Origin of the sequence: Pseudomonas sp. HMSC067G02 (assembly GCF_001813485.1) — a bacterium.
Lineage (GTDB): Bacteria > Pseudomonadota > Gammaproteobacteria > Pseudomonadales > Pseudomonadaceae > Pseudomonas > Pseudomonas aeruginosa.
Genome location: NZ_KV812623.1, coordinates 3,104 through 59,023, shown reverse-complemented (window position 1 = coordinate 59,023; position 55,920 = coordinate 3,104). Strand labels below are relative to the sequence as shown.

Sequence of the window (55,920 nt, the reverse complement as noted above, 5' to 3'; positions counted from 1 at the left end):
TCTTCGCCCGCTGGGCGACCTTGTCCAGCGTCGTCGCTTGAAAACCCAATTCCACAAAAAGTTCGCTCGCGGCGTCGAGTATCGTTTGGGCAAGCGCCTCGTTGGTGGGCCGACCGCGCCGTGCCTGTATGGTTTCGGTCATGATATTGGTACTTTACAGTATCTTAATTTAAGATTTAGGATACCACTCAGTGTCTTAAATGAGCAATCCAAGGGCTTGGCTACAACCTGCCCTCCAGCGGAGCCCATCACCATGAATGACGTCATCATCATCGGCGGAAGTTTTGCAGGTCTCGCCGCCGCTTTGCAGCTCGGCCGTGCCCGTCGCAAGGTCATCGTTCTCGATACCGGTCGGCCGCGTAACCGCTTTGCCGGCCATTCGCATGGTCTGCTCGGTCACGATCACACGCCGCCGCTGGACATCCTGGCCGCGGCGCGGCAGCAGTTGACGCGCTATCCAACGGTCAGGCTAGTCAATGCCCGGGCAGAGAAGATTTCTGGCGTAATAGACGATTTCTGCGTTGTCACTGACGATCACGAAAGCCTAAAGGCCCGCCGCGTGATCCTGAGCTATGGCGTTGCCGATCAGATGCCTGATGTTCCAGGCTTTGCCGAGAGTTGGGGCACGTCCATCGTCCCCTGCCCCTATTGCGACGGCTTTGAAGCCGCCGGCCAGCATTGGGGCCTCGTGTGGTCCGGCCCGCAATCGCACAACCAGGTCAGGCTGTTCCTCGATTGGACCGACAGGTTGACTGTCTTTGCCGATGGTCACGACATTACACCTGATATCCAGGCCGATCTGGCGCACCGCAACATACCTGTCGTCGACGGACGGATCGTCGAGATCGCCCATCACCAGGGGCATATCGCTACCGTCAATCTCGACACTGGCTCCACTGTCGCGGTCGACATCCTGTTTGCTCATCCGCGCAACAAGCCGTCCGCAAACCTGCATGAATCGTTGGGCCTTGCCACGATGGATACGCCCACCGGCGTCGTGCTCAAGGTCGACGAGCGCCGCCAAACCAGCACGCCTGGCATCTATGCCGCCGGCGATCTCACCACCCCCATATTGCCCTCGGTCACCCAGGCATCATCGCAGGGCGCGATGGCGGGTATTTTCGCCCAGCAGTCGATGCTGGCTTGAGCCCATAGAGAGGAGATGAACATGGCCGTCGAGCCGGACAGCGCGGGGGTGCGCTTCCCTCCGCCCTTCATCTATCTGGGAGCGCTGCTGTTGGGGCTGGCGGCGGAGCGGTTCGTCGCCCTGCACTCTTTCGGCATCGATTGGTGGTTGCTGATCGCAATGGGCGCGCTGCCGTTCGCTGCCGGCGCGGTAATGATGCTTGCGGCGGCGGGGCTGTTCCGGCGTCTGGGCACCAACATTCCGCCGTCGCGACCAACGACCCTCATCGCAACGACCGGTCCCTATCGGTGGACGCGCAATCCCATGTATCTCGGCATGGCGCTTATCTATGCAGGCCTTGCGGTCGGCTTCGACGGACCGATCGCCTTCGCGTTGCTTCCGTTGGTGTTGGTCGCGATCCAGACGCAGGTGATCGCCCGCGAGGAGCGCTATCTCGAAGCAAAGTTCGGCGACGACTACCGCCGCTACAAGGCCGAGGTTCGCCGCTGGCTCTGACTATTCCGCAACTGCCGCCTGCGGGATTTTCTGATAACCAACACCGACTTTCTTGCCACGGCTACTGAATGGGCCCTGAGTTCGTAGATAACCAAGGGTCGCTTCTGGCCGGAAGCTGACACTAGTGGCGGGCAGCTACGGCCGTAATCGGACGCTCCAACCAATGTCAGAATCTAAGCTGACATCGCAAGTAGAGCGACAAAATGAAGTTCGTCTTCGCTTTGGGCACTCAGAGTTTCGATGTCTTAGACACGTCCAAATGGCCTATGCATAGACTTGGGCGAAGATTTCGACGGCTGCAGCTAGCCGCGCTTTGCTAACTGCCGAGGGGCTGCTGCAGTCTAGGCCCGAGTGGCCGGCCTGCAGGCGCGTCCATATCGTCTCGCTGCCACAGCATAGAGGGCTGACGATGCCCAGGCCGGTAACGACGATACGTGTGCTGTGTTCTCTGTGCATGGTGTGGTCTCGTACGTGAAGAGGTGAATCAGCCGAGGCCGAAGGTCTTGCGCAGGCCCGAGTCGACTGGGCCTGCCGGCATAAAGCGGCGCAGGCGTCTGAGCAGGGTGGCCTCGCCTTTGGGGGTGTGGCGCATTTTCCACGCGCCCAGGGCGGCCTCGACGATGGTCGCGGCGACCGCATCGGGCAAAGGTGCCTTCTGCACGTTCATCTGGATGGCCTGGGAGACGGTTGCCCGCTCGCTGTCGTAGGTAGCGATACGCAGGGCGGCCTGTGGCGCGTTGAGGTCCAGGCTGGTCTTGGTGAACGAAGGCTCGACCAACGCGACGCGAATGCCGAAGCGCCGCACCTCGTGATCCAGGGTCTCGGACAAACCCTCCACTGCATGTTTGGAAGCCGAGTACAGGCCCATGTAGGGTGCTGGCAGGAAGCCGAGCACCGAACTGACGTTGACGATGCGCCCTGCGCTTTGCTTGCGCATCTGCGGCAGTACCGCCTGGGTAACGCGCAGGACGCCGAAGACGTTGGTGTCGAACAGCGCCTGGGCCTCGTCGATGGCGGTTTCCTCTGTCGCACCGAGCAGTGTGGTGCCAGCATTGTTGACCAGTACGTCGATGCGCCCAGCTTCTGCAATCACATGTTCGATGCTCTGGCGAATCGAGGCTTCGTCACGAATATCCAGGTGAATCAGCTCGACACCGGGGATGGCCTGCGCAGTGGCCGGGTTGCGCACGCTGCCGAACACGCGGCAACCGCGTCCGGCGAACTGTTCGGCCGCCGTGCGACCGATGCCTGATGACACGCCGGTTATGACGACCACTGGGGAGTTGGGCATGGCAGTTACTCTCGATCAGGGAAGGGCTGTTCATGCAGGTTGTGCCTGCGCGAGTGGCTCGTGGGGGATGGGGCGGATGCCGAACCAGATGGCGTACATGGCCGGCAGGAACACCAGGGTCAGCACGGTGCCGGCGAAGGTGCCGCCGATCAGGGTGTAGGCGAGGGTGCCCCAGAACACGGAATGCGTAAGTGGGATGAACGCCAGGATCGCCGCCAGCGCGGTGAGGATCACCGGCCGAGCGCGTTGCACGGTGGCTTCGACCACGGCGCGGAACGGATCGAGACCCGCCGCTTCGTTCTGGCGAATCTGCCCGATCAGGATCAGCGTGTTACGCATGAGGATGCCGGACAGCGCGATCAGCCCGACCAGCGCGTTGATGCCGAACGGCTGCTGGAACAGGATCAGCGTCGGCACTACGCCGATCAGCCCCAGCGGGCTGGTGAGAAAGACCATGATCATCGCGGCGATCGAGCGCACCTGCAGGATGATGATGATCAACGTGACGGCCAGCATGATCGGGAACAGCGGCAGCATGGCCTTGCTGGCTTTGCCCGATTCCTCGATGGAGCCCGCTTGCTCGATGCGATAGCCGCTCGGCAGCCTGTCGATGATGGGTTGCAACTGCTGGCTGATGGCGGTCGACACGTCTGGCGGTTGCAAGCCTTCGGCGATATCGCCACGCACTGTGATAGTCGGCACCCGGTCGCGCCAGCGCATGATCGGCTCTTCCATGCGTACCTCCACTTCGCCAATCTGCGACAGCGGGATGCGCTGACCATTGGCGCCGGCCAGGGTGAAATCCATCACCCGTGCCGGGTCGAGGCGAATATCGCCAGCGGCACGGGCCATGACCTGCACCGTGCGGATGTCTTCGCGTACGGCGGTGACGGGCACGCCGCTGAGCAAAAACTGCAGCTGCTGCGCAACGGCACTGGAGGTTAGCCCCACCGCTTGCAGGCGATCTTGCTGCAGATTGAAGTGCAGCGTGGGAGCGCGGGTGCCCCAGTCGGTATTGACCGTCCGCATCAGCGGGCTGGCATCCATCACTTGGCGCACCTCGCTGGCGATCTCGCGCAGGCGTTGCGGATCCGGGCCGCTAATCCGGTAGGCCACCGGGTAGGGCGAGTAGGGGCCGAACACCAATTGACTGACGCGCACCTGCGCCTCGCTGGCCAGACCCTCGGCAATCGCCTTGCGCAGCCTGTGCTTGAGTGCCTCGCGCTCATCCGGGTTGTCGGTGCGTACGACGATCTTGGCGAACGACGGATCCGGCAGTTCCGGGCTCATGGCCATGAAGAAGCGCGGTGCGCCCTGGCCGAGGTACGCCGTGACGATCTTCGCCTCTGCCTGCTGGGCCAGCCAGGCTTCGACTTTTTCCGCAGCTGCGCTGGTCTGGAGGATCGAGGTGCCATAAGGCATCTGTACCTCGACCATGACTTCGGGGCGGTCGGAGATGGGGAAGAACTGTTTCTTGACCAGCGCCATGCCGAGCACGGCCGTCACGAACAGCCCTATCACTGAACCTGCGACCAGCCACTTGTGGGCGATCACCTTACCCAGAATCCGACGAAAGTGGTTGTAGCGCGGAGTGTCGTAGATGGCGTCGTGACCGCCCTCGACCTTCTTGATCTCGGGCAGCAGCTTGACGCCGAAGTACGGCGTGAAGATCACCGCGACCAGCCAGGAAGCGATCAGCGCGATGCCGACGATCCAGAACATGTTGCTGGTGTATTCGCCGGCCGTGGAGCGGGCGAAGCCGTTGGGCATGAAGCCGACGGCGGTAACCAGGGTGCCGGAGAGCATCGGCGCCGCTGTGTGGCTCCAGGCATAGGCGGAGGCCCGCACACGGTCGTAGCCTTCCTCCATCTTCACCACCATCATCTCGATGGCGATGATGGCGTCGTCTACCAGCAGGCCAAGGGCGAGGATCAGCGAGCCCAGGGTTATGCGGTCGAAGTTCTTGCCAGTGGCGGCCATCACCACGAAGACCATCGCCAGAGTCAGCGGCACTGCCACCGCGACTACCACGCCGACGCGCCAGCCCATGCTGACGAAGCACACCAGCATCACCACCAGCAGCGCGACGAAGAACTTGATCATGAACTCGTCGACGGACGCGCTGATGTTGACGGCCTGGTCGGTGACCTTGCTCAGGCTCATGCCCAGCGGCAGCTCAGCGTTGATCTGCTGCACTTCATCGTTCAAGGCCTTGCCCAGGTCGAGCCCGTTCCAGCCTTCACGCATGATGATGCCGAGCAACAGGGCCGGTTCGCCGCCGTTGCGAATCAGAAAGGTGGCCGGGTCTTCGTAGCCGCGCTTGACCGTGGCAACATCGGAAAGCTTCAAGGTGCGGCCTTGGGCGATGATCGGAGTGTCACGAATCTTCTCTAGCTCATCGAAGGCACCGTCCAGACGCAGGAACACGTCGGGGCCACGGGTTTCCACGGAGCCGGCCGGGGTCAGGGCGTTCTGCCCGTTGAGCGCGGCGAACACGTCCTGGGGACCGATGCCCAGGGTGGCCAGGCGCTCGTGGGAGAACTCGACGAAGATGCGCTCGGCCTGTTCGCCGATGATGTTGACCTTCTTCACGCCCGGTACATGCAGCAGGCGCTGACGCAGGGTCTCGGCGTCGCGCACCAGGTGGCGTTGCGGCTCGCCCCTGGCTTTGAGCGCGAACAGGGCGAAGGTGACGTCCGAATACTCATCGTTGACCAGCGGGCCGATCACCCCGGTAGGCAGCGTCTTGGCCTCGTCGCTGATCTTCTTGCGCGCCTGGTAGAACTCCTCGAGCACCTCCGAGGGTGGGGTGGTGTCGAGCAGCGACAGGGTGGTGAAGGCCAGCCCCGGGCGTGTATAGGTTTCGCTGCGGTCGTACCAGCGCAGTTCCTGCAGGCGCTTCTCGATCTTCTCGGCGACCTGATCCTGCATTTCCTGGGCGGTGGCGCCCGGCCAGGCGGTGACGATGGTCATGACCTTGATGGTGAAGGCCGGGTCTTCGGCACGCCCCAGCTTGAAGAAGGCGACGAGACCCGCCAGGGAGATCAGGCAGACCAGGAACAGGGTGACGGAGCGCTCGCGCACGGCGAGTGCGGAGAGGTTGAAACGACCTTCGCTCATGGCTGGCCTTCCTCGGCTGCCGCCACGGTGGCCGGCTCGGCCAGGCGAACGGCCTGGCCGTCGCGCAGCAGGTGCGCGCCCAGGGCGACGATCTGGTCGCCCGGCTTGATCGCGCCGCTGATGCGAGCGCTCTCATCATCCAGCGACTGAACGTTTACGGGCGTCCACGCCACCTCTGCGGGCTCTCCGCGAATCATCCAGATGCCAGGCCCGTTGCCTGCGTCGTACAGCGCGGCGATGGGCACCTGCACTGTGCTTGGTGAAGCAGTTTGCGGATCGCTGATTTGCACGGTGATGGTGGTGCCCAGCGGCGCGTCGGACAGCTCGCCTTCGAGCACGTAACGCGCCTCGAAAGTGCGGGTCTGGCGGTCGGCGACATCCGACAGCTGGCGCAGTCGGGTGGCGACGCTGACGTCTTGCCTGCCGAAGAGCTTGGCCTCAGCGCTGGAACCGACTGCTGGACGCAGGGTTTCCGGCAGTTGCACCAGGGCTTCGCGTGGGCCGGCATGTGCAAGCCGTACCACGGCCTGGCCGGCGCTGACCACCTGGCCTGGCTCGGCCAGTGTCTCCATGACGATACCGTCGGCATCGGCGAGCAGCTCGGCGTAGCGGGTGGCGTTACCGGCAACCTTGGCTTGGGCCTCGGCTGCACTGAGTTGCGCGCGAGCCGCATCCGCCGCTGCCTTGTATTGGTCGTAGGCAGATGCCGATACCGCGCCAGTGCCGCGCAGGGCGCGGTAACGAGCTTCGTCATCGCTGGCCTGCTGAGCCCGTGCCCGCGCTGCGGTCACCGCCTCGCGCTGGGCATGGGCGGCGAGTTGCAGGTCGATAGGATCGAGGCGCAAAAGCACCTGGCCACGCTTGACGGTCTGGCCGGTATCGACCAGGCGCTGCAACACCTTGCCGGACACGCGGAAACCCAGGTCGCTCTGCACCCTGGCCGCGACGATGCCGGTGAAGGCGCGCGATGTAGCGGTTGCCGACTGGATGGTGGTGATGCGAACCAGTGGCGCGTCAGTGCGGGGATCGGGGGGCGTCTGGTCGCTACAGGCGAGCAGCACGAACGGAATTACACCGACCAGGGGGGACAGAAGGAGGTTGCGCCGGCGCATGAGGAACCCGTTGCGAAGTCGTAGGGAGCCTCACTTTGATTCTTGTGACCAATTTAGTCAATAGTCACTAATCAGGGTGACAGACTGCGCAACACCAGGCTGGACAGCAGGGCCGGCGCTTCATCGGTGGTTTCGAGCCCGTACTGGAGCAGCAGCGGGTTGAAATAGGGGCGCATGATCAGGTGGATCGCGCGGGTGGTTTCATCCAGAGGCGTCTTGCGCTCGAAGTCGCCGCTCTGCCGGCCCTGCTGCAGGATCTCGCGAAGGGTCTGCTCGATGAAGCCTTCGTAGAGCAGGGTTGCCGGCCAGCGCCCGGAGGCGGCGGAGGCGGCGATTTCGTAGAGTTTTCGATCCTGGAAGAACAGCCGCAGGCAGGCTTCCATCAGCACCTTGAGCATGCGCCTCAGCTTCTCCGGCGGGCTGTCCACCTCATGGATGGCAGCATTCACCTCGGTCTGTATCTGCTGTAGGCAGCTCGAGCAGATCATCTCGCCGATGGCCTGCTTGGACTCGAAGAACTTGTAGATATAGGCCTTGGAAAAACCGATGGCCTTGGCCAGGTCGGAAACCGTGGTCTTCTCGTAGCCATACAGGCGGAAGTGCTCGGTCGCCGCTGCCACGATCTGATCACGCACCTCGTGATCCACCGGACCACGTGCTGCAACTTTGGGGGAGGGGGTCTTGTTCATGGGGGATAGCCTACAGAGCGGCAGGGTGATAGACAATTAGTGACCAAAAAGTATTATGGTCACAATTTCTGCAATCTCCTCCCTTGCCCTGGAAGAACATCCATGCTGTCGAAGCGACTCCTCGTTGTACTGATCAGTACCGACCTGGTGGGAGGCTGCGCGGTTGGCCCCGATTACCAGCGTCCCGAGATTTCCCTGTCCGAGCGCTTCCTGGGGCAGGAGGCTGTCGAGCAGCGGCCTGTGAGTTCCATGGGCGATTTGATCGATTGGTGTGCTGGGGCTGCGTTGGCGCCTGTTTGACTTCGGCCGCATCGATGCCCAGATCGACCTGGCCAAAGGGCAGGAAGCCGAGCAACTGGCGGCTTACCGCCTCGCCGTGCTGCGCGCCACCGAGGACGTGGAAAACGCCTTCTCGGCACTGGTCAAGCGTGAGCAGCAGGCCAACGTGCTTGAGCAGGGCGTGGATTCGCTCAGCCGCGCGCGGCAGGCATCGTTCGAGGCCTACCAGCAGGGCGTCGTCAGCTTGATCGAAGTGCTGCAGGCCGACGACAACCTGCTGCGCGCCGCCGATGCCCGAGCCCAGGCGCAAACCGAGTCGGCCCGCACTGGCGTTGCGGCATTCAAAGCGTTGGGCGGTGGCTGGAAGGTGCCCGAGGCGCTTGCGGCCAAGTGATTGCAATGCTGTATCAGGTAGTTGCTTTGTGCTGATCTTCAGTAACTAGTGATGGCGATGCCGACAGTCCGTTATTGGCCGTAGCTGCCCGCCACTAGTGTCAGCTTCCGGCCAGAAGCAGCCGCTCGATTTGGGCTGAATCTTACCTGTGGCGTTGCGTAGTCTATTACTAATGTCATCAGTCGGGATTTGGCAGGCTGCGGTGTGAAGCACGCGGCAGGCGAGAGCGAAGTCCAAGCAAGGGGGCAGTCGTGGAAAACTTCCATATTCTGGCGACCGTGCTTTCGATGATTCTGGGCTTGTCCATCACCAGGGTTCTGTTGGGCGCCATGACCGTTTTCAGGATTCGCCGCACGGCACAGCCAGACTGGGTCGCACTTGCTTGGGCACTCGTGCTTTTCCTGTTCCAACTGCAGTTCTGGTGGGCCCTAAACGACCTCCCCACCTTAAAGAATGCCTTTTCGTTCATCGAGTTCCTGCTTTTGGTCTGCCTGTCACTATCGCTGTTTAGTGCGGCGGCGTTGATATTGCCAAGTCGCAGCGAAGACGAGGCCGATGGCCTTCAGGTCTACTTTGAACAAGATGGACGCTTTGCCCTATTGGCGATCTGCATTTATCTAGGATTAGGAAGTACGACCAATATCCTGTTCTTCAACGCCTCACCATTCCAGCTATGGGGTGCGTTGGATTTGGTCATGTTCACAGTATCGCTGGCAGCGTTCTTCTCTCGCTCTCGCCGCTTTTACGCGCCACTGACACTGGTGTATCTACCCTTGGCAATGATAGATATCGCTGTTTCGTTGGGAGCGTAGAAAGTTAGCGCTTTTCAACACTCAGAGGCTACTGCCCGCTTGTGGCCGGTAGCTATCGCTCATTACCGGCTGCTTTCGCCCCCTGGCTGCCGTCAGCCGCTGACAGAAAAGGCCACAAGGAGTTTTGTGAAGCCAAGCCAAGGACACGTTCAACCCAAAACTAAAAATCCATGTCTACACAAAACCCTACCGCGACTCATAGAGCTATCGCAGAGCAGTGCAGCGAAGCGTGGTATGCTCCACCGCACGCTCAGATATCTGCCAAAGTGCCGGCAATAGCGCTTACTCTGATGGGCAATTTCGCATCGTTACCTCGAACTCATTGTAATCAAACGCCAGTACGCGAACGGTAGCAACCTCATTACTAAACGAGCGGCTTGCTCATATTGATACCGGTCACACAAAAGCCACTACCTTCATAAACATGTTTGGCTCGTTCGTTGTCGCCAGCTACTCGTAATTTTATCTGTTGAAATCCTCGAAGTTTAAGCTCCCGCTCCAAAGACTCCAAGGCCTGCTTGGCGAGACCTTTTCCCTGGTGGACGGGAAGAATGTGGAAATCATTTATAAATGCCAAGTGCAGGGACAGATCCTCTTCGTACCACAGATATCCTATGACTTCTTCGGGGCCATCTGCCGGATCGTACAGGCACAGCAAAGATTGTCCAGCCGTATTGATACCGTCAGGTAAATCATCTGCTATTTCCAATTTGGCTTGCACAAGAGATTCACTGTACGAAAGCCTATGACTGGATGAAATCTCAGATGCATAGGCAGGGACAAAATAATCGAGATAACCTGAGAATTCGCTTTCTCGCATAGGTCTTAACGAGATCATTGGACGCTTCCATTTTTTAATGTTTTTTCTAGGCAGAACATAAGTATTCAAAAAGTGAGAATTTCACAGCGCTAGCGCGATAATAATCAGCTACCAAAGGCATGACATCATCTCACGATAGAGCCCGAAAGGGTTCCGCCAGCACTAACGGAAAGACCAGACTTACACCCGCCCATGAGAGTTTACCGTATCGTCTCTCTTAAGTCTGGTAAACATCTGGGTCGGCTATTCGACCCGAGAGCCTGCCGATCATTGCCGAGGGCAACTCATGGTGCAAACTCTGTTAGGTAGTTCGTCTTCTTTGGTCGAACGGCAGCTTCCGAGCCCTAGCCGCTTCTCGTGGAGGACAGCTAATGCTGGCTCGTCACGCTCCCCACGAGAGCACGCTGCACTACACCGCTTGCACTGACATAAAGTCCAAGGGCGATGTCCATCATGATTGAGTAAGCAAGATCAGTTCAGCGGCCTTCGATCATTCCATTTCCTTACTGACTCCCTGCTGGGCAGATCAATCTAAACGAAAGGGTAAGTCCGCTCTTGGCCGAAAGCGGTCATTGAACGCCCACTCCACAAGCAATTGCCCCACGAATCCAGATCGCGCCTAGACCATCACGACGCAGTTACAGCATAGGAAAACCCACACGCTCTGGGGCAATGCGACATGAGTGGCTTCCCCTCCGCCAGCGTGCTCAGGAACGACTGGCAGAGGGGTCGCCCACCCTACACCCAACGCCGGAACAACAGGCTGGCATTCACCCCGCCGAAGCCGAAGCCATTGGACAGCGCGTGTTCCATCGGCCAGCGCCGGGCTTCGCCGCGAACCAGGTCGAGGCCCTCGGCGTCGGTGTCGGGCGTTTCCAGGTTGAGCGTGGCGGGGGCGAGCTGGTCGCGCAGTGCCAGGACCGTGAAGATCGCCTCGATGCCGCCGGCGGCGCCCAGAAGGTGGCCGGTGGCGGATTTGGTCGCGCTGATGGCGAGCCCGCTGCCGGTGCCGAACACGGCCTTGATGGCGGCCAGTTCGCCCTTGTCGCCTACCTGGGTGGAGGTGGCGTGGGCATTCAGGTGCTGCACCGCGGCCGCTTCCACGCCGGCCTGGCGCAGCGCCTGCTGCATGGCCCGGCGGGCGCCGCTGCCATCTTCCGGCCCGGCGGTCATGTGGTAGGCGTCGGCGCTGGTGCCGTAGCCCACCAGCTCGGCGATGGGCCTGGCGCCGCGCGCCAGGGCGTGCTCCAGTTCCTCGATGACCAGTAGGCCAGCGCCTTCGCCCATGACGAAGCCGTCGCGGGCCTGGTCGAAGGGGCGCGAGGCGCGTTCGGGGCTGTCGTTGAAATCGCTGGACAGGGCGCGCGCGGCGGCGAAGCCGGCCAGGCTGACCCGGTGGATGGTCGCTTCCGCGCCGCCGCAGAGCGCCACGTCGACCTCTCCCGCGCGGATCATCCGCGCCGCGTCGCCGATGGCTTGCACGCCCGCCGCGCAGGCGGTCACCGGGGCGCCCAGCGGTCCCTTGAAGCCATGGCGGATCGACACATGGGCGGCCGCCATGTTGCAGAGAAAGGACGGGATGGTGAAGGGCGACAGGCGCCGCGGTCCCTTGCCGTCGGTGGTCCGCACCGCTTCGGCGATGGCATGGAAGCCGCCCACCCCGGAGGCGATGACGGTCGCCGTGCGCTCCTGCGCCTCGGCGCTCTGCGGCGCCCAGCCGGCCTGCGCCAGGGCCTCTTGCGCGGCGGCCAGGGCGAAGAGGATGAAGCGGTCCATCTTGCGTTGTTCCTTGGCGGCCAGCAGCAGGTCGGGATCGAAGCCGGCCTGCGGGTCCTGGACACGGTCGGGGACCTGGCCGCCGATGCTGATGGGCAGGTCGCCGATCAGCTCCGCTGGGAGCGTGGCGATGCCCGATTGCCCGGCCAGCAGGCGTTGCCATATGGGTTCGACTCCGCAGCCCAGCGGGCTGACCGCGCCCATGCCGGTGACGACGATACGTTTGCTCATGAGGGTCCGAGTCCTTCTGTTCCGATGGAATAGCAGTCAGTGGACGTAACTATCATCATGAAAGTAACATGCGGACCAGCACTTTGTGAGCCTCGCCAAGGAAGAACCATGCAACGCAAGACCTTCGCCGATGCCGAATGCCCCATAGCCCGCAGCCTGGAACGGGTCGGCGAATGGTGGAGCATCCTGATCATGCGCGATGCGCTACAGGGCCTGCGCCGCTTCGACGAATTTTCCCGCAGCCTGGATATCGCGCCGAACATGCTCACCCGGCGCCTGAACGCGCTGGTGGAGGCGGGCCTGCTCGAACGCCAGCCCTACAGCCAGCGTCCGCTGCGCTATCAGTACGTGCCCACGGCCAAGGGCGAGGATTTTCGCGTCGTGCTCATGGCTTTCGTCGCCTGGGGCAATCGCCATTACGCAGAGGAAGGGCAGAGCGTGCAGCTCGTCGAGCGAACAAGCGGGCGGCCGGTGCGCTCGTTCATGGCGGCTCTCGCCGATGGCCGAACGGTACCGCTGGAGCAATGCACCGTGCAGGCCGGGCCTGCCGCCAGCGAGGAAATGCGCCAGCGCCTGGCGGCCATGCCGGAGCGGAGTGAGCTACCGGCTCGATGAACGGGCTCCCTGGCGTACGCCGCCTGGTCGAGGAGGCGGACGAGGCGTTCGCGGTTCTGTTCCTTGTAGCTGGCCATCGTTCGCGGTCGTGGTTGGGAGAAACGCGATCGTCGAGGCTTGCGCATGGCGCTGGCAGGTCCGCCTCGCGAGCCGTTCGGCAACACCGCGAGCCCTCGGCCTGCTAGAGTGTGCAGCCTCGTTCGCGGAGGTCTGCATGCGTATTCTCGCCGATGAAAACATTCCCGTGGTCGACGCCTTCTTCGCCGACCAGGGCTCCATTCGCCGCTTGCCCGGGCGCGCCATCGACCGCGCGGCGCTGGCCGAGGTCGACGTGCTGCTGGTGCGCTCGGTCACCGAGGTCAGCCGCGCCGCGCTGGCCGGCTCGCCGGTGCGCTTCGTCGGCACCTGCACCATCGGCACCGACCATCTCGACCTCGACTACTTCGCCGAGGCCGGCATCGCCTGGTCCAGCGCGCCCGGCTGCAACGCCCGCGGGGTGGTGGACTACGTGCTCGGCTGCCTGTTGGCGATGGCCGAGAAGCGCGGCGCCGACCTGGCTGAACGCACCTATGGCGTGGTCGGCGCCGGGCAGGTCGGCGGGCGGCTGGTGGAGGTGCTGCGCGGGCTGGGCTGGAAAGTGCTGGTCTGCGATCCGCCGCGCCAGGCACGCGAGCCGGACGGCGAGTTCGTCTCGCTGGAACGGCTGCTGGCCGAGGCCGACGTGATCAGCCTGCACACTCCGCTGAACCGCGACGGCGAATACCCGACCCGTCACCTGCTGGATGAGACCCGCCTGGCCGCCCTGCGTCCCGGCACCTGGCTGGTCAACGCCAGCCGTGGCGCGGTGGTCGACAACCAGGCCCTGCGCCGCCTGCTCGAAGGCGGCGCCGACCTGGAAGTGGCGCTGGACGTCTGGGAAGGCGAACCGCAGGCCGACCCCGAGCTGGCCGCGCGCTGCCTGATCGCCACGCCGCACATCGCCGGCTACAGCCTGGAAGGCAAGCTGCGCGGCACCGCGCAGATCTACCAGGCCTACTGCGCCTGGCGCGGCATCGCCGAACGTGTGAGCCTGCAAGATGTGCTGCCGGAAACCTGGCTCGCCGGCCTGCAACTCAACCCCGGCTGCGACCCGGCCTGGGCGCTGGCCACTCTGTGCCGCGCGGTATACGACCCGCGCAGCGACGACGCCGCCTTCCGCCGCAGCCTGACCGGCGACAGCGCCACCCGCCGCGCCGCCTTCGACGCCCTGCGCAAACACTACCCGCCGCGCCGCGAGATCACCGGCCTGCGCGTCGCCACCGGTGGACAGGCGGAGTTGCAGCGGGTGGTGCGGGCGCTGGGGGCGCAGTTGGTCTAGGAGCGTGCGACTGGTTCGATTCCTGCCTCTGCACCTACCCGAGCAACTGCTCAGGCGTCTCCTGCCGCCGATAGGGAAACACGTCGATCACCTTGCCCTCGCGGATCTGCTCCTGCAGGCCCTGCCAGTATTTGGCGTCGTAGAGGTTGCCGTGCAGCTTGGCGAATAGCCGGCGCTGGTTGAGGTCGACGAACAGGAAGCGCGGGAATTCTTCCGGGAACACGTCGTTGGGCCCCACCGAATACCAGGGCTCGGACGACATCTCGTCCTCGGGGAAGCGCGGCTCGGGGATGTAGCGGAAGTTCACCTCGGTGAGGTAGCAGATCTCGTCGTAGTCGTAGAACACCACCCGGCCATGGCGAGTCACGCCGAAGTTCTTCAGCAGCATGTCGCCGGGGAAGATGTTCGCTGCCGCCAGTTGCTTGATCGCCAGCCCGTAGTCGTTCAGCGCCTCGCGGGTCTGCGCCTCGCTGGCGTTCTCCAGGTAGATGTTCAGCGGGGTCATGCGCCGCTCCGTCCAGCAGTGGCGGATCAGCACCACGTCGCCTTCCATCACCACCGTCGACGGCGCCACTTCCAGCAGTTCTGCCAGGCACTCCGGCTCGAACTTGCTCACCGGGAAGCGGAAGTCGGCGAACTGCTGGGTGTCGGCCAGGCGTCCGACCCGGTCGTGGTTCTTCACCAACTGATACTTCTGGATCACCGTGGCGTGGTCGACGCTCTTCGACGGGTTGAAGCGGTCCTTGATGATCTTGAACACCGTGTTGAAGCCGGGCAGGGTGAACACGCTCATCACCATGCCGCGCACGCCGGGGGCCATGACGAAGCGGTCGTCGGTGGTCGCCAGGTGGTTGATCAGGGCGCGGTAGAACTCACTCTTGCCCTGCTTGTAGAAGCCGATCGAGGTGTACAGCTCGGCCAGGTGCTTGCCCGGCAGCAGGCGCTTGAGGAAGGCCACCAGCTCGGCCGGCACCGGCACGTCGACCATGAAGTAGGAGCGGGTGAAGGAGAAGATGATCGAGACTTCCGCCTCGTCGGTGATCACCGTGTCGAACTGGATGCCGTGGCCCTCGCGGTGCAGCAGCGGGAACACCAGCGGCCACTGCTCGTCCGGGGTGAACAGGCGGCCCACCAGGTAGGCGCCCTTGTTGCGATAGAACACCGAGCCGATCAGCTCGATGGCCAGGTCCGGGTCCTTGCACACCCAGTCCGGCAGGTTGCTGTGCAGCAGTGCGTCGATCCGTTCGAGGTCGCGCTCGCGGTCGTCGTAGGGCACGTCGAAGCGGTAGTCGTCGAAGATCTTCTCCAGCGCCTGGCGCAGGTCGCCGCCTGGCCGGTAGGTGCGGGTGTAGGGCGCGCGGGCGTGGGCGCGCAGCGAGGGCCGGGTGGTGTGCACGAACATCGTGCCGTCGCTGATGTTGTCGTGGCTGAACAGCCCGCAGAAGATCGAGTTGAACCAGGTCTCGGCCAGCTCGTCGTCCAGCCGCAGGTCGATCTGCGCGATGTAGGCGCTTTTGATGATCGGCCAGCGCTCCACGTCCAGCAGCTCGCTGTCGGCCAGCCCCGCGCGCAGCCCGGCCACCGTCTCGGCGACCTTTTCCTCGTAGAGGTTGATCCGCTGCGCCGAGGCGCGCTGCGCTTCCTGCCACTGCGCCTGCTCGAAGCGGGCACGGGCGCCGTCGGTGATCTCGCGGAACTGCTCTCGGTAATCGTCGAAACCGCGCAGGATGAGGGCGGCGATTTCGCTGGCTGGGGCGCTCTGGACCATGCTGGCGTCCTTTCGTTGTTCGAAGGTCGAGCTTAGCCAGAGCCGCGCGGCAGGGAAAGCGCGATCTCCGACCGGCTGGTCGAGCCCGGCGCAGACGCTTATGCTGGGTGGCCAGACAGCCCAGGGATGACCGCAATGACCGCCGAATCGCCGACGATCCGCCTCGAACGCTACAGCGAACGCCACGTGGAAGGCCTCACCGCCCTGTACAACGACCCCGCCGTGGCCCGCCAGGTCCTGCAGATGCCCTACCAGTCGGTGGAGCAGCGCCGCAAGCGCCTGCACGACAGCGCGGACGACGACCGCCTGCTGATCCTCGTCGCCCTGCACCAGGGCGACGTCATCGGCAGCGCCAGCCTCGAACAGCACCCGCGCATCCGCCGCAGCCACAGCGGCAGCATCGGCATGGGCGTCGCCGTCGCCTGGCAGGGCAAGGGCGTCGGCAGCCGCCTGCTCGGCGAACTGCTGGACATCGCCGACAACTGGATGAACCTGCGCCGCGTCGAACTCACCGTCTACACCGACAACGCCCCGGCGCTGGCGCTGTATCGCAAGTTCGGCTTCGAGACCGAAGGAGAGATGCGCGACTATGCGGTGCGGGATGGGCGCTTCGTGGACGTGTACAGCATGGCGCGCTTGAGGAGGGTCGAGGGGCGGGTGGGGGAGTGAGGGTGGCCGGGAGGCTGCCTCCGGCCAGCAGCGGCCTATTAAGGACCGCTCCAGCCCACCGATACAGGTGACTCAGCCACGCGAAACTCAGCAGTGCAGAAGTGTGGCTCCCCCCAGCTAGAGTTCGGACACCTTCGGGGCTTTTTTCATGAGCGTGTCAGTCGCGGCGATGCACCGAGCGACCGGCGGCGAAGGTTTCCTTCACCGTGCGGTCGTCGCCGAGGATGGTCAGCGCGAACAGCCGTTCGGCCAGGCTGCCGGCCTGGCTCAGGCGGTAGGAGAGCAGCGGGGTGGCGTGGTAGTCGAGGACCACGAAGTCCGCCTCGTTGCCGGTGGCGAAGCTGCCGATCCGGTCGTCCAGCTCCAGCGCGCGGGCGCCGCCGAGGGTGGCGAGGTAGAGCGACTTGAACGGATCGAGGCGGGCGCCCTGCAACTGCATGACCTTGTACGCCTCGTTCAGGGACTGCAGCTGGGAGAAGCTGGTGCCGGCGCCGACATCGGTGCCGAGGCCGACCTTGACCTTGTAGCGCTCCAGCTTCGGCAGGTCGAACAGACCGCTGCCGAGGAACAGGTTGGAGGTCGGGCAGAACGCCACTGCCGAGCCAGTCTCCGCCAGGCGCTGGCATTCGCCGTCGCACAGGTGCACGCCATGGGCGAACACCGAGCGCGGCCCGAGCAGGCCGTGGTGGTCGTAGACGTCCAGGTAGCCGCTGCGCTCGGGGAACAGCTCCTTCACCCACTCGATTTCCTTGAGGTTCTCCGACAGGTGGGTGTGCAGGTATACGCCGGGATGCTCGCGCAGCAGCCGCGCCGCCATGTCCAGCTGTTCCGCAGTGCTGGTCGGGGCGAAGCGCGGGGTCACTGCGTAGAGCAGACGGCCCTGGCCGTGCCAGCGCTCGATCAGCGCCTTGCTGTCGCGGTAGCTGCTCTCGGCGGTGTCGGTCAGGTAGTCCGGCGCGTTGCGGTCCATCATCACCTTGCCGGCGATCAGGCGCAGGTCCAGGCGCCGGGCGGCCTCGAACAGCGATTCCACCGATTGCCGGTGCACGCTGCCGAAGACCAGCGCGGTGGTGGTGCCGTTGCGCAGCAGTTCCTGCAGGAAGATCTCGGCGACCTGGTCGGCATGGGCCTGGTCACCGAATTGGCGCTCGGTGGGGAAGGTATAGGTGTTCAGCCAGTCCAGCAGTTGTTCGCCGTAGGAGGCGATCATCCCGGTCTGCGGGAAATGGATGTGGGTATCGATGAAGCCGGGGGTGATCAGCGCGTCGCGGTACTCGAAGACCTCGACCTCGCCGATCTCGCCGAGCAGGGTTTCGGCGTCACCGAGGCGAGCGACCTTGCCGTCCTCCACCAGCAACAGGCCGTCCTCGAAGTATTCGTAGGAGCGTTCGACGCCGACCTCCGCGGGATCGGCGATGCTGTGCAGGATGGCGGCGCGGTAGGCTTTGGCGTTGCGGGTCATGGCAGTCTCGAAAAAAGGTTCGTGGGAGGTCCGCCGCCTGGCGGCGGACGCGGGGGAGCGGGGGGGCGCTCAGGATTCGTGGGCGCGGCGCGACTCCGGGGTCAGCCGGGTGACGCTCGACGGCCCCTGCTTGCGTTCCAGGCCGAAGGCGGCGTTGTAGGTGGCGATCACCTCGCCGGCGATGGAGATGGCGATCTCCGCCGGCAGCTTGCCTTTCACCTGATCCAGGCCCATCGGGCAGCGCATCCGTTGCAGGCGTTCGGCGTCGACGCCACGTTCGCGCAGGCGGTGCTCGAACTTGACGCGCTTGGTCTTCGAGCCGATCAGGCCGAAGTAGGCGAAGTCGTTGCGCGCCAGGATCGCTGCGGTAAGCTCCAGGTCCAGCGGGTGGTTGTGGGTCATGACGATGAAGTGGCTGCCGGGCGGCATCCGCTCGACCTCGTCGAGCACTTCGTCGTTCACCACTTTCTCCACGCCGTCGGGCAGGAGCGCGGGAAATTCGTGTTCCCGCGAATCGATCCAGCGCACCCGGCAGGGCAGGCTGGCGAGCAAGGGTACCAGGGCGCGACCGACGTGGCCCGCGCCGAACACGGCGATGTGTGCCTGCGGCTGGCCCATCGGCTCGAACAGCAGCACCGTGGCGCCGCCGCAGCATTGGCCGAGACTGGCGCCCAGGCTGAAGCGCTCCAGACGGGTGTCCTGGGTCCGCGCGGCGAGCATTTCCCGGGCAATGGCCTGGGCCCTGTATTCCAGGTGGCCGCCGCCGATGGTGTCGTAGAGCCGCTCGGCGCTGACCACCATCTTCGAGCCGGCGTTGCGCGGGGTCGAGCCGCGCTCCTCGATGATGGTCACCAGGACGCAAGGTTCGCCGCTACGCTGCAACTCGGCCAGGGCGCTGATCCAGTTCATCTCGTCATCCTCCCGATCGCGGCGGTTCAGGCCGGTTCGACCGCGGCGTCCGCCGCTTGCGCCTGGGCGGCCTTCAGCCGGCGCATCTGTTCCACGCCCCAGAGCACCCGCTCGGGCGTCGCCGGCGCGTCGATGGCGGGGTGCGCGCGGTAGTCGGCGAGGCTGGCCACGGCGTCCTTGATCGCGCACCAGACCGAGATGCCGAGCATGAACGGCGGCTCGCCCACGGCCTTGGAATGGAACACGGTCTGCTCCGGATTCTTGCGGTTCTCCAGCAGTTTCACCCGCAGGTCCAGCGGCATGTCGGCGACGGCGGGAATCTTGTAGCTGGCCGGGCCGCTGGTCATCAGCTTGCCCTTGGCGTTCCAGACCAGTTCCTCCATGGTCAGCCAGCCCATGCCCTGGACGAAGCCGCCTTCGACCTGGCCGATGTCGATGGCCGGGTTCAGCGAGTCGCCGACGTCATGCAGGATGTCGGTGCGCAGCATGCGGTATTCGCCGGTGAGGGTATCGACTATCACCTCCGAGCAGGCGGCGCCGTAGGCGAAATAATAGAAGGGCCGGCCACGGGCCTGCTCGCGGTCGTAGAAGATCTTCGGCGTGCGGTAGAAGCCGGTGCTGGACAACGAGACCTGGCCGAAGTAGGCCTGCTGGACCAGTTCCTCGAACGGCAGGATCAGCTCGCGGATACGCACCTGGTTGTTGCGGAACTCGACGTCTTCCTCGCTGACCTTCCAGTGCCGCGCGGCGAACTCCACCAGGCGCCGCTTGATGGTTTCGGCGGCATTCTGCGCGGCCTTGCCGTTCAGGTCGGTGCCCGAGGAGGCGGCGGTGGGCGAGGTATTGGGTACCTTGTCGGTATTGGTGGCGGTGATCTGGATGCGCTCCACGTCGACCTGGAAGACCTCGGCGACCACCTGGGCGACCTTGGTGTTGAGGCCCTGGCCCATTTCGGTGCCGCCATGGTTCAGGTGGATGCTGCCGTCGGTATAGATGTGGATCAGCGCACCTGCCTGGTTGAGGAAGGTCGCGGTGAACGAAATGCCGAACTTCACCGGGGTCAGCGCCAGGCCTTTCTTCAGGACCGGGCTGGCGGCATTGAACGCACGGATTTCCTCGCGGCGGCGGGCGTACTCGCTGCTCGCTTCCAGCTCGGCAGTCATCTCCGCCAGCAGGTTGTGCTCGACGGTCTGGTGGTAATGGGTGACGTTGCGCTCGTCCTTGCCGTAGTAGTTGAGCTTGCGCACCTCCAGCGGATCCTTGCCGAGGCTGCGGGCCACGGCGTCCATGATCTCCTCGATGGCGACCATTCCCTGGGGCCCGCCGAAACCGCGGTAGGCGGTGTTCGAGGCGGTGTTGGTCTTGCAACGGTGGCCGTTGATGGTGGCGTTGCCGAGGAAGTAGGCGTTGTCCGAGTGGAACATGGCGCGGTCGACGATCGAGCCGGAGAGGTCCGGCGAATAGCCGCAATTGCCGGCCAGGTCGATCTGGATGCCGTGCAGGCGGCCATCGTCGTCGAAGCCGACGTCGTATTCGACGTAGAACGGGTGACGCTTGCCGGTGATCTGCATGTCCTCCATGCGCGGCAGGCGCATCTTCGCCGGACGCCCGGTGTGGTAGGCGACCACCGCGCACAGGCAGGCCGGCGCCGCGGCCTGGGTTTCCTTGCCGCCGAAGCCGCCGCCCATGCGGCGCATGTCGATGACGATGCGGTTGAAGGAAACCCCGAGGACCTCGGCCACCAGCTTCTGCACTTCGGTGGGGTTCTGCGTCGAGCAATAGACGATCATGCCGCCGTCTTCGCTGGGCATTACCGAGGAAATCTGCGTCTCCAGGTAGAAATGCTCCTGGCCGCCGATGTGCAGCGTGCCTTGCAGGCGATGCGGCGCGCCGGCCAGCGCGGCGGCGGAATCGCCGATGCGGTGCTGGTGGCTGTCGAGGACGAAATGGCGCTTGCGCAGGGCCTCGACCACGTCGAGCACCGGTTCCAGGTCTTCGTACTCGACGATCGCCGCCATGGCCGCCTTGCGCGCGGTTTCCAGGCTGTCGGCGGCGACCGCCAGGACCATCTGTCCGACATACTCCACCTTGCCATCGGCCAGCAGCGGGTCGCCGGCCACCACCGGGCCGATGTCCAGCTGGCCGGGAACGTCGGCGGCGGTGAGGGCGATGGCGACGCCGGGGAACTGGTAGCAGGGCGTCACGTCGAGGCGGGTGATGCGGGCGTGGGCGCGCTCGCTCAGGCGCGCATAGACGTGCAACTGGTTGGGAAACTCCAGGCGATCGTCGATGTAGATCGCCTCGCCGCTGACGTGCTTGGGGGCGCTTTCGTGCTTGACGCTGCGGCCGACTCCGGTGGTCAGCTCGGCGCGGAACAGGTCGGCCAGCTCTTCCTGGCTCTTGTGCGGCTTGCGATGGTTAGACATAGGCGGTCACCCGGGTTTCGACGGCGGGAGCGTGCAGCTCCAGGAAGCATTTGCGCAGCAGGTTCTGCGCGGTCAGCAGGCGATATTCCTTGCTCGCGCGGAAGTCGCTGAGCGGGGTGAAGTCGTTCGCCAGGGCGGCGGCGGCGCGTTCGAAGCTGGCGGCTTCCAGGCGCGCGCCTTGCAGCGCCGCTTCGCAGGCGGCGGCGCGCTTGGGAATCGCCGCCATGCCGCCGAAGGCGACCCTGGCGCGGGCGATCCGGCCATCTTCCAGGTCGAGGCTGATGGCGGCGCAGACCGCGGAAATATCGTCGTCGATGCGCTTGGAGACCTTGTAGGCCTTGAACGCCTGGCTGGGCCGGGCACGCGGGACGAGGATCTTCTCGATGAACTCGCCTTCTTCGCGGGCGGTGACCTTGTAGTCGAGGAAGTACTCCTCCAGCGGCAGCTCGCGGCGCCGTTCGCCGCGGCGCAGGACGATCTTCGCGCCGAGGGCGATCAGCAGCGGCGGGGCGTCGCCGATCGGCGAGGCGTTGCCGATATTGCCGCCGAGGGTGCCCTGGTTGCGGATCTGCAGGGACGCGAAACGCTGCAGCAATTCGCCGAAGTCCGGGTAGTCCGCGGCCAGCGCCTGGTAGCAGTCGGTCAGCGGGGTGGCGGCGCCGATTTCCAGGCAGTTGACGCCCACTTCGATGCGTTTCATTTCGCGGATGTGGCCGACATAGATCATCACCGGCAGTTCGCGATGGAACTGGGTGACCTCCAGCGCCAGGTCGGTGCCGCCGGCCAGCAGGCGTGCCTGCGGATTGGCGCCGTAGAGGTCGGCCAGGTCGGCGACGGTGAGCGGCAGCAGGCAGCGCCGGTCACCGCTGTTCAGCTCGGCGGTTTCGCGCGGAGCGATGGCGCGCAATTGCTCGATGGTGGCGGCTTCCCGGGCGTCGAACTGGTCTGCGCGCTTGTGGCAGCAGGCCTGCTCGGCGGCGTCGAGGATCGGCCGGTAGCCGGTGCAGCGGCAGAGGTTGCCGGCGAGCGCCTCGTGGGCCTTGGCCGGATCGGCGCCGGCGCTGTTCTTCTGCAGGGCGAACAGCGACATGACGAAGCCCGGCGTGCAGAACCCGCACTGCGAGCCATGGCAGTCGACCATCGCCTGCTGCACGTCGTGCAGACGGTCCTGATGCTTGAGGTCCTCGACGGTGATCAATTGCTTGCCGTGAAGGGCGGAAACGAAGGTCAGGCAGGAGTTCAGGCTGCGATAGCGGATGCGTTCGGCACCATCCTCGCCGGTGACCAGTTCGCCGACCACCACGGTGCAGGCGCCGCAATCGCCGGAGGCGCAGCCTTCCTTGGTGCCGGTCTTGCCGAGGTGCCGGCGCAGGTAGTCGAGGACGGTGAGGTTGGGGTCCAGGCGTTCTTCGACGCGGATCTCCCGGTTGAGCAGGAACCTGATCAAGGCGTGCCTCCAGGCGGGTTCTTGTTATTGAATTCTAGGCCTTGCAGGAGAACCGGCCGGAGTGGGGCGGTTTCCGCACAGGGCTCCACGGTAGGAGCTATGGAGGCGAATCTAGAAAAAACTGACTTTTGAGTCAAATATTTTTTTGACCTGTAGGTCAGTCAGTTTCCCCATAAACGAAAACGGCACCCGAAGGTGCCGTTTCCCAGGGGCGGGACGCTCAGATGCGCTGGGTGTCGGTAAGCTGGTATTCCTCGCCGGCATAGTAGGCGCGCACCTTCGGGTCCATCACCGCGCGCCAGAGCGGCGGGAACAGGGCGAGGACGATCATCCCGGCGTAGCCGTTGGGCAGTTGCGGGCTGCTGTCGTAGTGGCGCAGCACCTGGTAGCGGCGCTTGGCGTAGGCATGGTGGTCGGAATGGCGCTGCAGGTGGAAAAGGAACAGGTTGGTCAGGAGGAAATTGCTGTTCCACGAGTGTTCCGGCGTGGTGCGTTCGTAGCGGCCGTTGTCCAGACGCCGCCGATGCAGGCCGTAGTGCTCGACGTAGTTGACGATCTCCAGCAGGGTGAAGGCCATCACCGACTGGCCGAGGAAGAAGATCGCTCCCAGCCAGCCGAAGGCCAGGCTGAAGCCGAGCAGGAAGAGGGCGCTGATGGCGTACCACCAGATCAGCTCGTTGCGCCAGTGCAGGGCCGGCAGGCCCTTGCGCTTCAGGCGCTCGGCCTCCAGGCGCCAGGCGTTGAGGAAGTTGTGCTTGTAGGCGTGCGGGAGGAACGAGTAGAGGCTCTGGCCGTAGCGCGAGGACGAGGCATCTTCCGGGGTCGAGACGTGTACATGGTGGCCGCGCACGTGTTCGACCTTGAAGCCGGCATAGCACACCGCCGCCAGCAGCAGGCCGCCGGCGTTCTGTTCCAGTTGCGGGTCCTTGTGGATCAGTTCGTGGGAGACGGTGATGCCGATGGCGCCCATCACGGTGCCCACCGACAGGATCCAGCCCAGTTGGCCGACCCAGTCCCAGCGGGTCTCGTGGGCGAGGATCCAGCCGGACCAGACGAGCATGCCCAGCAACAGCGGGACGGTGGCCAGGGACAGTACGCGGTAGTAGCCCTGTGCTTCCATCTCCGGCACTTCGCTGGCTTCCTCGGGGTTGGCCGGATCGCGGCCGACGATGGCATCGAGGATCGGGATCAGCCCGAACACCACGCTGATCACCAGCCAGGGCCAGGCGTTGGGGTAGTCGCTACCGAGCGACCACCAGTAGCTGAGCGGGATGCCGAGCACCGCGATCAGCCAGATCCAGTAGCCGTACTTTTTCAGACGCAGCATCCAGGCAGAGGAAAGCGAGGCAAACATGGGAAGTCCTCGTATTTATCTTGTTAGATTGTCTGACAATTGTCCTCCCTTGGCCGGCCTGCCCCATCCCAACCTTCGTTCTGTCCGCCGCTTCGCCGGGAAGCCGGCGGGGTAACGCCCTGTGTTACACTTCCCATCCATATACCCCCGGAAAACGCGCCCCTGGATAAAAGGATCACCATGACGTTCAAGGCCCCGGACAGCCTGGCAGAGCAGATCGCCCACCACCTCGCGGAACGCATCATCCGGGGAGAACTCAAGGAACGGGAACGTATCCAGGAGCAGAAGGTCACCCAGACCCTCAACGTCAGTCGCGGCTCGGTCCGCGAGGCGCTGCTGATTCTCGAACGCCGCCACCTGGTGAACATCCTGCCGCGCCGCGGCGCCCAGGTGTCCGAACTGTCCCCGCAACATGTGGAAAGCCTCTACGCGCTGATCGTGCAGCTCTACATCCTGCTGGCGGAAAGCGTCGCCCGGCGCTGGCGCAGCGAGGCCGAGCTGGCACCGTTCCTGGCCATCCAGCAGCGCCTGCTGAACAACCTGGCGCAAAGCGATATCGACGGCTTCGTCGAGGCCAGTTTCGACATCATGCGCGCGGCCTTTCCTTTCGCGAACAATCCCTACCTGCAGGAGACCGTCGAAAACCTGCTGCCGGCGGTGAGTCGCGCCTACCACCTGGCGCTGGAGCGGCGCAAGGCGGAAATGAACCAGTTCCTCGGCAGTTTCGCCCAGCTCCTGCAAGCGGTGATCGCCCGTGACGAGGCGAGGATCCGCGAGGTCCTGCTGGAATACGGCCGCCACAACTGCCAGCTGGTGCTGGCCGCGCTCGCCGAACGCTGATGGCGACCCTGGCGGGAGCGCACGCATGCGCCTGAAGAGCATCAAGCTGGCGGGGTTCAAGTCCTTCGTCGATCCGACCACGGTGAACTTCCCCAGCAACATGGCGGCAGTGGTAGGGCCGAACGGCTGCGGCAAGTCGAACATCATCGACGCGGTGCGCTGGGTGATGGGCGAAAGCTCGGCGAAGAACCTGCGCGGCGAGTCGATGACCGATGTCATCTTCAACGGCTCGAATACCCGCAAGCCGGTGAGCCAGGCGAGCATCGAGCTGATCTTCGACAACGCCGAGACCACTCTGGTGGGCGAATACGCCCAGTACGCCGAGATATCCATTCGCCGGCGGGTCTCGCGGGACGGGCAGAACACCTATTTCCTCAACGGCACCAAGTGCCGGCGGCGCGACATCACCGACATCTTCCTCGGCACCGGCCTGGGGCCGCGCAGCTACTCGATCATCGAACAGGGCATGATCTCCAAGCTGATCGAGGCGCGTCCGGAAGACCTGCGCAACTTCATCGAGGAAGCCGCGGGCATTTCCAAGTACAAGGAGCGCCGCCGCGAAACCGAAAGCCGCATCCGTCGGACCCAGGAAAACCTGGCACGCCTCACCGACCTGCGCGAAGAGCTGGGGCGGCAACTGGAACGCCTGCACCGGCAGGCCCAGTCGGCGGAAAAATACCAGGAACACAAGGCCGAGGAGCGCCAGCTCAAGGCCCAGCTGGGTGCCGTGCGCTGGCGCGACCTGAACGAGCAGGTCGGTCAGCGCGAGCGGGTCATCGGCGACCAGGAGATCGCCTTCGAGGCCCTGGTGGCCGAGCAGCGTGGTGCCGATGCCGGCATCGAACGGCTGCGCGACGGCCATCACGAGTTGTCCGAACGCTTCAACCAGGTGCAGGCGCGCTTCTATTCGGTCGGCGGCGACATCGCCCGGGTCGAGCAGAGCATCCAGCATGGCCAGCAGCGCCAGCGCCAGTTGCAGGACGACTTGCGCGAAGCCGAACGGACCCGCCAGGAAACCGAATCGCACCTCGGGCACGACCGTACCTTGCTCGCGACCCTGGCCGAGGAAATGGCCATGCTCGCACCGGAACAGGAACTCAGCGCGGCCGCCGCGGAAGAAGCGGGCATCGCCCTGGAACAGGCCGAGCAGGGCATGCAGGCCTGGCAGCAGCAGTGGGATGCCTTCAACCAGCAGAGCGCCGAACCCCGCCGCCAGGCCGAGGTGCAGCAGTCGCGCATCCAGCACCTGGAGCAGAGCCTGGAGCGCCTGCAGGATCGCGAGCGGCGCCTGCAGGAGGAGCGTGGCCAGTTGGCGGCCGACCCCGAGGACGCGGCGATCCTCGAACTCAACGAACAGGTGGCGATCGCCGAATTGGCCCTGGAAGAACTGCAATTGCAGGAGCAGGGCCAAGCCGAGCGACTCGAACAATTGCGCCAGGAATTGCAGCAGCTGGCCGCCGAACAGCACCAGGCGCAGGGCGAGTTGCAGCGCCTGAACGGGCGCATCGCTTCGCTGGAGGCCCTGCAGCAGGCCGCTCTCGATCCCGGACAGGGCGCGTTGGAGTGGTTGCGCGAGCAGGGCCTGGAACAACGTCCGCGCCTCGCCGAAGGCTTGCGTGTCGAGCCGGGTTGGGAGCTGGCGGTGGAGACCGTGCTCGGCGCGGATCTGCAGGCGGTCTTGCTGGACGGCTTCGACGGGCTCGCCCTGGCCGGCTTCGGCAAGGGCGAGCTGCGCCTGCTCAGCCCCGCTCGCGGAGCCGCGACGGCGGCCGGTTCGCTGCTGGACAAGGTCCGCGCCGACGCCGACCTGAGTCCCTGGTTGGCCCGGGTGAAACCGGTGGAGACCCTGGAACAGGCGCTCGCCCAGCGCGGCGCCCTGGACGACGGCGAGAGCCTGATCAGTCGCGATGGCTACTGGGTCGGCCGGCACTTCCTGCGGGTCCGGCGCAGCGACGAGGCCCAAGGCGGCATGCTCGCCCGCGCCCAGGAACTGGAGGCGTTGCAGGAACGGCGCGAGGTCCTGGAAACCCGCGTCGCCGAGGGCGAGGAGCGTCTGGCTGCGGCCCGCGACGAGCAGCGCGAGCTGGAAGGCGCGCGCGAGCAGGTGCGGCGCCAGGTCCAGGAGGAGGGGCGCCGGCACGGCGAGCTGAAGGCGCAGTTGTCCGCGCAGCAGGCCAAGGTCGAGCAACTGGTACTGCGTCGCCGCCGTCTCGACGAAGAAGTGGCGGAACTGGCCGAGCAGCGCGCGCTGGAACAGGAGCAACTGAGCGAGGCGCGCCTGACCCTGCAGGAAGCGCTGGATAGCATGGCGCTGGACACCGAGCGCCGGGAAACCCTGCTGGCGGAGCGTGACGCCCTGCGCGAACGGCTCGACCGGATTCGCCAGGATGCCCGTACCCACAAGGACCATGCGCACCAACTGGCGGTGCGGGTCGGCTCGCTGAGGGCGCAGCACAATTCCACCCAGCAGGCTCTGGAGCGCCTCGACCAGCAGTCGGCGCGCCTCAACGAGCGTTGCGAACAGCTCAACCTCAATCTGGAGGAGGGTGCGGCGCCGCTGGAAGAGCTGCGCATGAAGCTCGAGGAGTTGCTGGAGCGACGGATGGCCGTCGAGGACGAACTCAAGCAGGCGCGGCTGGCCCTGGAAGACGCCGATCGCGAACTGCGCGAGGTGGAGAAGCGCCGCGGCCAGGCCGAGCAGCAATCGCAACTGCTGCGTGGCCAGCTGGAGCAGCAGCGCCTGGAGTGGCAGGGGCTGGTGGTGCGGCGCAAGGCCTTGCAGGAGCAGCTCGCCGAAGACGGCTACGACCTGCACACGGTACTGGCCAACCTGCCCCTGGATGCCAGCGAACGCGAATGGGAGGAGCGTCTCGAGAGTCTCGCGGCGCGCATCCAGCGTCTGGGGCCGATCAACCTGGCGGCGATCGAGGAGTACCAGCAGCAGTCCGAGCGCAAGCGCTACCTGGACTCGCAGAACGACGACCTGGCCGAAGCGCTGGAGACGCTGGAAAACGTCATCCGCAAGATCGACCGGGAAACCCGCAATCGCTTCAAGGAAACCTTCGACCAGATCAATGCTGGCCTTCAGGCATTGTTCCCGAAGGTATTCGGCGGCGGTACGGCATATCTGGAACTTACCGGCGAAGATCTACTCGATACCGGTGTGGCGATCATGGCGCGCCCGCCGGGCAAGAAGAACAGCACCATCCACTTGTTGTCCGGCGGGGAAAAGGCGCTGACCGCGCTGGCGCTGGTATTCGCCATCTTCCAGTTGAACCCGGCGCCGTTCTGCATGCTCGACGAAGTCGATGCGCCATTGGACGATGCCAACGTCGGACGTTATGCGCGATTGGTGAAGGAGATGTCGGAAAAGGTGCAGTTCATCTATATCACCCACAACAAGATCGCCATGGAAATGGCCGATCAGTTGATGGGCGTGACCATGCATGAGCCGGGCTGTTCACGGCTTGTTGCAGTTGACGTGGAAGAGGCGGTCGCATTGGCTGAAGCCTGAGTGTCAGGCAGTGTAAACTTGTGCATGGGCATGTTAGTTTAATGGCCACTTTTTGTATCGCGTGGGAAAGTTCTGTCAGAACAAGGTTGGCTCCACGTTTCAAGGGACGGGACGTCCTTTTTTCATTTTTTTATTCACCATTTTCACTAGGGGCTACGGAATTACATGGATATCGGTCTGCGCGAATGGCTTATCGTTATCGGGCTTATCGTGATCGCCGGCATTCTCTTCGACGGTTGGCGGCGGATGCGGGGCGGCAAGGGCAAGTTGAAGTTCAAGCTCGACCGCAGTTTCGCCAATCTGCCGGACGACGACGGCGACTCGGCTGAACTGCTGGGGCCGGCGCGGGTGGTCGAGCATCGCGAGCCGTCCTTCGACGAACAGGACCTGCCCAGCGTCAGTGCCCGCGAAACCAAGGAGCGCAAGGGCGGCAAGCGCCAGGAAGAGCCGCGCCAGGGCGATCTGGACCTCGACGAGGGGCTGGCCCTGGAGGCGGACCCGAGCGATGCCGCCGAGACGGTGGAGCCGCGCAAGGGCAAGTCGAAGGGCCGCAAGGAGAAAGAGCGGGAGAAAGCCCCTGCGGTTGCTGCCGAACCTGCCCCGGTCGACGAGGTGCTGATCATCAACGTCATCGCCCGCGACGAAAGCGGCTTCAAGGGGCCGGCATTGTTGCAGAACATCCTCGAGAGCGGCCTGCGCTTCGGCGACATGGACATCTTCCATCGCCACGAAAGCATGGCCGGCAATGGCGAGATCCTGTTCTCCATGGCCAATGCGGTGAAACCGGGCACTTTCGACCTGGACGACATCGACAACTTCAGCACCCGCGCCGTGAGCTTCTTCCTCGGTCTGCCGGGGCCGCGCCATCCGAAGCAGGCCTTCGACGTGATGGTTGCCGCCGCGCGCAAGCTGGCCCACGAGCTGAACGGCGAGCTGAAGGACGAGCAGCGCAGCGTGTTGACCGCCCAGACCATCGAGCACTACCGCCAGCGCATCATCGACCATGAGCGTCGCAGCCTGATGCAGAAGCGCTGATCCGGCCACAGCCCCTTTCTTCGTACGGGAGGGGGCGAACTACTCTATAGAGCAGCCGAGGCTGCTCTTTTCGTTTCACGGACTCCCACCATGACCGACACCCAGGCTGCCGCCGAACGCATCGCGCAACTGCGAACCGAACTGGACACCCACAACTACCGTTACTACGTGCTCGACGAACCGAGCATTCCCGACGCCGAATACGATCGCCTGTTCCGCGAGTTGCAGGCGCTGGAGACCGAGTACCCGCAACTGCTGACGCCCGACTCGCCGACCCAGCGGGTCAGCGGCACGCCGGCCTCGGCGTTCGGCGAAGTGCGCCATGAGATCCCCATGCTCAGCCTCGGCAACGCTTTCGAGGAGCAGGACCTGCTGGACTTCGACCGCCGCGTACGCGAAGGACTGGCCGACCTGTTGCCTGGCGGCGACCTGCTCGGCGGTGGCGCGGAGGTCGAGTACAGTTGCGAGCCGAAGCTGGACGGCCTGGCCGTCAGCCTGCTCTACGAGCGCGGCCAACTGGTGCGCGGCGCCACCCGCGGCGACGGCAGCACCGGCGAGGACATCACCAGCAACGTACGCACCATTCGCAACGTACCGCTGAAGCTGCACGGCGAAGGCTGGCCGGAGATCCTCGAAGTGCGCGGCGAGGTGTTCATGTCCAAGGCCGGTTTCGAGGCGCTCAACGCCAAGGCCGTGGAAACCGGCGGCAAGACCTTCGCCAACCCGCGCAACGCGGCGGCCGGCAGCCTGCGCCAGCTGGATTCGAAGATCACCGCCAGTCGCCCGCTGGAGTTCTGTGCCTACGGCTTCGGCCAGGTCAGCGGGACGCTGCCGGACACCCAGGTGGGCATCCTCGAGGCGTTCCGCGGCTGGGGTATCCCCATCAGTCGCGAGCTGCGCCTGGTCAAGGGCGCCCAGGCCTGCCGCGACTACTACGACGACATCGGTCGCCGACGCGATGCGCTGGCCTACGAGATCGACGGCGTGGTGTTCAAGGTCAACCGCATCGCCTTCCAGCGCGAACTGGGCTTCCGCGCGCGCGAGCCGCGTTGGGCGATCGCCCACAAGTTCCCCGCGCGCGAGGAGCTGACCGAGCTGCTGGGTGTCGAGTTCCAGGTCGGCCGCACCGGCGCCGTGACCCCGGTGGCACGCCTCAAGCCGGTGCAGGTGGCCGGCGTCACGGTGTCCAATGCGACCCTGCACAACATGGATGAAGTCGCCCGCCTGGGCCTGCGCATCGGCGATACGGTGGTGATCCGCCGTGCTGGCGATGTGATTCCGCAGGTCATGCAGGTGGTGCTCGAGCGCCGCCCGGCGGATGCGCAGGCTATCGAGGTGCCCGAGCATTGCCCGGTCTGCGGCTCGGCCGTGGAGCGGACCCAGTTGGTCAAGCGCAGCAAGGGCAAGGAGTCGATCAGCGAGGGCGCCATCTATCGCTGCGTCGGCCGCCTCTCCTGTCAGGCGCAGTTGAAGCAGGCGATCATCCATTTCGTATCGCGCCGGGCAATGGACATCGACGGTCTTGGCGACAAGATCGTCGAGCAACTGGTGGATCGCGGGCTGGTCGCCTCGCCGGCGGATCTCTATACCCTGACCTATGAACAGGTGTTCGAGCTGGAAGGGTTCGCCGAGCTGTCCACCAACAACCTGCTGGCGGCCATCGCCGATAGCCGCAAGCCTTCGCTGGCGCGCTTCATCTTCGCCCTGGGGATTCCCGACGTCGGCGAGGAAACCGCCAAGCTGCTGGCGCGTTCGCTGGGTTCGCTCGAGCGGATCGGCAAGGCGCTCCCGGAAGTGTTGACCTACCTGCCGGACGTCGGCGCCGAGGTAGCCTACGAGATCCACAACTTCTTCGCCGACGAGCACAACCGCCAGGTGATCGCCCAGTTGCACGATGCCGAACATGGCGTGCAGTTGCAGGAAGAGGGCGAGGTCGCCGCGGAGTTCGCCGCCTGTGCCTCGCTGGCCGGTTTCATCGACAAGCTGAACATTCCCTTCATCGCCGCCACCGGCGCGGAAAAGCTGGCCAGCCGCTTCGGTTCGCTCGACGGCATCATCCGTGCCGACTGGCTCGATCTGCGCCAGGTGGAGCGTCTGCCCGAGCGAGCGGCGAAAAGCCTGCGCGATTTCTTCGACGAGCCGGCCAACGTGCAGCGTGCCCTGGCCATCGAGGCGCAGTTGCGTGAGTTCGGCATGCATTGGCAGAGCGAGCGCAAGGCGGTCGAAGGCCTGCCTCTGGCCGGGCAGACCTGGGTGCTGACCGGCACCTTGGAGGCGATGAGCCGGGACGTAGCCAAGGACAAGCTGGAAGGGCTCGGCGCCAAGGTGGCCGGCTCGGTGTCGGCCAAGACCCACTGCGTGGTCGCCGGGCCCGGCGCCGGCTCGAAGCTGGCCAAGGCCAACGAGCTGGGCGTGAAGGTGCTCGACGAAGACGGCCTGCTGAAACTGTTCGACGAGCACGGCGTCGCCCGCTGAAGCGGCGGCGCTGCTGCGAAAGATTTCCGAAGACTGGAGTTAACGATGGACAAGGCAAGAAAGCAGCGGTTGCTGGGCGTGCTCGCATTGGTGGTGCTGTTCGGCGCCTACGTGGGTTGGAGCGAGCGGCCGCGCATCCTGCTGCATTACAGTGGCCAGGCTTCGGCGCCGATCGCCTACAGCTACAAGGAGCAGGGCGTGGAAACCTTCTCCGGGGAGATCCGGCCCGGCCAGGTCCGCGAGTTTCCGGTGAAGCTGTTCGGCGGCAGCGATTACCGGATCGCCTTCTCCTTCCATCGCGGTGAGGAGAAGTATGCGTCGTTCAGCACCAAGCCGGGCTGGGGCACCCTGGACCTGTATGTCGATACCGAGCTGAGCGTATCGACCCAGCCGCCGCCGGAGGGTCTGATCCAGCAGCAATGAACCGCTTTCGCGAAATGGATTGCAAACGTAAGTGCTTGAAGTGGTTGTAACTTACGCGCAAGCCGGTAGAATGGCGCGGCCTATCCGAGGGTAGGCTGCAATGGTGGCCCTGTCGGTCCCCCCGCAACGATTACCCGTCAACCTGGTCAGGTCCGGAAGGAAGCAGCCACAGCGGGAACATCGTGTGCCGGGGTGTGGCTGGCGGGGCCGCCTCCATTTCAGGCCCGCTATTTTTCGCAGGCCGTCGACGCTCTTATCGGTAGCGCTGCAGTATCTCCTCGATCTCTCCGCTGCGCTTCATTTCCTCGAACGTCTTCAGTATCGCTTCCACCGGAACCTCCGCGGAATCCCGCACCAGGCAGCCCACCGCCGTTTCCTCGAGCTGCGCGGCTTCCTGGAGTGGCGGCTGCCCCGGCGCCTGGCGGTTGCTCCAGTGCAGCGACAGTTGATGGCTGACCGCGTAGCGGTAGCGGCCGGCGCGCAGCTTTTCCAGCACCAGATCCTGGGTGCGCGCATCGTCGCGGCGCAGTCGGCCGATGTCGAACAGCGCTTGCAAGCGGGGATAGCTGTAGCCGAGGACGGTACCGATACGCTGGGCCGGCAGCGCCTCGGGAATCGGCGCGAAGCCTTCGCGGGCGACCAGGATGTCGCGTTGCACCAGCAGCGCGACGCTCCAGCGATAGCCGGGGAAGTCGTGGCTGAGCCAGGCGGGGCTGATGTAGCAGCGGACATCGATTTCGCCAGCCTTCATCGCCTGCTCGATGCGCCCGCGCGGGTAGGGGTGGTAAAGCGCCTTGCGGCCGACCTGCCGGGCCAGGGAGCGGGTGATGTCGTAGACGATGCCGTCGATCGGCTGGCCCCGTTGCAGGCGGACCAACGGCATGCTCCAGCTTTCCATCACCGAGAAGCGCAATGGCGTCGCGTCGGTCTCCGCGGCCGTCGCTGGCAGGGCCGCGAGCAACTGCAGTAGGAGCAGCGCCGGTGCGCCGAAATGAGGCATGAACGATGTCAGGGAAGGTAGAGTCATTGCCACCGACGAGGGCTGCTGAAGGGCCAGGGGAATTCTTAGCACGCAGTTTGCCAAGTCGGCGAGCGCAGAAGGGGTAAATTGCGCTAGCATTGGCCGACTTGTGCTTCCCTTCTGCGACGGTTTTCGATGAGTTATCAAGTTCTTGCGCGTAAATGGCGTCCCCGTTCCTTCCGTGAAATGGTCGGCCAGACCCATGTGCTCAAGGCTCTGATCAACGCCCTGGACAACCAGCGGCTGCACCATGCCTACCTGTTCACCGGTACCCGCGGGGTCGGCAAGACCACCATCGCGCGGATCCTGGCCAAGTGCCTGAACTGCGAGACCGGGGTCAGCTCCACGCCGTGCGGCGAATGCTCGGTCTGTCGCGAAATCGACGAAGGCCGCTTCGTCGACCTGATCGAAGTGGACGCCGCGAGCCGGACCAAGGTCGAGGATACCCGCGAGCTGCTCGACAACGTGCAGTACTCGCCGACCCGCGGACGCTACAAGGTCTACCTGATCGACGAAGTGCACATGCTCTCGTCGCACAGTTTCAATGCGCTGCTCAAGACCCTCGAGGAGCCGCCGCCGCACGTCAAGTTCCTGCTGGCCACCACCGACCCGCAGAAGTTGCCGGTGACCATCCTCTCGCGCTGTCTGCAGTTCTCCCTGAAGAACATGCCGCCGGAGCGGGTGGTCGAGCACCTGACCCACGTGCTCGGAGCCGAGAACGTGCCCTTCGAGGATGACGCCCTGTGGTTGCTCGGGCGCGCCGCCGACGGCTCGATGCGTGACGCCATGAGCCTGACCGACCAGGCCATCGCCTTCGGCGAGGGCAAGGTGCTGGCCGCAGACGTGCGGGCGATGCTCGGTACCCTCGATCACGGCCAGGTCTATGGCGTGCTCCAGGCCTTGCTGGAGGGCGATGCGCGCGCCCTGCTCGAAGCGGTGCGCCACCTGGCCGAGCAGGGGCCGGACTGGGGCGGCGTGCTTGCCGAAATACTCAACGTGCTGCACCGCGTCGCGATCGCCCAGGCCCTGCCGGAAGCGATCGACAATGGCCAGGGCGACCGCGAGCGGGTGCTGGCCCTGGCCCAGGCGTTGCCGGCGGAAGACGTACAGTTCTATTACCAGATGGGCCTGATCGGCCGCCGCGACCTGCCGCTGGCGCCCGATCCGCGTAGCGGCTTCGAGATGGTGTTGCTGCGGATGCTCGCGTTCCGCCCGGCGGACGCCGACGGCGCGCCGAGGACGCCGCTAAAGGACCTGGGGATCAGCAAGGCCACGACTGATCCCGCCAACTCCCCCGTGGCCGGCGCGGCCTCGCCTGCGCCGGTCGCTGCCGTTGCTCCCGCGCCTGTCGTGGCTGCGCCCGTCGAAGCCCCGGCTGCCCCGCCGGCAGCGCCATCCGCGCCGCCGGCGGCGGTCGAGGCACGCGTCGCGGAAGCGGTTGTCGAAGAGCCCGCCGCCGCGGCAGAGGTCGTCGACTTGCCCTGGGAAGAGCCGGCGCCGAGCCTCGCTGCCGAGCCCGAGCCCGAGCCCGAGCCCGAGCCCGAGCCGCTAGCCGTGGAGGCTCCCTCGGCCCCTCCGGCAGTGGCGGTCGAGGCGGTGGTGGAAACCGTTCTGGAAGCCCTGCCGGCTGCGTTGCCGGTAGCACCTGACGAGCAGGACGACGAGCCACCGCCCGCGGACGACTACTACGAAGTCGACATGGATACCCTGGCCTACCTGGATGCCGCGCCCGAGCCTGACGTGGTCGTGGTGGAGGAGCCGCTGCCGGCGGCGAAGCCGGCCACCGGCCTGGCCGCGGAGTGGCTGGAGCTGTTCCCGCGGCTCGGCCTCGGCGGCCTGACCGCCAGCATCGCTGCCAACTGTACGCTGGTAGCTGCCGACGACGACCACTGGCATCTGCATCTCGATCCGGGCCAGAGCGCGCTGTTCAACGCCACCCAGCAGCGGCGGCTGAACGATGCGCTGAACCAGCACCTGGGGCGCACCCTCAAACTGGAGGTGACCCTGCAGAAGCCTGAGCAGGAGACCCCGGCCCAGGCAGCGGCACGCCGGCGTGCCGAGCGCCAGCGGGCGGCCGAGGCATCGATCGATGCCGACCCGTTGGTCCGGCAGTTGCGCGAGCAGTTCGCCGCGGTGGTCCGTGACGGTACCATCGAACCTTTGGAAGCCAAGGCCTGACCGGCGCTTGGCGCACGCAACAAGACGACATTCGAGGTGAAGAACATGATGAAAGGTGGCATGGCCGGCCTGATGAAGCAGGCGCAGCAGATGCAGGAAAAGATGCAGAAGATGCAGGAAGAGCTGGCCAACGCGGAAGTGACCGGGCAATCCGGCGCCGGTCTGGTCAGCGTGGTGATGACCGGGCGCCACGACGTCAAGCGCGTCAGCCTGGACGACAGCCTGATGCAGGAAGACAAGGAAATCCTCGAAGACCTGATCGCCGCCGCGGTTAACGATGCGGTGCGCAAGATCGAGCAGAACAACCAGGAAAAGATGTCCGGCTTCACCTCGGGCATGCAACTGCCGCCCGGCTTCAAGATGCCCTTCTGATTCTGCGTTCGTGCCGGGTCCGCCTTCTTAGGACGGCGCCCGGCAGCCATTCCCCTCCCTCTATCCGACGAGTCCTGCATGAGTTTCAGCCCGCTGATCCGCCAACTGATCGAGTCCCTGCGCATTCTTCCCGGTGTCGGGCAGAAGTCGGCCCAGCGCATGGCGCTGATGCTGCTGGAGCGCGATCGCAGCGGCGGCCTGAAGCTGGCCCAGGCGTTGACCGCCGCGATGGAAGGGGTCGGTCATTGCCGGCAGTGCCGTACCCTCAGCGAGGAGGAGCTGTGCCCGCAGTGCGCCGACCCGCGACGCGACGACTCGCTGCTCTGCGTGGTGGAAGGCCCGCTGGACGTATTCGCGGTGGAGCAGACCGGCTACCGCGGCCGCTATTTCGTGCTCAAGGGACACCTGTCGCCGCTCGACGGCCTGGGGCCGGAGGCGATCGGCATTCCCGAACTGGAAGCGCGGATCAGGGACGGAGCCTTCAGCGAGGTGATCCTCGCCACCAACCCCACCGTGGAAGGCGAGGCCACCGCCCACTATATCGCCCAGCTACTGGCCGGCCGCGGCCTGACCTTGTCGCGTATCGCCCATGGCGTGCCGCTGGGTGGCGAGCTGGAGCTGGTCGATGGCGGCACCTTGGCCCACGCCCTGGCCGGACGGCGGCCGATCTCCTGAGCTCTGTGCCTCCCGTGTCCGTAGGAAGGGCGGCCTATACGCCCTCGCCGATGGCCAGTTTCTCGTATTGAAAACCAAGCAAGCGCTAGGTAAGTTCTGAGGCTCCCATCAGGAGCCCGGCCATGACTGACTTCCAGCAGTACTTCGACGAGTCCCATCAACTGATCCGGGATTCGGTGCGCCGTTTCGTCGAGCGCGAGGTGTTGCCGCACATCGATGAATGGGAGGAGGCCGAGGAATTTCCCCGTGAACTCTATCTCAAGGCCGGCGCGGCCGGGATCCTCGGCATCGGCTACCCGGAAGCCTACGGCGGCAGTTGCGAAGGCGATCTGTTCGCCAAGGTGGCGGCCAGCGAAGAGCTCATGCGCTGCGGTTCCGGCGGCTTGGTCGCCGGGTTGGGATCGCTGGATATCGGCTTGCCTCCGGTGGTCAAGTGGGCCCGTCCCGAGGTGCGCGAGCGGGTGGTGCCGGCGGTGCTGCGCGGCGAGAAGATCATGGCCCTGGCGGTCACCGAGCCCTCTGGCGGCTCCGACGTGGCCAACCTGAAGACCCGTGCGGTGCGCGATGGCGATCATTATCGCGTCAGCGGCAGCAAGACCTTCATCACCAGCGGCGTGCGCGCGGACTACTACACGGTGGCGGTGCGTACCGGCGGCGAGGGTTTCGCCGGCATCAGCCTGCTGCTGGTGGAGAAGGGCACTGCCGGGTTCAATGTCGGCCGCAAGCTGAAGAAGATGGGCTGGTGGGCGTCGGATACCGCCGAACTGTTCTTCGACGACTGCCGGGTGCCTGCGGAAAACCTCATCGGCGTGGAGAATGCCGGCTTCGCCTGCATCATGGCCAATTTCCAGAGCGAGCGCCTGGCCCTGGCGGTGATGGCCAACATGACCGCGCAACTGGCTCTGGAGGAGTCGCTGCGCTGGGCGCGCGAGCGAGAAGCGTTCGGCAAGCCGATCGGCAAGTTCCAGGTGCTGCGCCATCGTCTCGCGGAAATGGCCACGCAACTGGAGGTTTCCCGGGAGTTCACCTATCGCCAGGCAGCGAAGATGGCTGTCGGCAAGAGCGTGATCAAGGAGATATCGATGGCCAAGAACTTCGCTACCGATGTCGCCGATCGCCTGACCTATGATGCCGTGCAGGTGCTCGGCGGCATGGGCTACATGCGCGAAAGCCTGGTGGAGCGGCTGTATCGCGACAACCGGATTCTCTCCATCGGCGGCGGTTCGCGGGAAATCATGAACGAGATCATCGGCAAGCAGATGGGGTTGTAGGGCCGCGTTCTATCAGGTGAAGTCCAGGTCGTAATGCGCCTGGCCACAGTGCAGGCAGTCGAAGCGGTAGATGGCCGGATTGCCGCCGGGCGTATAGGCGTCGACGAGGCGTTGCCAGGTGATAGCCGGCCAGGCGAAATCGGCGAAGCGCTGCGCCAGGCCCTCGGCTCCCAGTTGCCCGATTTCCTCACGCCCCGCGTCGCCGCGAAAGGCGCAGGCATCTTCGCAGCAAACCAGCCAGCGCTCCTGCTGCCAGGAGGTGTAGCCGGGCGTGCGCTCGCAGACTTCGGTGACGATATCCGCGGCGACGCCGGCGTCGAGCAGCGGATAGTCGTCGGAAAAGCTCGCTTCGTAGCGCGCGGCCGCGCTGCCGTCGGCTATGCACCAGGGGCAAAGGCTGCCGGGCGGCAACTCGTGGCGGGAATAGGGCGAACCGGTGTAGACGTAGCCACGAGCCTTGCCACAGCACTGGCAGGTGGTGGCGGAAGCCTCGATGCTGCCGCTGGCGAGCGGTTCGGGATGGTAGCGGAAGAGAGGAAGGGGAGGGTTCATGACGGCCGTACCCTGGAGACTGGCCGTCGAGTATGACGTGCCGGGCAGCCTAGCGGCTACCCGGCGGGCCTGTTCACTCGCTGGCTTCGCGGGCGCCCTGGGGGCTCTTCGGGCGCGGCGCGAAGCGCGCTGCCAGGCGCATGCTGGCGGTGACCACACGCTGGTAGAGCACTGGCGCCAGGCGTAGCATCACGTCGATCGCGTGGGCGTCGGCGCCGATCAGGATGCGCCGGCTGTCGCGCTGCACGCCGCGCAGGATGACCTGGGCGGCCTTCTCCGGGGTGGTCCGCAGCAACTGGTCGTTGAATTGCTGGCGAGCCTTGTCGGCAGCCTGGCCGGTGACCTTGGCCATGCTCTCGTTCATTCTCGCGGTCTTGGCGATGTTGGTCTTGATCCCGCCGGGATGCACGCAACTGGCGGAGACGCCGGAGTCCTCCATGTCCAGTTCCTGGCGCAACGACTCGGTGAAGCCACGCACCGCGTACTTGGTGGCGTTGTAGGCGCTCATGCCGGGCTGGGCGAACAGCCCGAAGACGCTGGAGACATTGACCACGTGGCCGTTGCCGGAGGCCTTCAGGTGCGGAAGGAACGCCTTGGTGCCGTTCACCACGCCCCAGAAGTTGATGTTCATGATCCACTCGTATTCCGAGTAGTCGCTGCCTTCCACGGTACCGGCGTGGGCGACGCCCGCGTTGTTGAAGATCAGGTTCACCCGGCCATGTTCGCTGGCCGCCTTGTCGGCCCAGGCCTGCACCTGCTCGCGGTCGGCCACGTCGACGACCGCGGTGGAGACGCGTACCCCGCTGCTGGCGAGCAATTGGCGGGTCTCCTCGAGAGCTGCGGCATTGACGTCGGCCAGGGCCAGGTGACAACCCTGCCTGCCCAGCTCCACGGCCAGGGCGCGACCGATGCCCGAGCCTGCGCCGGTGATGGCGGCGACTTTGTTTTCGAACGACTTCATGCGGGTACCCCTTCGGCCTGTTGGCGGGCTTCGTTGCTCAGGGCGGCGAGCGGTGTCGTGGTGAGGTGGTAGGCGGAGGCGTCGAACTGCCGGGTCAGGGCACGGAAGCGCCAGGTGAATCCCGGCCACAGGGTGCAGTTGCGGCCGCTGACCGGATGCAGGTACCAGCTCTTGCAACCGCCCACGCTCCAGACGCTGCGGTCCAGCTTGCGCTGGAGGTATTCGTTGTAGCGTTCCTGCACCGGGGCCTTGACCTCGAGACTGAGCAGTTCGCGGCGCTTCATCAGCTTCAGCGCATCGAGGACGTAGGCGATCTGCGACTCGATCATGTAGACCATCGAGTTGTGGCCGAGGCCGGTGTTCGGTCCCATCAGGAAGAACAGATTGGGGAAGCCGGCGGTGGTAGTGCCCTTGTAGGCTTCCGGGCCCTTGGTCCAGCTGTCCAGCAGGTCGCGGCCGTCGCGACCGAAGACCACTCCGCGGGGGATAGGGTCGTTGGCGGTGAAGCCGGTACCGAAGATGATCGCGTCGACCTCGCGTTCCCGGCCGTTGCCGTCGACGATTCCGTTGGCGGTGACGGCGCGGATGCCTTCGGTGATCACCGTGGAGTTGGCGGCAGCCAGGGCCGGGTAGTAGTTGTGCGACATGAGGATGCGCTTGCAGCCGATGGTGTAGTCCGGCGTGACCTTGCGGCGCAGTTCCGGATCCTTGATCTGCTTGTGGATGTGGCGGATCGCCAGGCGCTGCACCAGCTTCATCACCTGCGGGGCGAAGGTGAAGCCCAGCACCCGCCCTTCGAGCAGGCTGTAGAGGCCGCCGCGCCAGAGCTTCTGCACCAGCGGGAAGCGCCGGAAGCGGCGGCGCTCGGTTTCGCTGATTGCCCGGTCGGGTTTGGGCAGGATCCATGGCGGAGTGCGCTGGTAGAGATCGAGCGCGGCCACCAGCGGCTGGATCTCCGGGACGAACTGGATCGCCGAGGCGCCGGTGCCGATCACCGCCACGCGCTTGCCCTTGAGGTCGTAGTCATGGTCCCACTGCTGGGAATGGAAGACCTTGCCCTGGAAGTTCTCCAGGCCATCGAGGCGTGGATAGGCCGGGGTGGACAGGCCGCCCATGCCGGAAACCACGGCGTTCGCGGTGTAATGGTTGCCCTGGGCGTCATGCAGGTGCCAGAGGCTTTGCCGCTCGTCCCAGGCCAGCTTGCCGATCTCGGTGTTCAGCAGGGTCTTTTCCTGCAAGCGGTATTTTTCCCAGCACTTCTCCAGATAGGCGCGGATTTCCGGCTGGCGGGCGAACATCCGCGTCCACTCCGGGTTCGCTTCGAAGGAGAAGGAATAGACGTGGGATTGCACGTCGCAGGCGCAGCCAGGGTAGTTGTTGACTCTCCAGGTGCCGCCGACGCCGGCGTCCTTTTCGAAGATCAGGAAGTCGTCCTCGCCTTCCTGGCGGAGACGGATCGCCATCCCCAGCCCGGAGAAACCGGTGCCGATGATGGCGACCTTGCAGTGCCGGGCGGCGGCAGGGGTGGGTTGGGTACTCATGGCCAAGCTCCTGTTATGATTGTTTGCTGGCGTATACACTCGTCTACCTGCGAATGTAGACATCTGTATACTTCAGGGTCAAGCCAACCTTAGGTAGGGTCGGCGCGACGCAACGGCCGAACTTGTGGCGCATGGAAACAACCAGGTGGAACATGAGCGATATGAACGAAACGAAGGACAGGGTTGCCGACGCTCCCGGCAAACGCGCCTTGCTGGAGGCGGCCTTGCGCCTGGGCAGCAGCAGCCGCAGCCTGGGGGCCATCGGCTTGCGCGAGCTGGCGCGCGAGGCGGGCCTGAATCCGAACACCTTCTATCGGCATTTCCGCGATATCGACGATCTTGGCCTGACCATGATCCGCGACATCTCTACCCAGCTGCGCCAGCCGCTGCGCCAGCTTCGCCGCGAGGCCGCGACTCGTGCGGCGCCCAGCGCCCGAGCGCAGACGACGCCGTTCGGGCTGGACCTGGAAAGGGGGCGGCGGGTCTGCCGGGAGACGGTGCGGCTGTTCTTCGACTTCGTGGAGAGCAATCCCGCCGCGTTCATCGTCGGCGTGCGCGAACTGCATGGGGCTTCGCCGGTGCTGCGTGGTGCCCTGCGTCAGATCATGGATGAGTTCGCCGAGGACATGTCGGAGGACATCATCGAATTCAGGTTGTTGCCGGCGGTGAGCGAGGCGACCATCCGCCGCCTCTCCAGCCTGATCGGCCGCCAGCTGTTTCAGTTGTCGCTGGACTATATCGGCCAGCCGGAGCGGCGTCGGGAAATCTGCGCCCTGGGTGAGGAACAGATACTGCTGTTGTTCACCGGCGCCGCGGTCCTGCAGATGATGGGCGTTTCGTTGGACGCCGAGGCGTCAGGCCAGCTTGAGCAGGCTCATGCCGGCCAGCAGCAGCAACAGGCCGAGCCAGCCGCGCCAGGCCAGGCGCTGGCCGAACAGCGCCCAGCCCATGGCGACGGTGGCGAGGATGCCGAAGCCGCCCCAGATCGCATAGGCGAGTGACAGCTCGATGTCCTTCACCGCCTGCGCCAGCGCGGTGAAGGCGGCCATCACGCAGAGGATCGAGGCGATCCCGAGGCCGCGCCTGCGGAAACCGTCGGAGTATTTCAACAGCAGGTTGGCGACGACCTCGAGGGCGATCGCCAGGCCGAGCCAGGCGAAGGGAATCCAGTTCAGGGTCAGCATGTGACGGCCTCCCCACGGGGCTGCGCCGGCGTGCCGCTGGCGTTGCGGGTGCCGGACTTGATCAGCAGGATGCCGGCGATCATCACGCCGAGGCCGACGGCCTTGTACAGGCCGATGCTTTCGCCCAGCCAGGCGACGCTGACCGCCGTGATCAGGACGATGCCAATGCCTTCCCAAAGGGCGTAGGCGACTCCGACGGGGACACGCTTGACCGCCAGGGCGAGGAAGAAATAGGACAGGCCGATCATCCCGTACATCAGCAGCATGCCTGCGACAGGGGCGTGGGTGGCGGCCAGTTTCATCGAGGTGGTGCCGATCACTTCGGCGCCGATAGCCAGTAACAGATAGATCCAGGAACGCATGTTGCCCTCCCATGGGCACCGCGGAATGGAGGCCGCGGCCAAAGATGACGAAGAGCGGTGGCGAGGGGCGGGAAAGACCCCGAAGCGCAGGGGCGGTCGCCACCGACAGCAGGTGTCGAGGGAGGGAGCTAGAGGTCGCCGGTCCAGTGACGCTCGCGGGAGACCAGACGGGAAGTGGGGAGAGGTAATGCCTTAGTGTTCAACATAATGAACATGATATTACCTCAGGGCATCGTAAAAAGACAATCGATAGGAATTGACTAATTATTTCCTCCGTAAAATGGCGGATTCAGGAACGGTAGTCGAAACGGAGGCTTTTCCGTGTGCAATATCCTGTTCTTCTCTCGAATAAGAAACGCCAGGCGGGGCCTGGCGTCGGGGGCGGAGCGGCACTGGCGGAGGCGGGCTTCAATCGGCGAAGGCCAGTTTGTCCTTCCAGTATTTCTCCAGTTTCGCGGTGTCGTGGTCGCTGGGGTGGAAGCCCGGCCGGTAGTAGTCCAGGTAGGGCAGCAGCAGGCGGGTGAAGAAGCCCTTGCGCAGGCCGAACAGGGTGCCCAGGCCATGCTTCCAGGAGCGCCAGTTGAACAATTGGCCGTCCTTGCGTAGCAGGTCGAGCTGGAACCAGCCGATGACGCCGAAGAACATCAGGGTGGTCAGCATCATCACCAGAACCCGGGTGAAGTAGCCGCCGTAGACTTTCTGGTACACATCGTAGGCGACATTCTTGTGTTCGTTCTCCTCGATGGCATGCCACATCCACAGCTTGTACATCTTCGGCGACTGCATCTGGATGGTCAGGTCTTCGCGCTTGAGCAGCTGCGCGGCCATGGTCGCGGTGAAATGCTCGAGGGCGCAGGTGATCGCCAACTGGTGTTTCCTGGTGGTGACCTTGCTGACGTTTTCCAGCAGGACCTTGATCCGCAGTTCGAGGCACTCCAGGTCGACCCCGTGCTCCTCGGCATATTCGTTGTAGGCGGCATGCTCCTTGGAGTGCATCGCCTCCTGGCCGATGAAGGCGCTGACGTCCTTCTTCAGTTGCGGATCCTCCAGGCGGTCGCGCACCGCGCGCACGCTATCGACGAAGAATTTTTCGCCGTAGGGGAAGAGCGAGGACAGGTTGTTCATGAACTGGGTCATGAAGGGTTGGCCGTCCCACCAGTACTTCGGGGTTTCGCTGAAGCTGAAATCCATCCTCCGCACGGGGAAATTGGCGCGAACCGGGGAGGCGGTGCCAGTGGCAGTCATGGCTAACTCCTTTTGTTGTTCTGGGGAGGGGAAACGCGCAGGTTTCCTCGGGTTCCCTATGGCGAGCTCGCTATAACACCTCTGAATGTGTCATTAGCTGATGTAATTATTGCAGGATTGTCCAACAGCGGGAGGTCATTCCTGGCCATTTCGAAGTCATTAATGGCCAGGTCGGCTCGACCAGACGGAAGATGGGGCGCAAGGAGCGAACGCGGGGCGCCAGGGCGCGCCCCGGCGTATCAACGCTCGTCGAGAGCGAACGCGGTGAGACTGAAGGTGGAGATGCCGGCGTCCTGCAGGCGAGTGGAGCCGCCGAGTTCCGGCAGGTCGATGATCGCCGCGGCCTCGAAGACCCTGGCCCCGAGGCGTCGTACCAGGCTCGCGGCCGCCAGCAGGGTCCCGCCGGTGGCGATGAGGTCGTCGAAGATCAGTACGCTGTCGCCTTCGCAGAGGCTGTCGGCATGTACTTCGAGGAAGGCCTCGCCGTATTCGGTCTGGTAGCCCTCGGCGAGTACGTCGGCGGGTAGCTTGCCCTGCTTGCGGAACAGGACCAGCGGCTTGTTCAGCGCATAGGCCACCGCCGAGCCGATGAGGAAGCCGCGGGCATCCATGGCGCCGATGTGGCTGAAATCGGCCTCGATGTAGCGCTGGACGAAGCTGTCCACGGTCATGCGCAGCGCGCGTGGCGACTGGAACAGCGGGGTGATGTCGCGGAACACCACGCCGGGCTTGGGAAAGTCCGGCACGGCGCGGATCTGCGACTTGAGGGTGAACTCGTCGAAAATCATGGAAGATCCTGGGCTGGGCGTTTTTCGGGGCCCATCATACAACGGGCCCGCGCTGAGGCGGGCCCGTCGGCGGTTCGCAGGCGCTTCAGCCTTCCAGCTGGCCGCCGGCGAGGGCGCACAGCTCGATGGAGTCGAGGATGTGCACTTCCTTGCCTTCCGCGCTGATCAGGCCGTTCTGCTGGAAGCGGGTGAAGACCCGCGACACGGTTTCCACGGCCAGGCCGAGATAGTTGCCGATCTCGTTGCGCGACATGGCCAGGCGGAACTGCTGGGCGGAGAAGCCACGGGCACGGAAGCGCGCCGACAGGTTGACCAGGAAGGTGGCGATGCGCTCGTCGGCAGTCTTCTTCGACAGCAGCAGCATCATCTGCTGGTCATCGCGGATTTCCCGGCTCATCAGGCGCATCAGTTGGCGGCGCAGTTGCGGCAGCTGCTCGGACAGTTCGTCCAGGCGCTCGAAGGGAATCTCGCAGACCGAGGTGGTTTCCAGGGCCTGGGCGGATACCGGATAGGTCTCGGTATCCATCCCGGACAGGCCGACCAGCTCGCTGGGCAGGTGGAAGCCGGTGATCTGCTCTTCGCCGGCATCGGTGATGCTGAAGGTTTTCAGGGCGCCGGAGCGCACGGCAAAGACCGAGCCGAAAGGATCGCCCTGGCGGAACAGGAATTCGCCTTTCTTCAGGGGACGACCGCGCTTGACGATCTCGTCCAGCGAATCCATGTCTTCCACGGTCAGCGACAGGGGGAGGCACAGCGGGGCCAGACTGCAATCCTTGCAGTGTGCTTGGGGCAGTGCGCGCACCTTGATGGTTTCGGCCATTGAGGGGTCCTTGCTAGGTTAAAGGCACAACAGGAGTAAGGGTAACGCAGCCGCGATGCGGGTGCCAGCCATAGGTCTGGCAACGACCATTTCTGACAGGCCGATGGCGTTTCCAATCAGTGACTTGCGTCAAACAACTGCGACTACCTGTCGCACCCTGTCAAGGGGCGATGAAAAGGGGGCTCAAGTTCGCGACGCGTGGGCCGATCCAATGGAAGAATTCCATTTTTCCCGGAGTGACTGGAATGTTGACCCTCAGTGGCTGGATCACCACCCAGGTGCCGCCCTCGTCGCGCGCCGCCGCGGACGCCAAGGCCGCGCGGACCGGCACCGCCGAGCAGGCGGAAGACCCGGCCGCCGGTACCGACGCCGCCGATCAGCATGTACGGCTTTCCCAGGCAGGGCGCGAGCTGGCCGCCACCATGGGGGTGCCGGTGGAGGAGGAGGACGAGGATATCCCGCAGGAGTTGCGGCCGATGGTGAAGATGATCCGCGAGTTGAAGAAGAAGATCGAGGAGAAGCTCAGGGAGCTGCAGGAGGCCATGAGGTCGTCCGATCCGGGGGCGAAGGAGGCTCGCGTGCCTGAGTTGCAGAAGGAGTTGCAACAACTCAACTCCGCCCTGCAGACGGCAACGGCAGCGATGGCATCGGCCATCAAGGAGATGGGTATCAGCGACCCGGCGCTGATCATGAAGGTCATGGGCAGCCGGTAGAAGGGGCGGGGATTCACCGCCCTGTCGTGCGGGCAGGGCGGTGCGCTTTCAGATCACCCGGGAGAAGCGCTGCCGGTTGAGGCTGGGCAGGTAGCGGTCGAACAGCATGCAGATCGAACGCACCAGCAGACGCCCGGAGGAGGTGATGTCGATGCCCTTGGCGTCCAGGCGGATCAGGCCGTCGGCGGCGAAGCGTTCGAGATCGGGCCACAGCTCGGCGAAGTAACTGCGGAAGTCGATGCCGAACTCTGTCTCGATATCCTCGAAGGCCAGTTCGAAGTGGCAGATCAGTTGCTGGATCACCGCGCGCCGCACCCGGTCGTCGCTGTTGCAGTGCAGGCCGCGACGGATCGCCAACTGGCCGTTGTCGAGGCTGGTCTGGTAGTCGTTGATGTCGCTGCTGTTCTGGCTGTAGAGGTCGCCGATCTGGCTGATCGCCGAGACCCCGAGACCTACCAGGTCGCAATGCCCGTGGGTGGTGTAGCCCTGGAAGTTGCGTTGCAGGGTGCCGTCTTCCTGGGCGCTGGCCAGCTCGTCGTCGGGCAGGGCGAAGTGATCCATGCCGATATAGCGGTAGCCCGCCGCGGCGAGTTGCTCGGTGGTGCGCTGGAGCATTTCCAGCTTCTGGCCCGGGCTCGGCAGGTCGTCGGCGTTGATCCGCCGCTGCGGCATGAAACGCTCGGGCAGGTGGGCGTAGTTGAACACCGAGAGGCGATCCGGCTGTAGCGCGATCACTTCGTCGACCGTGCGGGCGAAGCTGTCCGGCGTCTGTTTCGGCAGTCCGTAGATCAGGTCGAGGTTGATCGAGCGGTACTGCAGGGTGCGCGCGGCCTCGACGATGGTACGGGTCTCCTCCGGGGTCTGCATGCGGTTGACCGCCTTCTGCACCTCCATGTCGAAGTCCTGTACGCCGAGGCTGACGCGGTTGAAACCGAGTTCGCGGAGCAGGCCCATGGTCGACCAGTCGGCCTCGCGTGGGTCGATCTCGATGCCGTAGTCGCCCGAATCGTCGTCCAGCAGGTTGAGGTGGGTGCGCAATTGCGACATGAGTTCGCGCAACTGGCCGGGACTGAGGAAGGTCGGGGTTCCGCCACCGAAGTGCAGTTGCTCGACCACCTGCTCGCGGGAGAGGTGGCGGCTGACGATCTCGATCTCGCGGACCAGGCGCGCGAGGTACGGCGCGCTGCGCCCGCGATCCTTGGTGATCACCTTGTTGCAGGCGCAGTAGTAGCAGATGTTGGCGCAGAACGGGATGTGCACGTAGAGCGACAGGGGGTGTCCGGCCTTCCGGCTGTCGCGCAGGGCGTGCAACTGGTCGAACGGGCCGATGCCTTCGTGGAACTGCACGGCGGTCGGATAGGAGGTGTAACGCGGGCCGGAAAGGTCGTAGCGCCGAATCAGGTCAGCGTCCCAGCGAATGGTGTCGAGCATGCCAGAGATCCCCAGTTGGCGAGCTTTAGTCGGGAAGTCTAGGGATTGCGCCGGGAAGGCCTGTTGATTTGTATCAAGCGGGTGAATGTATACAGGATGTGTCACCCGATGTTGGGACGGGCGTCCGTCAATGCCCCATCAGCCAGGCCTGGTGCGGTCCTGGGAGGGTCCAGAGGCCGAAGAGGATGACCATCAGGCCGCCCACGATGCGTACGCCGCGACGGCGCAGCAGGGCGGTCACCCGTTCGGCGGCCATGCCGGTGGCCAGCAGAACCGGCCAGGTGCCGAGGCCGAACGCCAGCATCAGCAGCGCGCTGTCCAGTGCCGATCCCTGGCTGGTGGCCCAGAGCAGGGTGCTGTAGACCAGCCCGCAGGGCAGCCAGCCCCAGATCGCTCCGAGCAGCAGGGCCCGTGGCAGGCTGGATACCGGCAGCAGGCGCCGGGCGAAGGGTTCCAGGTGGCGCCAGAGACCGCGACCGAGCGCCTCGACGCGGGTCAGGCCGCTCCACCAGCCGGCCAGGTAGAGTCCCATGGCGATCAGCAGCAGCCCGGCGACCACCCGCAGCGCGCCGGCCAACGGGGTGCGCGCCACCGCCCAGCCGGCCAGGCCGAGCAGCAGGCCGGCGCAGGCGTAGCTGAGGATGCGGCCGAGGTTGTAGGCCAGCAGCAGGCGCAGACGACGGCCGCGCTGTTCGGCGGGAATGGCCAGGGTCAGGGCGCCCATCAGGCCGCCGCACATGCCCAGGCAGTGGCCTCCCCCGAGCAGGCCGAGGATCAGCGCGGAAACCAGCAACGGCGCCAGTTCAGCCACGCGGTCGGTCCTCGGGTTTCGACGGCTTCTCCGCTTCGTCGACGCCGGCCTGGTGCTTCGGGTCTTCGTCGTCGAAGAGAATGCTGTGGGCGGGGCCGTCGAGATCGTCGTACTGGCCGCTGTCCACCGCCCAGAAGAACACGTAGATGGCGATGGCGACGATGACGATCGCGACGGGGATCAGGATGTAGAGCGCGGCCATACGGACCTCGGCGAAGGGATTCGGGTCAGCCGCAGGGCGTTGACCACCACCAGCAGCGAACTGACCGACATGCCGATCGCCGCCCAGCCCGGGGTGATCCAGCCGAGCGCGGCGAAGGGCAGGACCAGGCCATTGTACAGGCTGGCCCAGGCCAGGTTCTCGATGATGATATGGCGGGTGCGGCGCGCCAGCCGGAAAGCCTGCACCAGGCTGTCCAGGCGGTTGGACAGGAGCACCGCGTCGGCGCTGGTCTTGGCCAGGTCGGTGGCGCTGCCCATGGCGACGCTGATGTCGGCACCGGCGAGCACCGGTACGTCGTTGACTCCGTCGCCGAGCATCAGCACCCGGCGGCCCTCGCCGTGCAGGCGTTCGAGCATGGCCAGCTTATCGTCCGGGGTCAGGCCGCCGCGGGCTTCGTCGATGCCCAGTTCGGCAGCGACGCTGGCGACCATCGGCGAGGCGTCGCCGGATAGCAGGAGGGTGCGCCAGCCGCGCGCCTTGCAGGCGGCGAGCAGGGCGGGGGCGTCGCTGCGCAGGCGGTCGTCGAGACCGAACCAGGCCAGCGGTCCCTGCTCGTCGCCGAGCAGCAGCCACTGTCCGGAGTCGCCGGGCATCGCGGGCGTGGCGCTGCCGCCCAGGTCGCTGACGAAGGCGGCCTGGCCGATGCGCAGGCGGCGGCCTTCCACCAGGCCTTCGAGGCCCAGCCCCGGATGGCTTGCGACGCTGTCGGCGGCCTCCGGCGCACGACCGAAGGCGCGGGCGATGGGGTGTTCGGAACGGTTCTCGAGGGCGGCGGCGAGGGCCAGGCAGCGATCCGCGTCGAGATCGCGCAGGGGTAGCACCTGCTTGAGCGTCAGGCGGCCTTCGGTGAGGGTGCCGGTCTTGTCGAAGATTACCGTGTCGATGTGGTTCAGCCCTTCCAGCACGTGCCCGCGCGTGATCAGCAGGCCGAGCTTGTGCAGGCTGCCGGTGGCCGCGGTGAGCGCGGTGGGCGTGGCCAGCGACAGGGCGCAGGGGCAGGTGGCGACCAGCAGCGACAGCACCACCCAGAAGGCGCGCTGGTGGTCGACCTGCCACCACAGCACGCCGACCGCTGCGGCGACCAGCAGGACGATGAGCAGGAACCACTGCGCGACCTTGTCGGCCAGTTCCGCCAGGCGCGGCTTGTCCGCCTGGGCGCGTTCCAGCAGGCGGACGATGGCCGACAGGCGGCTGTCGTCGCCAAGGGCGCCGACCTCGACGGTCAGCGGCCCCTCGACGTTCAGGGTACCGCCGGTGACGGCGTCGCCGGCCTGGCGTGGATGGGGCAGGTACTCGCCGGTGAGCAGCGACTCGTCGACGCTGGACTGGCCGTCGAGGATCACTCCGTCGGCCGGCAGCACGGCGCCTGGCGGTACCAGTACGCGGTCGCCGACGCGCAGTTCGCTGAGCAGGATGCGCTCGCCCTGGTTGGCGGCGTCCAGGCGCAGGCAGGACGCCGGCAGCAGGTTGACCAGTTGCGCGGTGGAGGCGGCGGTGCGCTCCCGCGCCCGGCGTTCGAGGTAGCGGCCGGCGAGGAGGAACAGGGCGAACATGCCGACCGCGTCGAAATACAGCTCGCCCTGGCCGGTGATCGTCGACCAGATGCCGGCGACGTAGGCGCCGCCGATCGCCAGCGACACCGAGACGTCCATGGTCAGGTGGCGGGTGCGCAGGTCGCGCAGGGCGCCACGGAAGAACTGGCCGCAGCAGTAGAAGACGATCGGCGTGGTGAGGATCAGGCTGACCCAGCGCAGGATGCGGTCCATGCCGGCGGAAAGGTCGAGGTTGAATTCCGGCCAGGTCGCCATCACCGCCATCATCACCTGGATCCACAGCAGCCCGGCGACACCGAGCTGGCGCAGGGCGCGGCGGTTCTCCATGGCCAGGCGCTCGGTGGCGCGGTCGGGTTGGTAGGGATGGCCGGCATAGCCGATCTGGCGCAGTTCGCCGAGCAACTGGCTGAGCGGCAACTGGCTGTCCTGCCAGCGCACGTGCAGGCGATGGTTGGACAGGTTGAGCCGCGCCTCGGCCACGCCAGGCAACTGGCGCAGGTGCTTCTCGATCAGCCAGCCGCAGGCGGCGCAACTGATGCCTTCGATCATCAGGCTGGTTTCCGCCAGCTCGCCCTCATGGCGGACGAAGCCGCCCTGTACGTCCGGGCGGTCGTAGAGCTGCAACTCTTCGCTGAGCGCCTTGGGCAAGGCTTCGGGATTGGCGGCGTTTTCGCTGCGGTGCCGGTAGTAGCTTTCCAGGCCGCCGGCGACGATGGCCTCGGCCACCGCCTGGCAGCCCGGACAGCACATGGCCCGCGTCTCGCCGAGCACGCGGGCCTCGAAGCGGCTGCCGGCGGGGACCGGCAAGCCGCAGTGGTAGCAGGGCAGGGGGGCGCTCATGGGCGCTTCGCTTCTGCTCCCTGGAGCGGTTCGTCACCCAGCTCCATGACCACGGTCGGCGATACCACCTCTTCCTCGAACAGGCGCCACTGGCCGCTGCCTTCCTGGCCGAGCAGTTCGACGAAGCGACGGCCCTCGACGGCGTCGGTCAGTTGCCCGACGTAGCGCTCGCGGTCGGAGTTACTGCGCAGCAGCTCCACGCGGCGGTCCTTCTCCGGCTGGGTCGGCGAGATCAGGTTGAGGGTGAGTTGCTCCGGACGGCTGTTGCCGGTCAGGCGCACTTCGACTTCGCCGGTCAGGTCGTCGACCTTGACCTTGGCGTGCACTTGCAGGCGTACGGCCAGGTTCTCGCGTTCCAGGGAGCGGTTGATGCCCTTGCCGGCCTCGTAGTAGTTGTCGGTGACCAGGGTGTCCTGGTTGCGCACTGCGATGGTGACCAGGCTCAGCCCGAGCACCACCGAGGTCGCCAGGAGGGCCACGATGAACCAGGCCCAGAAGTGTTTGTACCAGGGTTGAGGGTGGGTCTCGGACTGCATGCTCAAGTTACTCAACGGGTGCGTGGGCCAATGAAGCGACTCTTCGCTTCTTTATGGATGCTCGGGTCGTCGGCCGACTCGATGGTGAAGACGATCTCGTTGGTGGTCGAAGGCAGCTTCTCCGGCTCGATGGACAGTTCCATCGGCAGGTTGAGGATGTCGCCCGCCGCCACCTTCAGCTCGCGCCGGCCTTCCAGGGTCAGGCCTTCGAGGCCCTTGGCGCCGAGGATGTAGGTGTGGTCCTGCTGATCCTTGTTCATGATCTTCAGGCTGTACACGTTCTCGATGCGGCCGAGTTCGTTCTCGCGGTAGAGCACGCGGTCCTTGCTGACGTCGAAGCCGACCAGCGGACGCAGGACCACCGCGGTGATCAGGGCGGAAATCATCAGTACCAGGGCGATGGCGTAGCCGATCAGGCGCGGCCGGGCCAGGTGGGTCTTCTGGCCGTTGAGGTTGTGCTCGGTGGTGTAGCTGATCAGCCCTTTCGGGTAGTTCATCTTCTCCATGATGCTGTCGCAGGCGTCGATGCACGCGGCGCAGCCGATGCACTCGATCTGCAGGCCGTCGCGGATGTCGATGCCGGTCGGGCAGACCTGCACGCACATCGTGCAGTCGATGCAGTCGCCCAGGTCCTGGGCCTTGTAGTCGAGGGACTTCTTGCGCGGGCCGCGCTTCTCGCCGCGACGCGGATCGTAGGAGACGATCAGGGTGTCCTTGTCGAACATCACGCTCTGGAAGCGCGCGTAGGGGCACATGTAGATGCACACCTGCTCGCGCAGCCAGCCGGCGTTGCCGTAGGTGGCCAGGGTGAAGAAGCCGACCCAGAAGTAGGCCCAGCCGTCGGCCTGGCCGGTGAGCAGCTCGGGAATCAGCTCGCGGATCGGCGAGAAGTAGCCGACGAAGGTCAGGCCGGTGACCAGGCCGATCAGCAGCCACAGGCTGTGCTTGGCGGTCTTGCGCAGCAGCTTGTTGCCGCTCATCGGGGCCTTGTCCAGCTTGATGCGCTGGTTGCGGTCGCCTTCGGTGACCTTCTCGCACCACATGTAGATCCAGGTCCACACGCTCTGCGGGCAGGTATAGCCGCACCAGACGCGGCCGGCGAACACGGTGATGAAGAACAGGCCGAAGGCGCAGACGATCAGCAGCCAGGACAGCAGCATGAAGTCCTGCGGCCAGAAGGTGGCGCCGAAGATGTAGAACTTGCGCTCGGGCAGGTCCCACCAGACGGCCTGGCGGCCGCTCCAGTTGAGCCAGACGGTTCCGAAGTAGAGGAGGAAGAGCGCCGCACCGCCGACCATGCGCAGTCGGCGGAAGATACCGGTGAAGGCCCGGGTGTAGATCTTCTCGCGCTTGGCGTAGAGATCGTTGTTATTGGTGTCGCCCTTGGCAGGCGGGGTGACGTCTTGAACGGGAATCTGTTTGCTCATCAGTGCGTACCACGGCAGTGGGGGGCGCCCGGCCGGTACATGCCGACAGGGTCAGAAAATAGTTGCACGCCTACTGATTATACGCCTGATCTATCAGGCTTTTTGCGGTAACTGTGCGACTTTTGGTCGCGTATTGTCCCATTCGCGCTTTTCTTTTGCACAAAATAAAACGGCGCCGGGGTTGCCGGCGCCGTCTGGGTCGTGGGGGAGGGAGCGCTTATTCGGCGCTCTTCTCGCCGTGCGACAGGCTGTATACGTAGGCGGCCAGCAGGTGCACCTTGTCGTTGCCCAGGTGTTCCTGTTGCGCCGGCATCACACCCTGGCGACCGTAGCGGATGGTCTGCTGCAGTTGCGCGAAGCTGGAGCCGTAGATGAACGCGCCGGGGTGGGTCAGATCGGGAGCGCCCATCGCCGGGGTGCCCTTGCCTTCCGGACCGTGGCAGGCGACGCAGGTGGTAGCGAAGACCTGCTTGCCGGCCTCGATGTCTGCCTTGGCGCCTTCCGGCAGCTTACGGCCATCCATCTGGGTGAGGACGAAAGCGGCGACGTTCTTCACGCCTTCCTCGCCGATCACTTCACCCCAGGCCGGCATGGCGGCGTGGCGGCCAGCCATGATGGTGGTCTTGATGGTTTCCGGCTCGCCGCCCCAGCGCCAGTCGGCGTCGGTCAGGTTGGGGAAGCCGTAGGCGCCCTTGGCGTCGGAGCCGTGGCAGATCGAGCAGTTGGAGGCGAACAGGCGACCGCCCATTTTCACCGCCTGCGGATCCTTGGCGACTTCCTCGATGGGCATCGCGGCGAACTTGGCGAAGATCGGGCCGTATTTCTCGTCGGCCTTGGCCATTTCCTTTTCCCACTGGTGGACGCCGGTCCAGCCTTTTTCCTTGTCGGCGAATTCGTCGGCGGACTGGTAGCCCGGCATCAGGCCTTTCCAGGTGCCCAGGCCCGGGTACAGGGCCAGGTACCCCACGGCGAACACCAGGGTGCCGACGAACAGCATGAACCACCACTTTGGCAGCGGGTTGTCGTACTCCTCGATGCCGTCGTAGGAGTGGCCCACGGTCTCGTCGGTGGTGCTGCTGCGCTGGCCCTTGCGGGTGGCGAAGATCAGCCAGGTCAGCGCCAGCAGGGTGCCGAGGGTGAGAGCTGTAATGTACAGACTCCAGAAGGTCGTCATTCTTTGTTACTCCTAGAAGCTTGCTCGACGTGCTTTTTGGCTTCGGGATCGTCTGCGAAGGGCAGCATCGTCGCTTCGTCGAAGCTCTTCTTGCGCTTGCCGCTGTAGGCCCAGATCACCAGGCCGATGAAGGCGACCATGATCACCACGGTGCCCAGTCCACGCAGAGTCCCGATATCCATCACACTCACCGTTTGCTCTTGATAGAGGTTCCCAGGCCTTGAAGGAACGCCACCAGGGCGTCCATCTCGGTCTTGCCCTTCACGGCTTCACGTGCACCGGCGATGTCCTCGTCGGTGTAAGGCACGCCCAGCTTGCGCAGGACTTCCATCTTGGTGGCGGTGTCCTTGCCATCAAGCTTGTTCTCTACCAGCCACGGGTAGGCAGGCATCTTCGACTCGGGCACCACGTTGCGCGGGTTGTACAGGTGCGCGCGGTGCCAGTCGTCGGAGTAACGGCCGCCGACGCGGGCCAGGTCCGGGCCGGTACGCTTGGAACCCCACAGGAAGGGGTGGTCCCAGACGCTTTCACCGGCGACCGAGTAATGGCCGTAGCGTTCGGTCTCGGCACGGAACGGACGGACCATCTGCGAGTGGCAGCCGACGCAGCCTTCGCGGATGTAAATGTCGCGACCTTCCAGTTCCAGGGCGGTACGCGGCTTCATGCCTTCGACCGGGGTATTGGTCACGTCCTGGAAGAACAGCGGAACGATCTGGGTCAGGCCGCCGATGCTGACGGCGATCACCATGAAGATGGCCAGCAGGCCGACGTTCTTCTCGAGTATTTCGTGGTTCTTCATTTACGTCGGGCTCCTCAGGCGATCTGCGCGGCGGCTTCGTATTCGGCCGGCTTGGCAGCACGCACGGTGCGCCAGGTGTTGTAGGCCATCAGCAGCATGCCGGTGAGGAAGAAACCACCGCCGATCATGCGCACGATGAAGCCCGGGTGGCTTGCGACCAGTGCTTCAACGAAGGAGTAGGTCAGGGTGCCGTCCTCGTTGACCGCGCGCCACATCAGGCCCTGGGTGATGCCGTTGACCCACATCGAGGCGATGTACAGCACGGTGCCGATGGTGGCCAGCCAGAAGTGCGCGTTGATCAGGCCGATGCTGTGCATCTGCGGGCGACCGAAGACTTTCGGGATCAGGTGGTAGAGCGAGCCGATGGAGATCATCGCCACCCAGCCGAGGGCGCCGGCGTGCACGTGGCCGATGGTCCAGTCGGTGTAGTGGGAGAGGGCGTTGACGGTCTTGATCGCCATCATCGGGCCTTCGAAGGTGGACATGCCGTAGAAGGCCAGGGAGACCACCAGGAAGCGCAGGATCGGGTCGGTGCGCAGCTTATGCCAGGCGCCGGAGAGGGTCATCATGCCGTTGATCATGCCGCCCCAGCTCGGCGCCAGGAGGATCAGCGACATCACCATGCCCAGCGACTGCGCCCAGTCCGGCAGCGCGGTGTAGTGCAGGTGGTGCGGGCCGGCCCAGATGTACAGGGAGATCAGCGCCCAGAAGTGGACGATGGACAGGCGATAGGAATAGACCGGACGCTCGGCCTGCTTGGGCACGAAGTAGTACATCATGCCGAGGAAGCCGGTGGTCAGGAAGAAGCCCACGGCGTTGTGGCCGTACCACCACTGGACCATCGCATCGGTGGCGCCGGAGTAGGCGGAGTAGGACTTGAACCAGCTCACCGGCAGCGACATGTGGTTGACGATATGCAGCATCGCCGTCACCAGGATGAAGGCACCGTAGAACCAGTTGCCCACATAGATGTGCTTGACCTT

Annotated in this window: 48 protein-coding genes, 1 other RNA gene and 2 pseudogenes (1 of these 51 running past the window's edge); 19 read left to right on the top strand and 32 right to left on the bottom strand. The window is 65.0% G+C overall.

Annotated elements, in window-relative coordinates; translation table 11 throughout:
• Positions 1–142, bottom strand: the start of a protein-coding gene (locus HMPREF2914_RS02050) for a TetR/AcrR family transcriptional regulator (protein ID WP_019485174.1). It extends 503 nt beyond the left edge of the window; 142 of the gene's 645 nt are visible here — the first part of the coding sequence; its start codon is at positions 140–142; its stop codon lies off the left edge, out of view.
• 111 nt (positions 143–253) lie between these two features.
• On the opposite strand from HMPREF2914_RS02050, the gene HMPREF2914_RS02045 reads away from it, so the two are divergent.
• Positions 254–1,147 carry an NAD(P)/FAD-dependent oxidoreductase gene (locus HMPREF2914_RS02045; protein WP_003086934.1) on the top strand — a complete coding sequence of 298 codons (894 nt, stop codon included), beginning with the start codon at positions 254–256 and terminating at the stop codon, positions 1,145–1,147.
• Positions 1,148–1,168: 21 nt separating this feature from the next.
• Entirely contained in the window at positions 1,169–1,642 is a 474-nt protein-coding gene (locus tag HMPREF2914_RS02040) for a methyltransferase family protein (protein WP_003086935.1), read from the top strand.
• Between the two features lie 484 nt (positions 1,643–2,126).
• Here the strand turns inward: HMPREF2914_RS02040 and HMPREF2914_RS02035 are convergent, their stop codons facing one another.
• From HMPREF2914_RS02035 to HMPREF2914_RS02020, 4 genes are all read right to left on the bottom strand, one after another.
• Entirely contained in the window at positions 2,127–2,933 is an 807-nt protein-coding gene (locus HMPREF2914_RS02035; RefSeq protein WP_003124979.1) for an oxidoreductase, read from the bottom strand.
• Between the two features lie 30 nt (positions 2,934–2,963).
• Entirely contained in the window at positions 2,964–6,053 is a 3,090-nt protein-coding gene (locus HMPREF2914_RS02030; RefSeq protein WP_003133339.1) for an efflux RND transporter permease subunit, read from the bottom strand.
• Positions 6,050–7,165, bottom strand: coding sequence for an efflux RND transporter periplasmic adaptor subunit (locus HMPREF2914_RS02025; RefSeq protein WP_003162328.1), 1,116 nt, complete (start codon positions 7,163–7,165; stop codon positions 6,050–6,052). The genes HMPREF2914_RS02030 and HMPREF2914_RS02025 overlap by 4 nt, the downstream gene beginning before the upstream one ends.
• Before the next feature lie 71 nt (positions 7,166–7,236).
• A complete protein-coding gene (locus HMPREF2914_RS02020; RefSeq protein ID WP_003133334.1) occupies positions 7,237–7,854 on the bottom strand; it encodes a TetR/AcrR family transcriptional regulator in 618 nt (205 codons plus the stop codon).
• A 262-nt stretch (positions 7,855–8,116) separates the two neighbouring features.
• Here HMPREF2914_RS02020 and HMPREF2914_RS02010 point away from each other — a divergent pair.
• Positions 8,117–8,527 (top strand): annotated as a pseudogene (locus tag HMPREF2914_RS02010) (TolC family protein); the annotation flags it as partial.
• Between the two features lie 251 nt (positions 8,528–8,778).
• Positions 8,779–9,339, top strand: a complete 561-nt coding sequence (locus HMPREF2914_RS02005; RefSeq protein ID WP_025991802.1) for a hypothetical protein — start codon at positions 8,779–8,781, stop codon at positions 9,337–9,339.
• 364 nt (positions 9,340–9,703) lie between these two features.
• Here the strand turns inward: HMPREF2914_RS02005 and HMPREF2914_RS31085 are convergent, their stop codons facing one another.
• Both HMPREF2914_RS31085 and fabF read right to left on the bottom strand, forming a co-directional pair.
• Positions 9,704–10,177 carry a GNAT family N-acetyltransferase gene (locus HMPREF2914_RS31085; RefSeq protein ID WP_023657597.1) on the bottom strand — a complete coding sequence of 158 codons (474 nt, stop codon included), beginning with the start codon at positions 10,175–10,177 and terminating at the stop codon, positions 9,704–9,706.
• A gap of 720 nt (positions 10,178–10,897) precedes the next feature.
• On the bottom strand, positions 10,898–12,166 hold the full coding sequence (gene fabF / locus HMPREF2914_RS01995) for a beta-ketoacyl-ACP synthase II (protein WP_003133331.1): 1,269 nt from the start codon (positions 12,164–12,166) through the stop codon (positions 10,898–10,900).
• A gap of 108 nt (positions 12,167–12,274) precedes the next feature.
• Here fabF and HMPREF2914_RS01990 point away from each other — a divergent pair, with 108 nt between their 5' ends.
• Positions 12,275–12,781, top strand: a complete 507-nt coding sequence (locus tag HMPREF2914_RS01990; protein WP_003086962.1) for a winged helix-turn-helix transcriptional regulator — start codon at positions 12,275–12,277, stop codon at positions 12,779–12,781.
• A gap of 214 nt (positions 12,782–12,995) precedes the next feature.
• Positions 12,996–14,138, top strand: coding sequence for a 4-phosphoerythronate dehydrogenase PdxB (gene pdxB / locus HMPREF2914_RS01985; protein WP_023092011.1), 1,143 nt, complete (start codon positions 12,996–12,998; stop codon positions 14,136–14,138).
• Between the two features lie 34 nt (positions 14,139–14,172).
• Here pdxB and aceK read toward each other — a convergent pair whose 3' ends face one another.
• Positions 14,173–15,906: a bifunctional isocitrate dehydrogenase kinase/phosphatase gene (gene aceK, locus HMPREF2914_RS01980; protein WP_003082886.1), complete on the bottom strand. Its 1,734-nt coding sequence runs from the start codon at positions 15,904–15,906 to the stop codon at positions 14,173–14,175.
• A gap of 135 nt (positions 15,907–16,041) precedes the next feature.
• Between aceK and HMPREF2914_RS01975 the strand changes: the two genes are divergently transcribed.
• Complete coding sequence (locus tag HMPREF2914_RS01975) at positions 16,042–16,575, top strand: GNAT family N-acetyltransferase (RefSeq protein WP_003082887.1); 534 nt, start codon at positions 16,042–16,044, stop codon at positions 16,573–16,575.
• A 157-nt stretch (positions 16,576–16,732) separates the two neighbouring features.
• Here HMPREF2914_RS01975 and guaD read toward each other — a convergent pair whose 3' ends face one another.
• The 5 genes from guaD to alkB2 all read right to left on the bottom strand — a co-directional run bounded on the left by guaD (position 16,733) and on the right by alkB2 (position 24,173).
• Positions 16,733–18,037 (bottom strand): guanine deaminase, encoded by a 1,305-nt coding sequence (gene guaD / locus HMPREF2914_RS01970; protein ID WP_003083342.1) that lies wholly within the window; start codon positions 18,035–18,037, stop codon positions 16,733–16,735.
• 69 nt (positions 18,038–18,106) lie between these two features.
• Positions 18,107–18,946 carry a xanthine dehydrogenase accessory protein XdhC gene (gene xdhC, locus HMPREF2914_RS01965; protein WP_003087215.1) on the bottom strand — a complete coding sequence of 280 codons (840 nt, stop codon included), beginning with the start codon at positions 18,944–18,946 and terminating at the stop codon, positions 18,107–18,109.
• A gap of 26 nt (positions 18,947–18,972) precedes the next feature.
• Positions 18,973–21,372, bottom strand: coding sequence for a xanthine dehydrogenase molybdopterin binding subunit (gene xdhB / locus HMPREF2914_RS01960; RefSeq protein ID WP_023092010.1), 2,400 nt, complete (start codon positions 21,370–21,372; stop codon positions 18,973–18,975).
• Positions 21,365–22,819 (bottom strand): xanthine dehydrogenase small subunit, encoded by a 1,455-nt coding sequence (xdhA, locus tag HMPREF2914_RS01955; RefSeq protein WP_003087219.1) that lies wholly within the window; start codon positions 22,817–22,819, stop codon positions 21,365–21,367. Before xdhA ends, xdhB begins: the two co-directional genes overlap by 8 nt.
• Before the next feature lie 220 nt (positions 22,820–23,039).
• A complete protein-coding gene (alkB2, locus tag HMPREF2914_RS01950; RefSeq protein ID WP_003083349.1) occupies positions 23,040–24,173 on the bottom strand; it encodes an alkane 1-monooxygenase AlkB2 in 1,134 nt (377 codons plus the stop codon).
• A gap of 180 nt (positions 24,174–24,353) precedes the next feature.
• Here alkB2 and HMPREF2914_RS01945 point away from each other — a divergent pair, with 180 nt between their 5' ends.
• From HMPREF2914_RS01945 to ffs, 6 genes are all read left to right on the top strand, one after another.
• The gene (locus HMPREF2914_RS01945; protein ID WP_003087224.1) at positions 24,354–25,013 is read left to right on the top strand and encodes a GntR family transcriptional regulator; all 660 of its coding nucleotides are present in this window, start codon (positions 24,354–24,356) and stop codon (positions 25,011–25,013) included.
• Between the two features lie 25 nt (positions 25,014–25,038).
• A complete protein-coding gene (gene smc, locus HMPREF2914_RS01940; RefSeq protein WP_003133020.1) occupies positions 25,039–28,527 on the top strand; it encodes a chromosome segregation protein SMC in 3,489 nt (1,162 codons plus the stop codon).
• Positions 28,528–28,692: 165 nt separating this feature from the next.
• The gene (gene zipA / locus HMPREF2914_RS01935; RefSeq protein WP_023092009.1) at positions 28,693–29,562 is read left to right on the top strand and encodes a cell division protein ZipA; all 870 of its coding nucleotides are present in this window, start codon (positions 28,693–28,695) and stop codon (positions 29,560–29,562) included.
• Positions 29,563–29,652: 90 nt separating this feature from the next.
• Complete coding sequence (gene ligA / locus HMPREF2914_RS01930; protein WP_023092008.1) at positions 29,653–32,037, top strand: NAD-dependent DNA ligase LigA; 2,385 nt, start codon at positions 29,653–29,655, stop codon at positions 32,035–32,037.
• A gap of 45 nt (positions 32,038–32,082) precedes the next feature.
• On the top strand, positions 32,083–32,460 hold the full coding sequence (locus HMPREF2914_RS01925) for a hypothetical protein (RefSeq protein ID WP_003083354.1): 378 nt from the start codon (positions 32,083–32,085) through the stop codon (positions 32,458–32,460).
• A 110-nt stretch (positions 32,461–32,570) separates the two neighbouring features.
• Positions 32,571–32,667: signal recognition particle sRNA small type (ffs, locus tag HMPREF2914_RS01920), an RNA gene on the top strand.
• A gap of 46 nt (positions 32,668–32,713) precedes the next feature.
• Here the strand turns inward: ffs and HMPREF2914_RS01915 are convergent.
• Positions 32,714–33,580, bottom strand: coding sequence for a substrate-binding periplasmic protein (locus HMPREF2914_RS01915; protein ID WP_031278138.1), 867 nt, complete (start codon positions 33,578–33,580; stop codon positions 32,714–32,716).
• Positions 33,581–33,616: 36 nt separating this feature from the next.
• Between HMPREF2914_RS01915 and dnaX the strand changes: the two genes are divergently transcribed.
• From dnaX to HMPREF2914_RS01895, 4 genes are all read left to right on the top strand, one after another.
• Positions 33,617–35,659: a DNA polymerase III subunit gamma/tau gene (gene dnaX, locus HMPREF2914_RS01910; RefSeq protein ID WP_070702795.1), complete on the top strand. Its 2,043-nt coding sequence runs from the start codon at positions 33,617–33,619 to the stop codon at positions 35,657–35,659.
• A gap of 45 nt (positions 35,660–35,704) precedes the next feature.
• A complete protein-coding gene (locus tag HMPREF2914_RS01905) occupies positions 35,705–36,031 on the top strand; it encodes a YbaB/EbfC family nucleoid-associated protein (protein WP_003087236.1) in 327 nt (108 codons plus the stop codon).
• Positions 36,032–36,109: 78 nt separating this feature from the next.
• Entirely contained in the window at positions 36,110–36,706 is a 597-nt protein-coding gene (gene recR / locus HMPREF2914_RS01900; protein WP_003087237.1) for a recombination mediator RecR, read from the top strand.
• A 122-nt stretch (positions 36,707–36,828) separates the two neighbouring features.
• A complete protein-coding gene (locus HMPREF2914_RS01895) occupies positions 36,829–37,977 on the top strand; it encodes an acyl-CoA dehydrogenase family protein (protein ID WP_003087244.1) in 1,149 nt (382 codons plus the stop codon).
• 12 nt (positions 37,978–37,989) lie between these two features.
• Here the strand turns inward: HMPREF2914_RS01895 and HMPREF2914_RS01890 are convergent, their stop codons facing one another.
• From HMPREF2914_RS01890 to HMPREF2914_RS01880, 3 genes are all read right to left on the bottom strand, one after another.
• A complete protein-coding gene (locus tag HMPREF2914_RS01890) occupies positions 37,990–38,529 on the bottom strand; it encodes a CbrC family protein (protein ID WP_003087245.1) in 540 nt (179 codons plus the stop codon).
• A 73-nt stretch (positions 38,530–38,602) separates the two neighbouring features.
• On the bottom strand, positions 38,603–39,490 hold the full coding sequence (locus tag HMPREF2914_RS01885; RefSeq protein WP_003087246.1) for an SDR family NAD(P)-dependent oxidoreductase: 888 nt from the start codon (positions 39,488–39,490) through the stop codon (positions 38,603–38,605).
• On the bottom strand, positions 39,487–41,070 hold the full coding sequence (locus HMPREF2914_RS01880; protein WP_003121915.1) for a flavin-containing monooxygenase: 1,584 nt from the start codon (positions 41,068–41,070) through the stop codon (positions 39,487–39,489). Before HMPREF2914_RS01880 ends, HMPREF2914_RS01885 begins: the two co-directional genes overlap by 4 nt.
• Positions 41,071–41,162: 92 nt before the next feature.
• Between HMPREF2914_RS01880 and HMPREF2914_RS32875 the strand changes: the two are divergent.
• Positions 41,163–41,360: pseudogene (locus tag HMPREF2914_RS32875) on the top strand (TetR family transcriptional regulator); the annotation flags it as partial.
• Between the two features lie 525 nt (positions 41,361–41,885).
• Here the strand turns inward: HMPREF2914_RS32875 and mdtI are convergent.
• The 5 genes from mdtI to anr form a co-directional block, all read right to left on the bottom strand.
• Entirely contained in the window at positions 41,886–42,215 is a 330-nt protein-coding gene (mdtI, locus tag HMPREF2914_RS31080) for a multidrug/spermidine efflux SMR transporter subunit MdtI (RefSeq protein ID WP_003103934.1), read from the bottom strand.
• Positions 42,209–42,577: a multidrug/spermidine efflux SMR transporter subunit MdtJ gene (locus HMPREF2914_RS01865; RefSeq protein WP_003087256.1), complete on the bottom strand. Its 369-nt coding sequence runs from the start codon at positions 42,575–42,577 to the stop codon at positions 42,209–42,211. Before HMPREF2914_RS01865 ends, mdtI begins: the two co-directional genes overlap by 7 nt.
• Before the next feature lie 408 nt (positions 42,578–42,985).
• Positions 42,986–43,822: a metal-dependent hydrolase gene (locus HMPREF2914_RS01860; protein WP_003087258.1), complete on the bottom strand. Its 837-nt coding sequence runs from the start codon at positions 43,820–43,822 to the stop codon at positions 42,986–42,988.
• Positions 43,823–44,061: 239 nt separating this feature from the next.
• Positions 44,062–44,610 carry an adenine phosphoribosyltransferase gene (locus HMPREF2914_RS01855; protein WP_003087259.1) on the bottom strand — a complete coding sequence of 183 codons (549 nt, stop codon included), beginning with the start codon at positions 44,608–44,610 and terminating at the stop codon, positions 44,062–44,064.
• An 85-nt stretch (positions 44,611–44,695) separates the two neighbouring features.
• Entirely contained in the window at positions 44,696–45,430 is a 735-nt protein-coding gene (gene anr, locus HMPREF2914_RS01850; protein WP_003087262.1) for a transcriptional regulator Anr, read from the bottom strand.
• A 245-nt stretch (positions 45,431–45,675) separates the two neighbouring features.
• Between anr and HMPREF2914_RS01845 the strand changes: the two genes are divergently transcribed.
• Entirely contained in the window at positions 45,676–46,143 is a 468-nt protein-coding gene (locus HMPREF2914_RS01845; protein ID WP_003087264.1) for a hypothetical protein, read from the top strand.
• A gap of 48 nt (positions 46,144–46,191) precedes the next feature.
• On the opposite strand, the gene hemN is transcribed toward HMPREF2914_RS01845, so the two are convergent.
• From hemN to HMPREF2914_RS01795, 10 genes are all read right to left on the bottom strand, one after another.
• On the bottom strand, positions 46,192–47,574 hold the full coding sequence (gene hemN, locus HMPREF2914_RS01840; RefSeq protein ID WP_003087267.1) for an oxygen-independent coproporphyrinogen III oxidase: 1,383 nt from the start codon (positions 47,572–47,574) through the stop codon (positions 46,192–46,194).
• 127 nt (positions 47,575–47,701) lie between these two features.
• Positions 47,702–48,385, bottom strand: a complete 684-nt coding sequence (locus HMPREF2914_RS01835) for a sulfite exporter TauE/SafE family protein (protein WP_003087270.1) — start codon at positions 48,383–48,385, stop codon at positions 47,702–47,704.
• Positions 48,378–48,587: a cbb3-type cytochrome oxidase assembly protein CcoS gene (ccoS, locus tag HMPREF2914_RS01830; protein WP_003087273.1), complete on the bottom strand. Its 210-nt coding sequence runs from the start codon at positions 48,585–48,587 to the stop codon at positions 48,378–48,380. The genes HMPREF2914_RS01835 and ccoS overlap by 8 nt, the downstream gene beginning before the upstream one ends.
• Complete coding sequence (locus tag HMPREF2914_RS01825; protein WP_023092005.1) at positions 48,566–51,001, bottom strand: heavy metal translocating P-type ATPase; 2,436 nt, start codon at positions 50,999–51,001, stop codon at positions 48,566–48,568. The genes ccoS and HMPREF2914_RS01825 overlap by 22 nt, the downstream gene beginning before the upstream one ends.
• Positions 50,998–51,537: a FixH family protein gene (locus HMPREF2914_RS01820; protein ID WP_003103941.1), complete on the bottom strand. Its 540-nt coding sequence runs from the start codon at positions 51,535–51,537 to the stop codon at positions 50,998–51,000. The genes HMPREF2914_RS01825 and HMPREF2914_RS01820 overlap by 4 nt, the downstream gene beginning before the upstream one ends.
• An 11-nt stretch (positions 51,538–51,548) precedes the next feature.
• Positions 51,549–52,964 carry a cytochrome c oxidase accessory protein CcoG gene (gene ccoG, locus HMPREF2914_RS01815; protein WP_023092004.1) on the bottom strand — a complete coding sequence of 472 codons (1,416 nt, stop codon included), beginning with the start codon at positions 52,962–52,964 and terminating at the stop codon, positions 51,549–51,551.
• Positions 52,965–53,181: 217 nt separating this feature from the next.
• Positions 53,182–54,138: a cytochrome-c oxidase, cbb3-type subunit III gene (gene ccoP / locus HMPREF2914_RS01810; RefSeq protein WP_003087292.1), complete on the bottom strand. Its 957-nt coding sequence runs from the start codon at positions 54,136–54,138 to the stop codon at positions 53,182–53,184.
• Positions 54,135–54,320 (bottom strand): CcoQ/FixQ family Cbb3-type cytochrome c oxidase assembly chaperone, encoded by a 186-nt coding sequence (locus HMPREF2914_RS01805; RefSeq protein ID WP_003087298.1) that lies wholly within the window; start codon positions 54,318–54,320, stop codon positions 54,135–54,137. The genes ccoP and HMPREF2914_RS01805 overlap by 4 nt, the downstream gene beginning before the upstream one ends.
• Before the next feature lie 5 nt (positions 54,321–54,325).
• Positions 54,326–54,937: a cytochrome-c oxidase, cbb3-type subunit II gene (gene ccoO / locus HMPREF2914_RS01800; RefSeq protein WP_003087303.1), complete on the bottom strand. Its 612-nt coding sequence runs from the start codon at positions 54,935–54,937 to the stop codon at positions 54,326–54,328.
• A 14-nt stretch (positions 54,938–54,951) separates the two neighbouring features.
• Positions 54,952–55,920 (bottom strand): cbb3-type cytochrome c oxidase subunit I (locus tag HMPREF2914_RS01795; protein WP_070656505.1); only part of this gene is annotated, 969 nt, incomplete at its 5' end.

Bases quoted from the DNA above. Each gene is read 5' to 3' on its own strand.
- HMPREF2914_RS02045 (WP_003086934.1), top strand. From the start codon at position 254: ATGAATGACGTCATCATCATCGGCGGAAGTTTTGCAGGTCTCGCCGCC.
- HMPREF2914_RS02040 (WP_003086935.1), top strand. From the start codon at position 1,169: ATGGCCGTCGAGCCGGACAGCGCGGGGGTGCGCTTCCCTCCGCCCTTC.
- HMPREF2914_RS02035 (WP_003124979.1), bottom strand. From the start codon at position 2,933: ATGCCCAACTCCCCAGTGGTCGTCATAACCGGCGTGTCATCAGGCATC.
- HMPREF2914_RS02030 (WP_003133339.1), bottom strand. From the start codon at position 6,053: ATGAGCGAAGGTCGTTTCAACCTCTCCGCACTCGCCGTGCGCGAGCGC.
- HMPREF2914_RS02025 (WP_003162328.1), bottom strand. From the start codon at position 7,165: ATGCGCCGGCGCAACCTCCTTCTGTCCCCCCTGGTCGGTGTAATTCCG.
- HMPREF2914_RS02020 (WP_003133334.1), bottom strand. From the start codon at position 7,854: ATGAACAAGACCCCCTCCCCCAAAGTTGCAGCACGTGGTCCGGTGGAT.
- HMPREF2914_RS31085 (WP_023657597.1), bottom strand. From the start codon at position 10,177: ATGATCTCGTTAAGACCTATGCGAGAAAGCGAATTCTCAGGTTATCTC.
- fabF (WP_003133331.1), bottom strand. From the start codon at position 12,166: ATGAGCAAACGTATCGTCGTCACCGGCATGGGCGCGGTCAGCCCGCTG.
- HMPREF2914_RS01990 (WP_003086962.1), top strand. From the start codon at position 12,275: ATGCAACGCAAGACCTTCGCCGATGCCGAATGCCCCATAGCCCGCAGC.
- pdxB (WP_023092011.1), top strand. From the start codon at position 12,996: ATGCGTATTCTCGCCGATGAAAACATTCCCGTGGTCGACGCCTTCTTC.
- aceK (WP_003082886.1), bottom strand. From the start codon at position 15,906: ATGGTCCAGAGCGCCCCAGCCAGCGAAATCGCCGCCCTCATCCTGCGC.
- HMPREF2914_RS01975 (WP_003082887.1), top strand. From the start codon at position 16,042: ATGACCGCCGAATCGCCGACGATCCGCCTCGAACGCTACAGCGAACGC.
- guaD (WP_003083342.1), bottom strand. From the start codon at position 18,037: ATGACCCGCAACGCCAAAGCCTACCGCGCCGCCATCCTGCACAGCATC.
- xdhC (WP_003087215.1), bottom strand. From the start codon at position 18,946: ATGAACTGGATCAGCGCCCTGGCCGAGTTGCAGCGTAGCGGCGAACCT.
- xdhB (WP_023092010.1), bottom strand. From the start codon at position 21,372: ATGTCTAACCATCGCAAGCCGCACAAGAGCCAGGAAGAGCTGGCCGAC.
- alkB2 (WP_003083349.1), bottom strand. From the start codon at position 24,173: ATGTTTGCCTCGCTTTCCTCTGCCTGGATGCTGCGTCTGAAAAAGTAC.
- HMPREF2914_RS01945 (WP_003087224.1), top strand. From the start codon at position 24,354: ATGACGTTCAAGGCCCCGGACAGCCTGGCAGAGCAGATCGCCCACCAC.
- smc (WP_003133020.1), top strand. From the start codon at position 25,039: ATGCGCCTGAAGAGCATCAAGCTGGCGGGGTTCAAGTCCTTCGTCGAT.
- zipA (WP_023092009.1), top strand. From the start codon at position 28,693: ATGGATATCGGTCTGCGCGAATGGCTTATCGTTATCGGGCTTATCGTG.
- ligA (WP_023092008.1), top strand. From the start codon at position 29,653: ATGACCGACACCCAGGCTGCCGCCGAACGCATCGCGCAACTGCGAACC.
- HMPREF2914_RS01925 (WP_003083354.1), top strand. From the start codon at position 32,083: ATGGACAAGGCAAGAAAGCAGCGGTTGCTGGGCGTGCTCGCATTGGTG.
- HMPREF2914_RS01915 (WP_031278138.1), bottom strand. From the start codon at position 33,580: ATGCTAGCGCAATTTACCCCTTCTGCGCTCGCCGACTTGGCAAACTGC.
- dnaX (WP_070702795.1), top strand. From the start codon at position 33,617: ATGAGTTATCAAGTTCTTGCGCGTAAATGGCGTCCCCGTTCCTTCCGT.
- HMPREF2914_RS01905 (WP_003087236.1), top strand. From the start codon at position 35,705: ATGATGAAAGGTGGCATGGCCGGCCTGATGAAGCAGGCGCAGCAGATG.
- recR (WP_003087237.1), top strand. From the start codon at position 36,110: ATGAGTTTCAGCCCGCTGATCCGCCAACTGATCGAGTCCCTGCGCATT.
- HMPREF2914_RS01895 (WP_003087244.1), top strand. From the start codon at position 36,829: ATGACTGACTTCCAGCAGTACTTCGACGAGTCCCATCAACTGATCCGG.
- HMPREF2914_RS01890 (WP_003087245.1), bottom strand. From the start codon at position 38,529: ATGAACCCTCCCCTTCCTCTCTTCCGCTACCATCCCGAACCGCTCGCC.
- HMPREF2914_RS01885 (WP_003087246.1), bottom strand. From the start codon at position 39,490: ATGAAGTCGTTCGAAAACAAAGTCGCCGCCATCACCGGCGCAGGCTCG.
- mdtI (WP_003103934.1), bottom strand. From the start codon at position 42,215: ATGCTGACCCTGAACTGGATTCCCTTCGCCTGGCTCGGCCTGGCGATC.
- HMPREF2914_RS01865 (WP_003087256.1), bottom strand. From the start codon at position 42,577: ATGCGTTCCTGGATCTATCTGTTACTGGCTATCGGCGCCGAAGTGATC.
- HMPREF2914_RS01860 (WP_003087258.1), bottom strand. From the start codon at position 43,822: ATGACTGCCACTGGCACCGCCTCCCCGGTTCGCGCCAATTTCCCCGTG.
- HMPREF2914_RS01855 (WP_003087259.1), bottom strand. From the start codon at position 44,610: ATGATTTTCGACGAGTTCACCCTCAAGTCGCAGATCCGCGCCGTGCCG.
- anr (WP_003087262.1), bottom strand. From the start codon at position 45,430: ATGGCCGAAACCATCAAGGTGCGCGCACTGCCCCAAGCACACTGCAAG.
- HMPREF2914_RS01845 (WP_003087264.1), top strand. From the start codon at position 45,676: ATGTTGACCCTCAGTGGCTGGATCACCACCCAGGTGCCGCCCTCGTCG.
- hemN (WP_003087267.1), bottom strand. From the start codon at position 47,574: ATGCTCGACACCATTCGCTGGGACGCTGACCTGATTCGGCGCTACGAC.
- ccoS (WP_003087273.1), bottom strand. From the start codon at position 48,587: ATGGCCGCGCTCTACATCCTGATCCCCGTCGCGATCGTCATCGTCGCC.
- HMPREF2914_RS01825 (WP_023092005.1), bottom strand. From the start codon at position 51,001: ATGAGCGCCCCCCTGCCCTGCTACCACTGCGGCTTGCCGGTCCCCGCC.
- HMPREF2914_RS01820 (WP_003103941.1), bottom strand. From the start codon at position 51,537: ATGCAGTCCGAGACCCACCCTCAACCCTGGTACAAACACTTCTGGGCC.
- ccoG (WP_023092004.1), bottom strand. From the start codon at position 52,964: ATGAGCAAACAGATTCCCGTTCAAGACGTCACCCCGCCTGCCAAGGGC.
- ccoP (WP_003087292.1), bottom strand. From the start codon at position 54,138: ATGACGACCTTCTGGAGTCTGTACATTACAGCTCTCACCCTCGGCACC.
- HMPREF2914_RS01805 (WP_003087298.1), bottom strand. From the start codon at position 54,320: ATGGATATCGGGACTCTGCGTGGACTGGGCACCGTGGTGATCATGGTC.
- ccoO (WP_003087303.1), bottom strand. From the start codon at position 54,937: ATGAAGAACCACGAAATACTCGAGAAGAACGTCGGCCTGCTGGCCATC.